Origin of the sequence: Brevundimonas sp. 357 (assembly GCF_003938605.1) — a bacterium.
Classification (GTDB): domain Bacteria; phylum Pseudomonadota; class Alphaproteobacteria; order Caulobacterales; family Caulobacteraceae; genus Brevundimonas.
Genome location: NZ_RHWX01000011.1, coordinates 1 through 54,960, shown reverse-complemented (window position 1 = coordinate 54,960; position 54,960 = coordinate 1). Strand labels below are relative to the sequence as shown.

Below are 54,960 nucleotides of genomic sequence, written 5' to 3'. Positions count from 1 at the left end.
TGGCCGAGATCCGCGCCTGTCGGGCGTGTCTGGGCCTGTTGCCGCATACGCCGCGCCCGGTGGTCATGGTCGCGCCCGAGACCCGCCTGCTGATCTGCGGCCAGGCGCCGGGGCGACGGGTGCATGAGAGCGGCCTGCCGTTCACCGACCCGTCCGGCGTTCGCCTGCGCGACTGGATGGGGGTGGATGAAGCGACCTTCTACGGCGATCCGCGCCTCGGCGTGGCGGCGCAGGCCTTCTGCTTCCCCGGCACCGATCCCAAGGGCGGCGACTACCCCCCGCCGCGCCGCTGCGCCGAGCTGTGGCGGCCGCGCCTGCTGGCCGAACTGCCGAAGGTCGAACTGACTCTGCTGGTCGGCGGCTACGCCCAGGCCTGGGCTCTGGGCGCGGCGGCCAAGGCCAACATGACCGAGACGGTCCGCGCGTGGCGCGACTACGCCCCTGCTGTCCTGCCCCTGCCGCACCCGTCGTGGCGCAATACGGCCTGGCTGAAGAAAAACCCGTGGTTTGAGGCGGAGATTCTGCCCTACCTTCGGCAACGGGTGAAGGAGATGCTGGCGTGACACATCGATTTTTCCTTCTCCCCTTGAGGGAGAAGGTGGCTCGCGGAGCGAGACGGATGAGGGGGCTGCCTGCTTCGCCCTCATCATCGGCCGTTCTGCCCGCTGATACAGCCCCCTCATCCGAGCGCCTTCGGCGCCCACCTTCTCCCTCAAGGGGAGAAGGAAGAGGTGTGATCGCCGCCGCGTTCCTCTCTCTCGCCCTGTCCGCCTGCGCTACGCCGCATGTCCAGCCGCCGCTGACGCCGCCCAACGGGTTCAACGGGCCGCGCATCGAGGCGGGAACCCTGGGACGCGGCGCCTTTGTGGTGCAGGACGGGGCGCGGCTGCCCTATCTGCGCTGGAGCCCTGAAGGGCAGGCGCCTTGGGCCGTCATCGTCGCCCTGCACGGCTTCAACGACCACTACGCCTCCTTCCGCTTCGCCGGGCCGTGGTGGGCGCAGCGGGGCATTGAGACCTGGGCCTATGACCAGCGCGGCTTCGGCCTGGCCCCCAACCGGGGGGAGTTCGCCGCCGAAAGCCTGACCAGTCAGGATCTGCGCACCATCGTCGCGCTGGTTCGCGCCGAGCGGCCGAACGCCCTGATCGTGGTGGCGGGCGAGAGCATGGGCGGCTCCTCGACCATCGCCGCCTTCGGTTCGGAGACGCCGCCGGACGCTGATCGGGTGGTGCTGCTGGCGCCCGGCGTCTGGGGCTGGTCCAGCCAGAGCGCCTTCAATAGCGCGGGCCTGTGGACCGCCGCGCGCCTGATGGGCGCCAAGCGGGTCGAGCCGCCCTCCTTCGCCGTGCGCGACATCCGCGCCTCGGACAATACGCTGGAGCTGATCCGCAACGGCCGCGACCCCCTGTCGATCCTGTCGACGCGGTTCGATTCCCTGTACGGCCTGGTCGATCTGATGGAGACGGCGACCCAGCGTCTGGGCCGGGTCGAAAAACCGACCCTGCTGCTGTACGGCGCCCATGATCAGATCATCACCAAACGCCCCATGCGCCGCGCGCTGGAGCAGGCGGGCGAGCGGTCGAACCTGACGACGGGCTACTATGCGGACGGCTGGCACATCCTGAACCGCGACCTTCAGGCCGAGATCGTCTTCGCCGACGTCGAGGCCTGGCTGCGCGACTCGACTCGGCCCCTGCCGTCCGGCGCGCCGGCGGTCCTGCCCGCGTTGCAGGCTGATCCCAAGGCGCGCTGAACGCAAAACCTGCGGAAAGCGGAGGCGTTTTCCGCATGTTTCCTAGAACCCTGGCGCGACTGCATGGTGATGCTTGCCGTTTGGTCAGGCTGCGCGTATGTCCTTCCGCACAAAAAAGTACCCCAGGAAAGGCCTGTCATGGGCAAGACGCTGTTTGATTCTCCTTCTTTCTCGAACCATGAAGGCGTCCACGCCTTCTATGACGAGAAAACCGGCCTGAAGGCGATTGTTGCGGTGCACTCGACCGCGCGCGGTCCGGCCGTCGGCGGCACCCGCATGTGGAACTACGCCACCGCCGCTGAAGCACTGGAAGACGTGCTGCGCCTGTCCAAGGGCATGAGCTACAAGAACGCCGTCGCGGATCTGGAAATGGGCGGCGGCAAGTCGGTCATTATCGGCGACAGCCGCACCCAGAAGTCGCCTGAGCTGTTCCACGCCTTCGGTCGCTATCTGAACGGTCTGGGCGGTCACTACTACGCCGCCGAAGACGTCGGCACCTCGGTCGAGGACATCGCCGAAGCCCGCAAGGTCACCGAATTCGTTTTGGGCCTGAAGGACGGCCCGGAAGCTTCTGGCGATCCCAGCCCGGTCACGGCCCAGGGCGTGTTCCGCTCGAACCTGGTCGTCGCGCGTCGCCTGTTCAACCAGAACGACATGACCGGCTTGACCGTCGCCCTGCAGGGCGTGGGTCACGTCGGCGCTTATCTGGCCGACATGCTGCACAAGGCCGGCGCTAAGCTGATCATCACCGACGTCAACCAGGCCAACCTGGAAGCCGTCGCCGCCAAGACCGGCGCGGAGATCGTCGCCCCGGACGCCATCTATGACGTCGCCGCCGACATCTACGCCCCGTGCGCCCTGGGCGCGACCCTGAACCCGCAGACGCTGGACCGCCTGAAGGTCAAGGCCGTCTGCGGCGCCGCCAACAACCAGCTGGCCACGGCCGACATCGGCGACGAGCTGTTCAAGCGCGGCATCCTGTATGCGCCGGATTACGTCATCAACGGCGGCGGCATCATCAACGTCGCCTCGGAAATGAACGCCCGTCAAACCGGCGGCGCCTATGACGCCTCGTGGGTCGAAGGCAAGCTGTCGCGCCTGATGGAGACCTTCGAGGAAATCCTCGAGCGTTCGGTCTCCGAGAACAAGCCGACCCATTTGATTGCCGACGCCATCGCCGAGGCCCGTATCCAGGCCGCCGCCGACAAGAAGGCCGCGGCCCTAAAAATCTAAAGTCTGAAGGTCTGATCGACCTTTGACCAGCTAGCCTGCCTCTCTCGGGAGGCGGGCGGGCGCCGGGGGGCGCCGAAGGGGGTGCGGGACGCGATGGTCCCGCAGCCCCTTTTTTCTTTTGCGGTGTGCATGATCCCTCTCCCGGCGGGAGAGGGCAGGATTCCCATCTCTTTAACGCCTCTTAACGCCGCATTTACCATCCAGGCGGCAGTTTCTGCCTAGCGGGTTCGGTTCGTCCCGCGTGTGCAGGGGCGATGGCGCGTGGGCGGCTTCACGGAAGCTTTGAAAAGGTTCGGCATCGGACGCCTGGCCGCCATCCTGGGCGTGGCTGCGGGCGTGGCCGCCGTGCTGGTCGCCGTCATGCTGCGCGTGGGCCAGGCGCCGGACGCCTTGCTCTATTCCAACCTCGACCTGCGCGAAGCCTCCGAAATCAGCGCCGCCCTGGACCAGGCGGGCATCAAATATTCCTCCAAGGGCGACGGCTCGACCATCTTCGTCAGCCGCGACGAGGTGGGCACGGCGCGCCTGATGCTGGCGGGCAAGGGGCTCGTGACCTCGGGCAGCGTCGGCTACGAGATATTCGACAACCAGTCGGTGCTGGGCCAGACCGAGTTCCAGCAGAACCTGAACGAACAGCGCGCCCTGCAGGGCGAACTGGCGCGCACCATCATGTCGATGCGCGGCATCTCTTCCGCCCGCGTCCACATCACCATGCCGCGTCGTGAGATGTTCCAGGCCGCCGCCATCGACCCGACCGCCGCCGTGGTGGTGGGTCTGTCGGGCCGCGACCTGTCGGCCGATCAGGTGCGGGCCATCCGCAACGTCGTCGCCTCGTCCGTGCCGAACCTGAAGCCGGACAAGGTCACGGTGACGGACCAGGCCAACCGCACCCTGGCGGCCGGGTCTGAGGACACGGGCTTCACCTCGGCCACCGCCGAGGCGTCCAAGGCCTCGACCGAGGCCCAGATGCAGGCCCGCATCAAGGACATTGTCGAGGGCGTCGTCGGCGCGGGCGCCGCTCGCGTGCAGGTGACGGCCGACATCGACCACAGCCGCTCGACCACCCAGGAGCAGAAGTTCGATCCGGACGGGCAGGTCGTTCGCTCGACCTCGACCAACGGCAGCCAGTCGCAAGACACGACCGGCCAGCAGGACGGCGGCGTCACCGCCACCAACAACATTCCCGGCGGCGAGGCCCCGAACACCACGCCGATCGGCTCCACCAACTCGGAAAACACCGAGACGACCAACTACGAAATCTCCAACACCACCACCACGACGGTGAAGGAGCCGGGCGAGGTCAAGAAGCTGTCGGTCTCGGTCGCGGTCGACGGCAAATACACACCCGCCGCCGACGGCAAGGGCGAGCCCGCCTACGCCGCCCGCACGGCCGAGGAAGTGCAGCAGATCAAGGCCCTGGTCGCCGCCGCCGTCGGCATCGACGAGACGCGCGGCGACAAGCTGGAGGTCGTCAACGTCCGCTTCAACCGCGAGCCGTCGGCTGCGCCGGGCGCCGAGGAAGGCTCCTCGATGTTCGCCTTCGACAAGAATGACATCATGCGCGGGGTCGAGCTGCTGATCCTGGCTGTCACGGGCTTCGTGCTGGTCTTCTTCGTCCTGCGTCCGCTGCTGAAAGCGGCGACGGGTTCTGGCGGCGCGCCCGCCCTGGCCGGCGCCGGCGGCATTCCCGTAACCGCCCTGGACACCCAGATCGTCGGCGGAACCCTGCCGGGCGGCGCGCCCATGCTCGCAGGCCCCAGCGACATGGAGCAGCGCATCGACATCGCTCGCATCGAGGGCCAGGTGAAGGCCTCCTCCATCAAGAAGGTCGCCGATTTCGTCGACAGCCACCCAGAGGAATCCACGGCGATCCTGCGCTCGTGGATGCATGAAAGCTGATGGCGGCGCGGCTGGTGTCAAAGGGCGCGGCGGTCGACGACGCCAAGAAGCTGACGGGGCCTGAAAAGGCGGCCGTCGTTCTGCTGTCTCTGGGCGAAGAGCACACCGCCCTGTGGCAGCAGCTCGACGATGAAGAGATCAAGGAGGTCTCTCAGGCCATGGCGGGGCTGGGCACCGTCACCGCCGCCGTCGTCGAAGAGGTGCTGGTCGAATTCGTCTCCGGCATCGGCGGGGCCGGCTCGCTGATGGGCTCCTATGAGCAGACGCAGCGCCTGCTGGCCTCCTTCATGCCCGGCGATCGCGTCGAGGCCCTGATGGAGGAGATCCGCGGTCCGGCGGGCCGCACCATGTGGGACAAGCTCGGCAATGTGAACGAGGCCGTCCTCGCCAACTATCTGAAGAACGAATACCCGCAGACGGTCGCGGTCGTCCTGTCGAAGATCAAGCCGGATCACGCCTCGCGCGTGCTGACGGCCCTGCCCGAGGACTTCGCCCTGGAGTGCGTCCAGCGCATGCTGCGCATGGAGCCGGTGCAGCGCGACATTCTCGACAAGATCGAACAGACCCTGCGCAGCGAGTTCATGTCCAACCTGGCGCGTACGTCCAAGCGCGACAGCCATGAGCTTATGGCCGACATCTTCAACAGTTTCGACCGCCAGACCGAAGCCCGCTTCATCGGCGCGCTGGAGGAACGCAACCGCGACGCGGCCGAGCGTATCCGCGCCCTGATGTTCGTGTTCGAGGATCTGTCGCGCCTCGATCCGGGCGGGGTGCAGACCCTGCTGCGCGCGGTCGAGAAGGACCAGCTGGGGCTGGCGCTGAAGGGCGCCTCGGACCCCCTGCGCGAAATGTTCTTCTCCAACATGTCCGAGCGCGCCTCGAAGATCATGCGCGAGGATATGGATTCCATGGGGCCTGTCCGCCTCAAGGACGTCGACAACGCCCAGATGGCCATGGTCCAGGTGGCCAAGGATCTGGCGGCGCGCGGCGACATCATGCTGGCCGGCCAGGGCGGCGACGACGAGTTGATCTACTGACATGAGCGCCCAACCCGCCAACGCCGTCCCCTTCGCCTTCGACACCGAGTTCGGGGCCGACGGCGCCGTGCTGCGCGCCTCGACCTGGCAGCCGGCCAAACGATCCTTCGCCCCCGCCGAGGTCGAAGCCCTGGTCGCCCAGGCCCGGCTGGAGGCCCGTCAGCAGGCCCTGGCCGAGGTCGAGGCCCTGCGCGCCGACGCCTTGTCGATCGTGGCCCAGTCGACGGCGCAGGCCGCGACCCTGTTGCGCGGCGTGGCCGAGTCGCACCGTCGCGAATCCGCCGAACTGGCGTTGGCCGCCGCGCGGGTCATCGGTTCAGCCGCCTTCGATCGTTTTCCGCGCCGTCCGCTCGAGGCCGCCATCGAGGCCCTGGGACAGGAGATGGACGCGACGCCGCGCCTTCTGGTTCGCGCCTCGGGGCTCGATGACGAAGGCCGCGCCCAGATCGAGGCCCTGTGCGCCCAGGCGGGTTTCTCGGGACTGGTGGTGTTCCGCGACGAACCGCATCTGCCCGCCGCCGCCTTCGCCCTGGAATGGGCCGACGGCCGCGCTGAATTCGATCCGGCCGAAGCCGAGGCCCGTGTGGTCGCTGCGCTCAACGCCGCCCTGGCCGCCGAAGCCGGCCACGCCGAGCCGCCCCTCGAAGGCGGCGCTCATGACAGAAGGGGCTTCTGATGGCCACCGACGATCTTTCGCTTGAGGAATTCGGCGAGTCCACCGCCCTGAATCTGGCCGACGAGGGCGGCGAGAAGTCCGCCGTCGACCTGGCGCCCGTCTTCGACGTGCCGGTCAACATCTCGGCCGTGCTGGGCAAGGCCAATATGTCGGTGGCCCAGCTGCTGAAGCTCAACAAGGGCTCGGTGCTGGAGCTGGACCGCAAGGTCGGCGAGGCGATCGACATCTTCGTCAACAACCGCCTGGTGGCGCGCGGCGAGGTCGTCGTCGTCGAGGACCGGCTGGGCGTGACCATGACGGAAATCATCAAGACCGAGGACAAGGGCGCCTGATCGGCCGCCCCGTCACCGACAGGATTTGAAGGAGTAGGGCGATGCGTCTTCTGGTGGTGGGTCGTTTAAGCGGCCAACTGGCGACGGCGGTGAAAATGGCCATGGCGCACGGCGCCAAGGTCCAGCACGTCGAGCGCGCCGATCAGGCGACCGAGCAGCTGCGCCGGGGGCAGGGCGCCGACCTGCTGATGGTCGACTACCGCATCGACATCGCCGCCCTGATCGCCGCCAACGACGCCGAGCGCATCCATGTGCCGGTCGTGGCCTGCGGCGTCGACGCCGACGCGCGCGAGGCGGCCGACGCCATCCGCGCCGGGGCCAAGGAGTTCATCCCCCTGCCGCCCGAGGCGGACCTGATCGCCGCCGTCCTGTCCGCCGTGGCGGACGACGAGCGGCCGATGATCTCGGCCGATCCGGCGATGAAGTCGGTCATTCAGCTGGCCGATCAGGTGGCGCGTTCGGAAGCCTCCATCCTGATCACCGGCGAGAGCGGCGTCGGCAAGGAGGTGATGGCGCGCTATCTGCACACGCATTCGCGTCGGGCGGACAAGGCCTTCATCAGCGTCAACTGCGCCGCCATCCCGGACAACCTGCTGGAATCCGAGCTGTTCGGCCATGAGAAGGGCGCCTTCACCGGCGCCGTGGCGCGTCGGATCGGCAAGTTCGAGGAGGCTGACGGCGGCACGCTTCTGCTGGACGAGATCAGCGAGATGGACGCCCGGCTGCAGGCCAAGCTGCTGCGCGCCATTCAGGAGCGGGTGATCGACCGCGTCGGCGGCTCCAAGCCGGTGCCCGTCAACATCCGCATCATCGCCACCTCGAACCGCGACCTGGCCAAGGCGGTGGCCGAGGGGACGTTCCGCGAAGACCTGCTGTATCGCCTCAACGTCGTGAACCTGCGCCTGCCGTCCTTGCGCGAACGCCCCGGCGACATCGCCGTGCTGGCCGACCACTTCGTCAGGAAATACGCCGCCGCCAACGGCGTGCCGCCGCGCGCCATCGGGCCGGAGGCCAGGCGCGCCCTGGTCGCCCACCGCTGGCCCGGCAATGTGCGCGAGCTGGAAAACGCCATGCACCGCGCCGTCCTGCTGGCGGCGGGGGCCGAGATCGACGTCGACGCCATCCGCCTGCCGGACGGCCGCCCGCTGCTGGGCGGGGAGGGGGCTCAGGCCGCGCCTGCCGCCTCGACCTATGACGCCGGCGTGGCCGGTCAGGCGGCCCAGGTCGCCGACGCCGTCACCCGCAGCTTCGTCGGCCAGACCGTGGCCGAGATGGAGAAGACCCTGATCCTGGACACCCTCAGCCATTGCCTGGGCAACCGCACCCACGCGGCGACCATCCTGGGCATCTCCATCCGCACCCTGCGCAACAAGCTGAACGAATACGCCGACCAGGGCGCGCCGATCCCGGCGCCCCAGTCAGGGGTTGCGGCGGCTTATGGAATAGGAAGTCACTGATGCACATGAACCATTTCTGGGATGAGGAGCCACTGATGCACACGAACCGTCGCGCCTTGATGATCGGCGCGGGCGCCCTGGCGCTGGGAGGAATGACGCTGGGGGCGTGTGCGCGCGCCGTGAAGCAGGCGACGCCCGACCCCATCGTGCTCGATCTCGACCTGTCGGCGCTGGAGGCGCGTCACGGCGGCCGCCTGGGCGTCTCCGTCGCGACCGAGGGCTTGCGCGCAGCCTGGCGCGGCGACGAGCGCTTCGTCTATTGCTCGACCTTCAAGATGTATCTGGCCGCCGCGATCCTGCTGCGCGTCCAGGCAGGGCAGGAACGGCTGGATCGGGCGATCCCGGTGACGCAGGCCGACATGATATTCCACGCTCCGGTCACGGAACCGGCGGTCGGCTCGACCCTGACTATCGAGCAGTTGATGAAGGGCACGGTCGAGGTCAGCGACAACCCCGCCGCCAACATCCTGATCCGCGAGATGGGCGGGTTGGACGCCTTGCGCGCCTTCTATCGCGGCATCGGCGACGACAGCACTCGTGTCGACAGGTTGGAGCCGGAACTGAACGTCGCGGAAGGCGACAAGGACACCATCACCCCCGATCAGTCGGTTCGGAACATCCAGCGTCTGCTGGTCGACGCCGACACGCCTTTGAGCCCGGAATCCAAAGCCCTGCTGATGCGCTGGCTGGTCGATAGCCCGTCGGGGCCGGGACGGATCAAGGCGGGCGCCCCTGCCGGTTGGACCGTGGCGCACAAGACGGGGACGGGCGGCGGCGGCCCCGTCAACGACATCGGCCTGATCCTGCCGCCGAACAGCGCGCCTATCGCCATCGCCGTCTATTTCCACGCCACGAAGGATTCGACCAACGCCCAGCGCGAAGCGGTGATCGCCGACGCGACCCGTCAGGCGCTCAAGGCGCTGGGGCATGGCTGAGACCCGGCGAATCCTGTCATCAGGCGCCATGACCTTCGTCGTCCGCCATGGCTGATGCGCCGCTCCTGATGAAGGACGGCCTGGCGCGCCCCACGGGGCGCGATGCGCTCGGCTGGCTGTTGCGTGGCGAAGTCGGCATGGCGGTCGGCGTCATCGCCGTCATCATGCTGCTGATCGTGCCGATCCCGAAGATGCTTCTGGATCTGCTGCTGGCGATCTCGCTGGTGTCCAGCGTGCTGATCCTGATGACGGCCGTGATGATGAAGCGGCCGCTGGACTTCGCCATCTTCCCCACGGTGCTTCTGGTCTCGACGCTGTACCGGCTGGGGCTGAACCTGGCCTCGACGCGGCTGATCCTCAGCAACGGCCAGGAAGGGCACGACAGCGCCGGCAAGATCATCCAGGCCTTCGGCGAGCTGATGATGGGCGGCAACTTCATCATCGGGGTGATCATCTTCGCCATCCTGCTGGTGGTGAACTTCGTGGTCATCACCAAGGGCGCGACCCGCATCGCCGAGGTCTCGGCCCGCTTCACCCTGGACTCCATGCCAGGCAAGCAGATGGCCATCGACGCCGATCTGTCCGCGGGCCTGATCAACGAGGATCAGGCCAAGCTGCGCCGCAAGGAACTGGAGCAGGAATCGACCTTCTTCGGGGCCATGGACGGCGCCTCCAAATTCGTGCGCGGCGACGCCGTTGCGGGCCTGATCATCACCTTCATCAACGCCATCGGCGGCCTGCTGATCGGCGTGGTGCAGCACGGGATGCCCGCCATGGAGGCGGCCAACACCTATGTCCAGCTGACCGTCGGCGACGGCCTGGTGACGCAGATCCCGGCCATCATCGTGTCGGTGGCTGCGGGCTTCCTGGTGACCAAGGCGGGGGTCGAGGGTTCGGCCGACAAGGCCTTCGTCGCCCAGCTGGCCAGCAATCCGGTGTCGCTGGGCGTGGTGTCGGGCACGGCGGGCCTGATCGGCCTGATTCCGGGGATGCCGTTGCTGCCCTTCGCGGCGCTGGCGCTGGGGACGGGCTTCATGGCGTGGAAGCTGGGCCGTGACCGGCTGAAGCCGCCGCCTGCCGAGCCGGTGAATCTGAAACCGAAGGAGGACGTGGAGGAGCCGATCTCCACCGCCCTGACCATCGATGAGGTCAAGATCGAACTGGGCTACGCCCTGCTGGCCCTGATCAACGACCTGGAAGGCCGCCGCCTGACGGACCAGATCCGCGCCCTGCGCCGTTCGCTGGCCCAGGAGTACGGCTTCGTCATGCCCAGCGTGCGCATCCTCGACAACATGCGCCTGTCCAATCAGGGCTACGCCATCCGCATCAAGGAGATGGACGCCGGTTCGGGCGAGGTGCGCCTCGGCTCCCTGATGGCGATGGACCCGGCGGGCCGTCAGGTCGAGCTGCCCGGCGAGCATACGCGTGAGCCCGCCTTCGGCCTGCCCGCCACCTGGATCGACGAGTCCCTGCGCGAAGAGGCGACCTTCCGCGGCTACACCATCGTCGACCCCTCGACGGTCCTGACGACGCACCTGACCGAAATCCTCAAGGAGAACATGGCCGAGCTGCTCTCCTACGCCGAGGTGCAGAAGCTGCTGAAGGAGCTGAAGGGCGAGGAGCAGAAACTGGTCGAGGAGCTGATCCCTTCGGTCGTCACCGTGACCACGCTTCAGCGCGTGCTTCAGGCCCTGCTGCGCGAGAAGGTGTCGATCCGCGACCTGCCCGCCATCCTGGAAGGCCTGGCCGAGGCGGCGCCGCACACCACCAGCGTCGCCACCCTGGTCGAGCACGTGCGCGGCCGTCTGGCGCGTCAGCTGTGCTGGCAGCACAAGGCCGACGACGGCGCCCTGCCCATCGTCACCCTGTCGCCCGAGTGGGAGCAGGCCTTCGCCGAAAGCCTGATCGGTCCCGGCGAGGACAAGCAACTGGCCATGGCGCCGAGCAAGCTTCAGGACTTCATCCGGGCTGTCCGCGACGTGTTCGAGCGCGCCGCCATGACGGGCGAGAACCCGGTCCTGCTGACCGGGCCGCAGGTCCGCCCCTACGTCCGCTCCATCATCGAACGCTTCCGCGGTCAGACGGTGGTGATGAGCCAAAATGAGATTCATCCCAAGGCCCGCCTCAGGACGGTGGGATCAGTCTAGGTCGCGGCATGGTAGGGGCTGGACACGGCTTCGACGGCGAATAAGGTTCGCGGCATGAAACGCATTCGGCCGGCCCTGCGCACCTTCGGAACCTTCCTGCGCACTCCGACCCTCAGTCGCTCGATCATCGCCCTTCTGGCGCTGGCTATCTTGCTGCTGATGGCGGTTAATGCGGCCACTTTCGTCATGATCCAGCGGACGGCGACGTACAACGATACCGTGGATCACAGCCAGCAGGTGCGCCTGGCGGCCAAGGACATGTTGATGCTGCTGACCGACGCCGAGACGGGGCAGCGCGGCTTCATGCTGACGGCGCGGGCCGAATACCTGGGTGTCCATGACAATGCTGTGGCCAAGCTTCCAGACGTCATCGACCGGATGGAAACGCTGGTTGACGGCGACGAAGCCCAGGTCGGGCGGGTGGAGAAGGTGAAGGGGCTTTACCAAGAGCGCCTGGCGCTGATGAACAGCACGATCGAACTGACCCGAACGGGACGGATCGGCGAGGCGGTGTCTCTTATTCGAGGCGGGCAGGGCAAGGCCCAGATGGACGCCATACGGGTCGAACTGGCCGCCGTCGACGCCGTCGAGGCGCGTCGCCTGGCCGAGCGCACCCGCCAGTCCGAGCGGGCGCAGACGATCACCGTGGCGGTCAACGCCCTGGCGGCTGTGCTGGTCCTGCTTCTGGCGGGTATCAGCGTCTGGCTGGTGCGTCGCTACGTGGCCGAGATCGAAGAGGCGCATTTCGAGCTGGACCGCGTTAACGCCGGGCTGGAGAACGAAGTCCGCGACCGCACCGCCGAGCTGACCCGCGCCAATGAAGAGATTCAGCGTTTCGCCTATATCGTCAGCCATGACCTGCGTGCGCCCCTGGTCAACGTTATGGGCTACACCTCGGAATTGGAGCAGGTCAGCAAGACTTTGGACCATCAGTTGACGGCGCTCGAGACGACCCACCCCGAATTGGTGGATCCCGAGGCGCTACGCGCGGTCCGCGAAGACGCGCCCGAGGCGGTGGGTTTCATCCGCACCTCGACGGCCAAGATGGACCGGCTGATCAACGCCATCCTCAAGCTCTCGCGCGAGGGGCGGCGCGCTTTGCTGCCTGAGCGTTTGGACATGACCGGCATGGTCCGCGCCATCGCCGATACGGTCAGCCATCAAGTGACGGAAACGGGTGGTGAGATCACCATCGGAGCTCTTCCGACGATGGAGAATGATCGTCTGTCGATCGAGCAGATATTCGGCAATCTGATCGATAATGCGGTCAAGTATCAGCAGGCGGACCGTCCCATCCGTATCCAGGTGAGCGGTCAGGACGAGCCGGACGGCTGGGTGTCATACGCCGTGCGGGACAACGGTCGAGGCGTCTCGCCCAAGGACCATGCGCGAATCTTCGAACTGTTCCGGCGCTCGGGCAAGCAGGACAAGCCGGGCGAAGGCTTGGGCCTGGCCTTCGTGCGCAACATCGTCCGTCGCATGGGCGGTTCCATCGACGTCGAGTCCCAGTTGGGAGAAGGCTCGACTTTTCACATTAAATTTCCGAAACGTCTGATTATGCTGAGTGAGCATCAAGGAGACCGCCTGTGAGTCATTCGGTGAAGATCGTCATGGTCGAAGACGACCATGGCCATGCCAAACTCATCGAAAAGAACATCCGGCGCGCGAACATCGCCAACGACATCGTCCACTTCGACCATGGCGACGCGGCGCTGGATTACCTGTTCAGCGACGAAGTGCGCCGCAGCGGGCCTTTGCTGATCCTGCTGGATCTGAATTTGCCGGACATGTCAGGGACCGAGATTCTGGAGCGGGTGAAGGCGGACGAACGCCTGCGACGCGCCCCTGTCGTCGTCCTGACCACGACCGACGACAAGGTCGAGATTCAGCGATGCTACGACCTAGGCTGCAATGTCTACATCACCAAGCCCGTGGACTATGAGGCCTTCGCCGGCGCGATCCGCCAACTGGGTCTGTTCCTTTCAGTCATGCAAGCGCCCGAGATCTGAAGCGTGAATCAGGTCGGGGCCGCCATCCGTCTTTTGTATATCGATGACGACCGCGGTCTTTCGCGGCTGGTCCAGAAGGAATTGGAGCGTCACGGCTATCTGGTGACCTGTGCGCCGGACGCTGACGCGGGCTATGAGGCGTTGAAGGCGGACGTGTTCGATGTCTGCGCCCTGGATCACTACATGCCGGGACGCGAGGGGCTGGATGTTCTGCCCGACATCCTGGCTCTGCCGGAACCGCCGCCGGTGGTTTACGTCACGGGGGCCCAGGACGGGCGCATCGCCGTGGCGGCCCTGCGCGCAGGCGCGGCCGACTATGTCATCAAGGACGTTTCCGAGGACTTCACGGCCCTGTTGCGCTCAGCGGTCGAAGACGCCCTGCTGCGCCGTCGTCTGGAGCGTGAGAAGGAAGAGGCTCTGGAGGAGGTGCGGCAGGCGCGCGACCGGGCTGAGGCCCTGCTGCGCGAGGTGAACCATCGCGTCGGCAACTCGCTGCAACTGGTGTCCAGCTTCATCTCCCTGCAACTGCGGCAACTGGCTGACGAGGGCGCGCGGGACGCCCTACGAGAGGCGCAGGTGCGTATCGAGGCGGTGGCCCACGTCCATCGTCGCCTCTACACCTCGGCGGACGTCGAGCGGGTGCAGATGGACGAATACCTGGCCGGGCTGGTCGAGGAACTGGGCAAGTCCATCGGCCCTGACGACGGCGGGCCTCGACTGGCTTTGCGCGCCGAACCCTTGCACGTGACGACCGACCAGGCCGTCTCGCTGGGGGTCATCGTTACGGAGCTGGTCACCAACGCCGTCAAATACGCCTATGAGCCGGGCGCGGCGGGCGAGATTCGCGTGCTGCTTGAACGCCTGCAGGATGGGCGTCGCGCCCAGCTGACGGTCGAGGATGACGGGCCGGGGCTGGGCGACGGCCTACCCAAGGGCACGGGCCTCGGCTCCAAGATCATCTCGGCCATGGCGGGAGGGCTGCGTTCAACGATCGAGGTGGACCCTGTTCACCACGGCGTGCGTGCGCGCCTGGCGTTTGATCTCTAGATCATCGTTTCTTCGTCATTTCGGGCTTTCGCGGGTCGAACGACAGGCGCTAGTCTTCCTTGATGAAGCTTCAGTTCGGCACGGCCCGTCCGGGTCTTGATTACACCCATCGTCCCGCCGTCTTCGGTATCGCCGAGCGTGACGGCCGCCTGGCCTGTGTTCGCGTGGATAGAGGCGACGGCGCGGCCTATTTCGACCTGCCCGGCGGCGCCGTGGACGGCGAGGAAAGCGAACAACAGGCCCTGATCCGAGAATTCGGCGAAGAGACGGGCCTGATCGTCGAGCCGGTCGATCGTCTGGTCGAGGCGGCTCAGTTCTTCCACAAGTCGGACGGCGCGCCGGTCAACAACGTCAGCGGCGTCTGGACGGTGCGAGTGACAGGCACTGACGAGACGCTAAAGCAGGAGGCGGATCACGCCCTGGTCTGGGTGGAGCCGCTCCAGGCCCTGTCCAGCCTGCGGCATGAGGCGCACAGCTGGGCGATCGCTCGATGGCTTCGCGATCATGGCGCTCCCATTACGGAACCTGGCTGATCGAAAAGGGTTGTTTTCCTGAGGGACGCCGTCCCGGCGTTCCCTGGCAGGGAGCTCCTAATGCCCGACAAAGATCGTATTGAAGGCGCCGCCAGAAACATCGGCGGCAAGCTCAAGGAAGCAGCCGGCAAGCTGACTGGCGACGAAAAATTGAAAGCTGAAGGCCGAGCCGATCAGGTCGCCGGCAAGGTCCAAAACGCTGTCGGTGGCGTGAAGGACGCGCTGAAGGGCGACCGGGGCTAGAGCGTCTGGGCAGGCGTCGCCGCTGTGCGGCGCCTGCTACTCGCCTGATGCAAGAATTTACAATTTGTTTGAAGTAAGTGCCGTAATATTTGGTCTCTGGTTACTACGTTTGAGTTTGTCGGTTTAAGAAACGAAGGTTTTCAATCGTCATCCGTAAGACGTTCATGGGGCCTGTGATGTCCGATAGAGTGTCTGATACGAAAGCCGGGCCAATGGCCGTTGTTCAGGAAACGACGACGGCGCTGCCGCGCCCTTATCGTCGGTTGTATTTGCCGATCCCCGCCAAGTTCGCACTGGCCCTGACGCTGGCGATTGCCTGGACCGCGCTTAGCGTCTGGCTGTCACAGCGGTGGCTGGCCGATCTGGCCAACGTCAGCAGTTGGATATTCGCCCTCATCGCCATCGGCTTCATCGCCTATGTGCCGGGATTCATGAACGCCTTTCTGCTCGGCACGCTCTTGTTCGACCGCAGGCCGCCGCGTATCCGGCCGACGTCCTATCCGCCGGTCAGCGTTCTTGTCGCGGCATACAATGAAGCATCCGGGATCCGCGACACGCTCGCTAGCCTGGCGGCTCAGACCTATCCCGGCTCTTATGAGGTGCTGGTCCTCAACGACGGTTCGACCGACAATACGGTCGCGATCGCGCGCGCGGCCATTATCGAACTTGGCTTTCCGCCAAACGCTGACGTGCGCCTGATCGACTATACGGTCAATGCAGGCAAGGCGGCGGTACTCAACCGCGGCCTGAAGGAGGCCCGGCACGATCTGATCGTCACCATCGACGGCGATTCCTGGGTGCGCGACGACGGCCTGGTCCAGATCGTCGAGCGATTGCTGACCGATCCGCCTTCAACCCAGGCCATTGCGGGCGCCGTCATGGTCCGCAACTCACGCCACAACTTCCTCACCCGCTCGCAGGAATGGGACTATTTTCACGGCATCGCCGCTGTGAAGCGAATGCAATCCATGTATCACGGCACCTTGGTGGCCCAGGGCGCCTTCTCCCCGAATAGGGAATGTAGGGCGGGTAGGTGAGCAAGAACCTCTTGGTTTTCAGATCGCTGATCGACAAGGAGCGCCCGTTCTAAATGTCGTGCCACCCAAGGTGCCACTTTGCGACAAGTTCGGGAAAATCCTTGAACGACAACGTTCTAACTGTAGCACAAAACGTACTGCAGTGCGAACTGCAGCTATTCGATCACCGGCATGCCCTTGAAGATCGCCGGCGACGGCGGCGGGCCGTCGGTCCAGTGCCAGGTCTCGCGGGTGCGCATGAGCTCCTGCGTGACCTGGGCCGGGACGGCTGGGATGTCGACCGGCGTCGGGGCGTAGGTGCCCGACGGCGCCAGGTTCAACCGGAAGCGGTGCGGGAAGCCCCCGAAACGCACTTCAATCACCATGTCGCGAACCATGCCGTCAGGGATGACGATCTGTTCCGCCAGGATCGCGCCGCCATGCGCCGTGCCGGGGTCGATGGTCGTCGTCTCCAGCATCGTTCGTCCCAGAGTGGAGATAGTCTGGCGCAACCGTCGCTGGATATGATCGTGCGACGCCTGCAGCTGCCCGGAGGCGCTGCGGTAGGCGATGTCGTGGCGGCGTGGGTGGTCCTCCATCTCCTGAAGAGTGAGGAAATATTCCACGGCCGCGTCGGCCCAGGCCAGGTTCATCTCACGCTGGGCGGTCGTGCGCGCACTGTGGCGCAGATAGTCGAAGTCCTGGACGCTGTAGGGCTGCCCATCCAGATAGAGGCGCACGTCCTCTGAACCGATGTTGATCGGGTAACCTGAGGTGTTGAAGGCGGCGATCGAGAAGAAGAATTTCTGCGTGTCGTTATAGCGGATCGGCAGCAGCATGATCGCGCCGGACGGCCCATTCGACACCATCAGGGCGTTGCCGCGCGAGAAGCGGACACCCACGCCGTGATCGGCGGTGGGGATCATCCGCACCTCCGGCGGCGGAGTAGAGGCGCAGCCGGTCAGCAGAGCGCTAGCGCTTGTCAGGATAAGCAACCTTCTCATCGGCGTTTCGCTCCTACGGCACCCAGGATGCCGATGAGCAGACCGATGATCGCGCCTATCGGTCCGGCGACGAAAAAGCCGACCGCGCCGAACATCACACCCGCCAGACACCCCATAATCGCCCCTCTGGAATAATAGGACATAGATGTCCTAGAGAGGTTACCGCTCCGCTAACACCATCGCGCTGATGGAATGGGAGAAGATCGTCGGCGCAAATATCAGGCGTCTCCGCAAGGAGCGCGGCTTGAGCCAGGAGGCGTTAGCGGGTGAAGCGGGTCTGGCGATGCGTCATCTCGGGCGCATAGAGCGAGGCGAGGGCAACCCGACAGTGGCAATTCTAGGCAAGTTGGCTGAAGTGCTTGGCGTCCATCCCACAGAATTTTACGCAGTCCGCTAATCGGAGCGAACGGGACGAGCGTTTACCGTGTCTATCAGCGGTGCCCGTAGATGCGCCGGCAAACTGTTGCAGGCGCTCGCTCGCTCGGGACCCAGAACTTCGATCACCCTAGCCTGCCAATGAGTTGGCACCCGCATTCTGGCCCTCTGGAGCGCCAAAAACAGGGCATCGGCCAAGGGGCCGACATTCCCGCCTTCGTCTGGTAGCGTAGCGAATAGCAGCTCAGTGCTGGACCGAAGTTCGAGTGCAGAAAAGCGACGCTTTGCGATCGCAGTCGCTTTGCGTTCGTCAATCAGGGCGATTGCCCCAAGGCGCACGGCTACGACCAAGGTCGCAGCCTCGCCATCGTCCAAGGTTTCTGCCGTGCCGCCTGCAACTAGGCTAAGATACGGCTCTTCGTCTGCGGTTTCCATCTCCACAACTCGAATTAGCCCGGACTGGATCAGCGGCTGGATATGCTCCAGCACCCCATGCCCATTGGCGCTGCCGCGCTGAAGTTCCCTGAGCACCACATCAACGATAGCGAATGACGCACCGAGCGCAGCGAGGATTTCCGGGCATCGGCCCGTAGCGGCGAGGTTGATCCAAACGCTCGCATCAGCGACATGTATTGGGGGCTCAGCGCCGGATGCGGGGAAGCCCATCGGCCGCCTCCTCATCTGCCTCATAGGCGTCTATCAACTCACGCGCTTGTACCCGGTCGATCTTGAGCAGACTGACCACTTGACCCTCGGAGAGCAGGCCACGCTTCCACGCCTCGGCCGCTAGGAGTTGAAGGCGGAGCGACACCGACCGCTCCCCATCTTCGCCGCGCGGATCGAATGCTGGGTTTTCGCCCAGGACCTGCCGCGCCTGGTCGTTAGTAATGCCGCCGGTCCGTTCGAACCAATCCCAAGTTCCGTTCGGCACGAGGTCCAATTCTTCGAGCCGCCGCACCAAAGCTTCACGTGATACACCGAAGCCATGGGCAAGCACGATCACGTGGCGGCGCGTCAGATTTGTCGCCCCCGCTGTCGTGTCCCGGAACATCGACTTGACCGTTCGCGCAGGCGTTAGGAACGCCCGCGCGAAGGCATTGGCGTAGCGCTCTTCGCGAGTCTGTTCAGGCGAGCCCTCATAAAGGCTGTCCGGCGCGTTTCGGGTAGAGATGTAGTGACCGAGTTCATGGGCGGCGGTTTGCGCTCGCCGTTCTTTCGGATGTAGGGCGTTTAGCAGGACGCATGGACCAGCGTCGTTGTCGTAAGCATAGAGACCAGAAATCTTGGCCTCAAGCCTGCGGACGAACACACGAGCTCCAAGCTGAAGTTCGAGAATTGAAACCATGTCATGGACGGGCGCATCTCCTATGCCCAGCCACTGGCGTAGTTCGAATGCATCTTCTTCGGCTTGGGCGAGGACGTTACCGGGCAGAATGGGGCGCTCCGGAGGCTCGGATCGACCCCGAACCACTCCAAGCAAATCTTCAAGTTCCACCTCGGCCTTGACCAAGTCGGTCAACAAGGCGGAAGCCATCTCAACAGCTGAGCCGCCGTCTTGGGTTCGACGAAAGCGGGGACGCAGGTCTACCTTGGCTGACTCCCGGCGCAACAACGCGTTCACTGTCGTGCCGTAAAGGCCAGCGAGAGTCTGCAATTCTTCTAGACGCGGCCGGCGGCCGCCCTGTTCGATCGCCACTAGGGTCGTGCGAGCCGCAGAGATGGCTTCGGCCGCTTGGGCCTGGGTGATCTTCGCCGCGTCTCTCGCCAGACGCAGGCGCTCCCCCAGGGCGATTGGATCGATGGCGGCAGGAGTCTCCATCACGCGACCACGCTGGCGGCATACCGCGCAACAAAAGATTGATTGCCTTGAGCGATCACGAAGCGACGCCATTCCTCAGCGTGGCGATCCAGCAGAGCTCGGGTCTGGGCCAGCACAGAGCCTTCATCTTCACCAAGCGCGTCTGCAGTGAGGCGTACGACGCGATGGAATGCACTGGTCTGCGCTGAAGGTGCAGCCAGTGACGCTAGATGGTCCATATGTAGCACGCCTGCGATACCATACTCTCTCAGAGCGCGCGTATGTCCTTGGAATGCGGCGGCAGCGCCAGTGTCAAATTCAGTGACAGTCAGATTTTCCCACACGTACCTGTCCGCAGGCTCATCAATCTCCGCAGCGAACATGCTCACACGTCGCAGCATGCACGCCGCGCAAATTCCGCATTGGCGGCGTGAGCCGTCTACGGAAGCTTGCTGCGAACTCTGCCAGCAACTGCGCGTCCGCGTGACGAAATCCGGGGGCGTCGGTAATGCCTTCGCGGCGGCCATGGTCTCACCCTTGGTGTACCAGAGACGCGGATACTCATACCGAATTTCATGCCCAGTGAGCGCCAAGAACAGGCTTTCCATTTTCCGGCTAAAGGCGGGATGGACGCGATAGTCGGGGTACGCATGACCGGATCGAACAAGCACCGGTCCCAAGACCCCTTGCCCGCTTTCGGTGACGATGATCCGTTGAACTCCCGACATCGCTGCGGCGATCGCGGTCACGACCGCGAATTTGAAGCCCCTAGATCGAGCGGACGATTCCGCGTTGTTTGGCACGGAGACTTTGTAGGGCACTCGTGCAAAGGGTTTGCGGTCCTTGTCCAGCACTGCCTTGTCGACGCCGCCTGACCCTAGGCGCACCCGGACAAGTTCGCTGTTGGTCGCGTGTGCCGTGAGGGCATGGACCGCAAGAGAATCTAGGCCTTCGCTGTAGGGCATAATGAGCGCGCAATAAGGCGGAAGCGGCAGTGGAAGCGTCACGGGCGCGGGTTCGTCCCTTAGTCTAGCTTCGAAGCAGAACCGCCAGACATCACCTGTCAGGAATGACACGGTCTCTTCCAGAAGTGCCTTCGCCTCCGGTGCGGACCAGACTTCGGGTTCGTGCACTGCGACCCGGACGTCAAACGCGCGCGACCACCCCCAACCTGGACGTCGTTTAAAGCGGTCACAGAATTCGACCGCCGCCGCGACAACTAGGAGATCGTAGAGGCGGCGATCAAACCGCGCGAAGAAGAATGAGGTGAGCCCGCGGGTATCAAGGCAAAGACTTTGCCCTAGCAGAGCGGGCGTCGCGCCGTCACGGAGCGGCGCATCTGCTTCGACCGCATCGATTAAAAGCGGTGCTTCGTTTGCGCGATAGGAGGCGAAACCCGTCATGCGAGGGCGGGTCCATCTTCGAGGCCGGACCGATCCACGGCCTTCGGCAAGGCACGCTTCATAACCCCGGTAACTAGGCCGGTTGCGACATCACGCACCCGGTCACTCGCCTGCTTGAGCGCAGCGGTGACTCGTTGCTCGACATGAGCGGCTCGTTCTAGCGGCGATCGGCGCAGGTAGTGCTCCACAAGAGATCGGGTCACTGCTTCCCCACGCTCCTCAAAGACAGCCTCGGCTCCGCTTTGGAAAGCTTCAGCTCCGCGTTGGCCGTTACGTAGGGCGTCGCCGACCGCTTCTACCAAGTCGATCTCCATAACCGAGGCCGCCTGCGAACGCAGCGCCGCCACCTGTTGGGGCGTGTCGTCGATCAGTTGCGGCTGTTCGGACGTGAGAATCCGACGCAGGCTTCTGAGCAGGCCTTCGCTGATCTCGCCTTTTGCGTCCGCAGCTAGTGCGGCCGGAATTCTCTCAACCACTTCCTCCAGTGCATGGGCACGTCCGTCTGCGATCTCGCAGACTTTCTTCCAGGCCCGCCTCAACGGCAGGCTACGATGAGGACCGTCGCTCATGGTCTTACCTCCATGCCAGGAAGGTTGCCGCACGATTCTGACATTGTCAATAAAAATACCGACGATTTCTGACATAACGAAATTTAGGCCGTCGCTGCGTGCTCACGCATGGCGCGATTGGACAATGAATCTTTAGAGCACGAGCTGTCCTGCAACCGCCCCGCTCAGAATGAGAATCGGTGTCCAGCGCGGTTTGATCCGCACGGCGGCGATCAGTGCGGCGATGAAGATCAAACCTGCGATCCACCACGTCGGCGCCGACTGGGCTGTGGTCCAGGCCAGTTGAAGCGAAGTGGCGGCGATGACGCCGACGACGGCGGCCGCCACGCCTGCCAGGAGGCGGTGCAAGGCCGGGTTCTCGACCACGGCCTCCAGGTGATTGAACAGCACCATCGAGAAGGCGAAGGCGGGCAGGAAAATTCCGGCAGTCAGCGCCAGCGCGCCGGCCCAGCCGCCGACCACATAGCCCGTGAAGGTGCCGAAAATCACCAGAGGCGCCGGCAGGACGCCGGCCAGCGCCACGCCATCTAGGAAGACGCCGTCCGGCAACCAGCCGCGTCCGACAGTGTCGGCGCGCACGTAGGGGATGGCGGTATAGGCGCCGCCGAACGTCAGCAGCCCGCCCTTCAACCCGGCGATGAATAGAGCGGCGAGTTGAGGCGACGGCTCAGCCGAGATCGCGATCGCAGGCGGGGCGACCTCCAGATAGACGCCGAACAGGATGGCGATGAAGACGGCGGCGACGGCAATGGCGACGCCTGCCCAGGGACGTTGCTCCAGGGCGTAGATCAGGCCGCAAGCCACAAGCGGTATCCAGAAGGGCGCATGGAGGAGAGAGGCGACGAAGGCCCCGATCGCTAGCGCCCACAGCAGACGGTCCTCTAGGACGTGGGAGCCGATCCGATGCACGGCGCGGATGATGATGGCGACCACGACGATCTGAACGCCCAAAAGCAGGCCGGTCAGGCCCGATTGTCCGACGATGAAGCGTTCATAGAGCCAGGCCGCCGCCAGCATCAGCACGAAGCCGGGCAGCATGAAGCCGAGGCCTGCGAGCAGGCCGCCGATCCGTCCCCGCGCCATCATGCCCATATGGACGCACAACTCGTGGGCCTCTGGCCCAGGAAGCGCCTGCATCACCGCCAGAAGGCGGTTGAAGCGCGGACTGGAAATCCATCGCTCTTCATCGACGAGGGTGCGGCGGATCATGGCGATCTGGGCGACGGGGCCGCCAAACGCCAGGAAACCGAACCGCAGGAATTTGAGAAACAGCGCCGCCAGCGAAAGGCGGGGCGGACCGAGGGTGTCTGGCGACGTAGTCATGGACTTGCCTCACGGGTCGCGCGGACGACGACGTGCGTTTGACGCATCGCACCAGCAGGGCAGCCGCGACTGCCTGCCCGCCCATCATAGCGTTACCGGAGGCGGATTGGCAGGGCGACGTCCTGCCGGTTGGAAGCTGACGTCACAGGTACTTGGTGATTTCCCGGAACTCGGCCATCGCCTGCTTCGCCTCGACAGGGTCGCCGTCAGCGGCATGGGCCAAGCAGTGGTCGATGTGGTCGTGAATCAAGGTCTTCTTCGCCGCCGCGACCGCCTTCTCGATGGCGTGAAGCTGTTGGGCCAGATCAACGCAGGCCCTCTTATCCTCCATCATCTGGATGACGGTCCGCATGTGACCCTCGGCGCGCTTCAGGCGCTTGATGACTTCGGGATGCGACGCATGAGAGATGTGTGCCATGCAATTTGACCTATCCCCCTGGTGGGGATACGTCAAACGCGAAAACGCCGCATCGAAAGGCCCGTGATGTTCTCTCCCCTCAGGAACGCCGCCTATCGTCACCTGTTCATCGCCCAGGTGGCGGCCCTGCTCGGAACCGGCATGGCGACCGTGGCCCTGGGCCTGCTGGCGCATGACCTGGCGGGCGCCAGCGCGGGTGAAATCCTCGGCGTGGCCCTGGCGATCAAGATGATCGCCTATGTCGGGGTGGCGCCTTTCGCCAGCGCCCTGGCGTCTCGACTGCCGCGCAAGACCCTGCTGGTTTCGCTGGACGTGGTGCGCGCTGGCGTTGCGGCTTCGCTGCCCTTCGTCAACGAGGCCTGGCAGGTCTACGGACTTATGACGGTGCTCTACGTCGCCTCGGCCGCCTTCACCCCGGCTTTCCAGGCCATGATCCCCGACCTGCTGGAGGACGAGGGCGAGTACACTAAGGCCCTGTCCTTGTCCCGACTGGCGGCCGATCTGGAAAGCGTCGCCAGCCCCGTGCTGGCGGCGGTGCTATTGGCCTTCATCAGCTATCACAACCTCTTCGTCGGGACCGCGCTGGGCTTCATCCTGTCAGCGGGCTTCGTCGTGACGGCGGTCCTGCCCAAGCTGTCGGCGTCGCAGAGCCTGCCGTTCCTGCGTCGTCTGACCGGAGGCGTGAAGCTGTTCGCCCTGACGCCACGCCTGCGCGGCCTGCTGGCGGTTAGCCTGGCGACGGCGGCGGGCGGCGCCATGGTCTTCGTCAACACTGTCGTCCTGGTGCAGTCGAACTTCGGCCTGTCGCAGCAGGCGACCGCCTGGGCCTTGGCGGCATTCGGAGGCGGGTCGATGACGGCCGCCTTCCTGCTTCCCAAGACGCTGGAGCGGGTGACGGATCGCAGCGCCATGGTGTCGGGCGCCGTCCTGATGACCGCCGTGCTCATCGCCGGTGCGCTGTTCGCCCGCAGCTATCCGGTGCTGATCGGTCTGTGGATCGTCATGGGCTTTGGCTACTCGCTGACCATCACGCCTGCGGGCCGCGCCCTGCGGCGGTCCTCGTCGGCGGCGGAACGGCCGGCCCTGTTTGCGGCCCAGTTCGCCCTGTCGCACGCCTGTTGGTTGATCGCCTATCCGGTCGCGGGGCTGGTGTCGGCCGAAGCTGATCCTCAGATGGCCTTCGTCGTTCTGGCGGGACTGTGCGGCCTCGGCACCCTTCTGGCGCTCTTCGTCTGGCCTGCGCACGATCCGCTGAACCTGCTGCACGACCACCACGACATGGAGCCGGATCACGCGCACCTGAGCGAGGGAATGCGCCCCGATGCGGAAGGCGTAGCACACGCCCACCCTGTCGTGATTGATGACAATCACCGCCGGTGGCCCAAGAATCGCGTGTGACGCCGTAAAGAAATCAGGGCGCGCCGTGCAACGGCGCGCCCTGTCTATAGGTGTCGGGATTTACGTCAGACGACGCGCTTGATCTCGGTATAGGCGCCAATGGTTTTAAGGGTGATGGTTACGGGCTGACCGGTGCGGTTGCGCCAGAACCAGCCATGGCTACCGGTAAAGGCCGCCGTCAGAACGCCTTCCTCCCTTTGGGAGGAGCCCTTGCCGTAGCCGTGGTAGGAGACGCCTGGTCGGTCTGCGTGGGTGTCGAAGTTGATCTTGCCGCCGCTGCTGGTCCAAGTGAAGCGCGCTGTCGCGCCTTCTTCCATGACCAGCTTGATCTCGGCACCTTGATCAGGCTGCAGCGTCAGGACGGTTTCGTCCGTGCGGCCGACGCTGGGCGTGGCCGTCGGGGCGGCGGCTGGAACGGTGGCGGCTGGCGCAACGGGGCTCGGCGACGCCGCCACAGGGACAGCATCTACAGCGGCCGCGTCAGCTGCGGCGTCGGCTTCGGCCTCCTTGGCGAGTTGCTGCTTGATGCGGCCCATTTCGGTGAGACCGAAGACCGAACCGATGCGGGTGGGGTCGACGCCGTATTCGGCGGGGAGAACGACGGTGACCAGGAGCACGGAGGCTACAGCGGCGGCGATGCCGGTCGACTTCAACAGTTGGCCCGTGGTCGGCAGGTCGGCTTTGGAGGGGCGGTTTGCGTTGTACATGAGGGTGTCTCCGATCACATGACGAAGAAGCCGACGAGCTGATAGCCCGTCAGAATGAAGCCGAGCGTCATCAGCACGACGTTGGTGAGGTAGGCGTGTTTCCAGAAGCCGTTCGTGCGGCGCCAGAAGCCCATCAGGATGAGGATGCCGCCCAGGGCGAGCAGTTGGCCGATCTCGACGCCGATGTTGAAGGCCACGAGGTTCCACAGCAGGCCGTCGGGCGATAGTTGGAAGTCCTGCAGCTTGGTGGCGAGACCGAAGCCGTGGAACAGGCCGAAGATCATCGTGGCCGCCTTGGTGGAGGGCTGGAAGCCGAACCACCTCTGATAGGCGCCCATGTTGTCCAGGGCCTTGTAGACGACCGACAGGCCGATGATGGCGTCGACCAGATAGCTGGAGACGCTGATGTTCATCAGCACCCCGAGCAGCAGGGTCGACGAGTGGCCGATGGCGAACAGCGTCACATAGATGCCGATGTCCTTCATCCGGTAGAGGAAGAAGATCACGCCGAACAGGAACAGCAGGTGGTCGTAGCCCGTGACCATGTGCTTGGCCCCCAGATAGACGAAGGGCCAGAACAGGAAGCCTGAGGTCTCCTGGATGTAGCCCTTGTCGCCTGCGGCGACGCCGTGGGCGAGGACCTGGCTGAGCAGGCCTTCAAGGAAGAGGAAGCCGACCACCAGGACCGCCAGGGTCCAGGGTGATCGAAGCCACGACAGTCGGTCGCGGCAGGGTGCGGAAGTCATGTGCATCCTTGCGATTGGAGTGAAGTGCGACGTCCGCCGTGGTCGGCGGGCGTCGGTGATGGGGTCGGCGCCGATGACCGGCCGCCCCGAAACGGGGCGGCCGACCGCTTCAGAGCGCCCGACGGCGGCGGAAGGGGAGATGGTCTAGCCAGGCGGGCCTGGGCCGATCGCCGGGGGCGTCCCGGCCGTGCACCAGGCTGTAGAGCGCCGGGAGCACGAGCAGGGTCAGGATCGTCGAGGAGACGATGCCGCCGATGACGACGGTGGCCAGCGGACGCTGGACCTCCGCGCCGGCGCCGACGTTCACCGCCATGGGGACGAAGCCGAGGCTGGCGACCAGGGCGGTCATCAGCACCGGGCGCAGGCGCGTCAGCGCCCCCTCCCGGATGGCCTGGCCCACGGGCTTGCCCTCTTCGATCAGGCCCCGGATGAAGCTGACCATGACGACGCCGTTCAGCACGGCCACGCCCGACAGGGCGATGAAGCCGACGCCGGCCGAGATCGACAGGGGCAGGCCCCGCAGCGCCAGCGCCGCCACCCCGCCGGTTAGCGCCAGGGGCACGCCGGAGAAGACGATGGCGCTGTCCCGCCAGGAGCGGAACAGGGCGAACAGCAGGCCGAGGATCAGCAGCAGGACCGCAGGAACGACCAACTGCAACCGCTTGGCAGCCGAGATCAGCTGCTCGAAGGTGCCGCCATAGGAAATCCAGTAGCCGGCTGGCAGATCGACTTCCTGTTCGACGCGCTCGCGCACTTCGCCGATGAAGGAGCCGAGGTCGCGGTTCCGCACGTTGGCGGTCACGACGATGCGGCGCTTGCCGTCTTCGCGACTGATCTGGTTCGGGCCAGTCTCCAGCGCGATCGTCGCGATCTCGCTGAGCGGCACGAAGCCGCGCGGCTGACCGTCTGCGCCCGGAAGCGGCACCTGGATGCGGCCGATGGCGTCGGTGTTGCGCCGCAGGTCTTCCGGCAGGCGCACGACGATGTCGAAGCGTCGGTCGCCTTCGAAGATTTGCCCGGCCGTGGCCCCGCCCATGGAGGCGGAGATCACCGACTGGACGTCGTCGATGCTTAGGCCCAGGCGCGCGATGGCGTCCCGGTTCGGCGTGATCTGCAGCATGGGCAGGCCGGTGACCTGCTCGGACTGCGGATCGGCGGCGCCGGGTACGGCGCCGACGATCTCTTCGATCTGGGACCCGAGCGCCACGAGTTGATCCAGGTCGTCGCCATGGACCTTGATGGCGACATCGGCCCGGACGCCGGACAGCAGTTCGTTGAACCGCATCTGGATGGGCTGGGTGAACTCGTACTTGCTGCCTGGCACCGCGTTCACCGCTTCTTCCATCTCGCGAACGAGCTGGAGTTTCGGCTTGCGGGGATCAGGCCAGTCCTTGCGGTCCTTCAGCAGGATGAAGGTGTCCGCGACCGAGGGCGGCACAGGGTCGGTGGCGACCGCCCCCGTGCCGATTTTGGCCACGACGCGTTCGACCTCCGGGAACTTCGCCAGACGGGCTTCGAGCGCAGTCTGCATCTCGACGGCCTGGGTCAGGCTGGTGCCTGGAATGCGCAAGGCGTGCATGGCGATGTCGCCTTCGTCCAGGTTCGGCACGAACTCCGAACCCATGCGCGAGGCGATCAGGGCCGCGCCCACGACGAGGGCCACGGCCACGGCGACCATGGCGACGCGCGTCCTCAAGGCGAAGTCGAGCGCCGGCTGATAGCCGGTGCGCGCCCAGCGCATCAGGAAGCTGTCCTTCTCCTGCACCTTGCCGGTGACGAACATCGCCACCGCCGCCGGCACGAAGGTCAGGGACAGCACCAGGGCGGCGGTCAGGGCGATGACCACGGTGATGGCCATGGGGTGGAAGGTTTTGCCCTCGACCCCGTCCAGGGCGAAGATCGGCACATAGACCAGGGTGATGATCAGGACGCCGAACAGGGACGGCCGGATCACTTCGCTGGAGGCGCGCGCCGCCAGGGAGAAGCGCTCGTCACGGGTCAGCAGGCGCCCCTGCTGATGTTGCGCCTCGGCGAAGCGCCGCAGGCAGTTCTCGACGATGATGACGGCGCCGTCGACGATCAGACCGAAGTCCAGAGCGCCCAGGCTCATCAGATTGCCCGACACGCCGGTGCGCACCATGCCGGTGATGGTCATCATCATGGTGATCGGGATGACCGCCGCCGTGATCAGGGCGGCGCGGAAGTTCCCCAGAAGCAGGAACAGCACCACGATCACGAGCAGGGCGCCCTCAAGCAGGTTCTTCTCGACCGTCTTGATGGCCCGCTCGACCAGGTCGGTGCGGTCATAGACGGGCGAGGCGATCACGCCGTCCGGCAGGGCCTTGGCGGCTTCCTCCAGTCGCGCCGCCGCCGCCTGGGCGACGACGCGGCTGTTTTCACCGGCCAGCATCAGGACGGTCGCCAGGACCGTCTCCTTGCCGTTCTCCGTCGCCGCGCCGGTGCGAAGCTGTTCGCCCAGGCCGACTTCGGCGACCTCGGCGATCCGGATGGGAACGCCGCCGCGCGTGGTGATGACGATGTTGGACAGGTCCTGCGCCGTCGAGGCCTGACCCGGCACGCGGATCAGCCACTGCTCGCCATAGCGCTCGACGTAGCCGGCGCCGACGTTGGCGTTGTTGCGCTCCAGCGCCGAAACGACTTCGTCCATGGTGACGCCGAAGGCGGCGAGCCGTTCAGGACGGGGCGTGACGTGGTATTGGCGCTCGAAGCCGCCGATGGTGTTGACCTCGGTGACGCCGGGCGTGTTGCGCATCTGCGGACGGATGACCCAGTCCTGCAGGGTGCGAAGATCCTCGGGCGAGTAAGGCGCGCCGTCGGCCTTGCGGGCGCCGGGCTTGGCCTCGATCGTGTACATGAAGATTTCGCCCAGGCCCGTGGCGATCGGCCCCAGTTCGGGCGACAGGCCGGACGGAAGCTGGCCGCGCGCGGTCTGAAGCCGCTCGTTGACCAGTTGCCGCGCCCGGTAGATGTCGGTCCCGTCCTCGAACACGACCGTCACCTGGCTCAGGCCGTAGCGCGAGACGGATCGGGTATAGGACAGGCCCGGCACGCCGGCGACGGCGGTCTCGACCGGGAAGGTGATGCGCTGTTCGGCCTCAAGCGGCGAATAGCCGGGCGCCTCCGTATTGATCTGAATCTGGACGTTGGTGATGTCGGGCGTGGCGTCGATCGGCAGCTTCTGGAAACTCCAGACGCCGATGATGACCGCCACGAGGACGAGCGCCAGCACGACCCAGCGATGCCGGATCGACAGGCTGATGATGCGTTCAAGCATGGTGACGCATCCCCCTAGTGGTCGTGGCTCGCGCCGGACTTCTCGATGTCCGCGCGAATGAGGAAGGCGCCGTCGACGACATAGGTCGTGCCGGGCTCGATGCCGCCCAGGACCTCGGTCCACTCTTCGGTGCGACGGCCCAGGTCGAGCATGCGCACCTCATAGGTGTCGCCGACTTTGGCGTAGACCACAGTGAAGTCGCGGAACGGCTGCAGCGCCTTGGTGCGCACCGCCAGCGGAACCTCGCCCTGGCCGACCTGGACCAGTCCCGAAACCCCGAGACCCGGCCGCCAGACGCCGCCCTGGTAGGGCAGTTCGACATGGGCGACGAGGGTCTGGCTGAGCACATCGTCGGCCGGCAGGATCGCCTCGATGACGCCGCTGGCCGTGTGCTCGCCCGCCTGGCTCTTGATCTCGATCCTTTGACCGACGCGAACGCGTTCGGCGTCGCGCGGATAGAGGAAGAACTCGGCGTGAAGCCGGGTCGGGTCGCCGATCGTCAGCATGGGGGCGCCGCCGCCGGTGATGGAGCCGGGGTTGACGTTCTTGGCGGTGATCACGCCCGAGATGGGCGCGGTGACCGAATAGGTCTGGAGGCTTTCGCTCGACTCCACGCGGGCGACGACCTGCCCACGCGAGACGCGCTGGCCCAGTTCCACGGTCATCGACATCACCCGGCCCGGATAGCGGGCGTGAACCTCGGCCTGGCCCTCCGGCGTGATCTCGACGCGGCCGCTGAGCGGCAGGCTCTCGCCGAGAACGGCGGGGCCGGCCTGCTGGGTGGTGACGCCGCCGGCTTGGGCTGCGTCGGCGCTGATGACCGTCCGACCCTCATAGGACTGATAGGTCCAGGCCGAGCGCTTGCCCGCACGAACGGCGCTGACCGCCACATCGAACGAGTGGGGCTCGGACACGACGCCCGGACTGGCCAGGTAGTCGTTCGCAGGCGTGAAGGTGAAGCGATCCACCTTCGGCCCCAGGCGGCTCAGGGCGATGTTCGCCTGCACCTGCTTGGGGTCGAGCGGCTTGTCGTTCAGGTAGGGATAGAGGCGGAACAGGGGTTCCGGCCCTTCCTCGTAGATGGTCACCTCGATGGCGAAGTCGCCGTCGCGAAGCAGACGACCGTTGTGCGGTCCGCGTTCGTAGTCGGCGGCGGCCGCCGCCTCGCCTTCAGGTTTGGCGGCCTTGTCGCCGCCGCCGCAGGCGGCCAGCGTCAGGGCGACGGCGGCCAGGACGCAGCCGAGCGCAGTCGCGGAAGTGCGGGACGTCTTCATGGTTGGGTCTCCAGGCCGAGCAGGTCGGCGTGCGCGCCGGTCAGGCGGTCGAGCCGCGCGCGGTCGTTGTGGAAGGTCTGCAGCACCGCGACGCGACGGGCCTTGGCCTGCAGCAGGGCCGCATGGGCGCTCATCACGTCGTTGTAGGTGAAGCCGCCGCGCGCGAAGCCCTCGCGGACCAGGACAACGGCCCGTTCAGCCTGGGGCTGGGTTTCCTCGGCGATGCGCCGGGCTTCATTGGCGCGGGCCAGAAGCTGCACCTGAAGGCGGGCGATTTCCCGCTCGCGCTCCAGGCGCAGGGCGTTCTGATCGGCCTGGGCCGCCAGACCGTCAGCGCGGGCGCGGTCGATAGCGCCCTGGTTCCGGTCGTAGCGTTGCAGCGGTACGGACCCGCCAAAGACCAGAGCCACCTCATTGTCCCAGATGTGCCGTACGCCGACGCTGACCGTGGGATCGGGCACGGCGCGGGCCTGCTCCAGGCGAACCTGGGCGTCGGCGATGGCCTGGCGGGCGCGGAAGGCTTCAAGGTCCGCCTGGGCCACAGCGCCGGCGGCGACGCGAGCGGCGCTGGTGTCCTCGAAGTCGGAGGCCCCCATGCGGAAGTCGGCGGCGCCGTCCCAGAATTTGGCCAGGACGATGCGCGCGACGCGAACGGCGATCTCGGCCTGATCGAAATCGATCTGGGCCTGGGCCAGTTCGGCCTCGGCGCGCGCCCCCGCGAACAGGGGATCGCGGGCCGCGTTCACGCGACGCTGAACTTCCGTCTGGAAGCGTTCCGCGAGCGAAAGCCGCTCCCGTGCGATCTCCAGCTGGGCTTCTGCCGCCATGGCGTCGACCCAGGCGCGCTGCACAAGTTCGAGGCGATCCAGTTGCCCGATCTGGGCCTGGGCCGTGATCAGCAGGCCTTCGCTTTGCGCCAGGCCGGTGCGGGCGGATCGATCGCCTCCCCGTTCTAGCTTCTGCTCATACGTCAGGGTGGTTTCTGTTCGCCCCAGAATGTCGCCGCCGCCCAGGGTGGGCAAGTTTTCGACCATCAGACCCAAGGTCGGATTGGGGCGAAGGCCGGCCTGGCGAACGCCGGCCTCAACGCCGCGCAGGCGCGCGTCGAGGCCCGGTCGCGCCGGATCGGCGGCGGCGGCGCGCCGCAGCGCGCCTTCAAGGGTGAGCGCCCGGCCAGATGCGGCTTCAGCAGAAGCCGGCGACTGGGCAAGCACAATGGCGGGCGGCGACCATGCCGCAGCCAGGGCGAGCGCGAGGGCGGATACGGCCGCGCCTCGCCCTCGCCATCCGACAACGCCGGATTGGGAAGGTTTCAAGGGATGTCTCCAACAGGACGCGCACGGCCGCGAGGCCGCGCAGGATCAGCTTTTCAGGCGATCAAGCGTTCTGTCTGGGAGGTTGGAGCGGCGCGTCGAGAACGGCGCCGGGCGGCACGGCGTCGGGCGCCGGGCCAAGGTCGAGCGAGGTCACCACGCCCGCGCCGGTCGGATGGACAGGCGTCGCCAGGGCCACATGAATGTCGCCCCCGCTGTGATGGTGATGGCTGAGAGGGGATTTGCCGCTTTCATCGGCGACATCCATCGCCTGAGGGTTAGCCGAGCCATCGTCGTTCGTCGCCGCGTCATGGCTGTGACCGTGGTCATGGTCGTGAGCCAGATCGGCCGTGTCTTCATAGGAAACGCCAGGGAACTGAAGGCCGTGTTCGATCCTGTGCTGATTATTCTGCACGCCATGCATCTGCACCGCGACCATGACGGTCACGCCCAGGCAAACGCAAAGGAAACGGAACAAGCGTGGCAAATCGAAATTCCCCGATCGAATTTCGTTACGGGGAAACCGTCGACGATGCAACTGCGTGAGGGTCGCAGCAGTTTGGCCCTACTCGCCTTTATAATCGCGCCGTCGCTTCAGTGGCTCCTGGTCCGGAAAGCGTAGCTGCACTCCGGCTCCGAGCATTCCTGCAGGGATGAATACGACACCAGCGTCTTCCAAAGTTGCAACAAGCAACCGTGCATTTGCCGTTGTGACGGGCGCAGCGGCGTTGGTGCTTTCGGCCTTTCGAACGGTGTTCAGCGCCAGCCCCGTACGCTCAGCCAGATCGGACACGGACATATTCAAAAGCCCGCGCGCTGCGCGCAACTGCGCCCCAGTAACGACGGCGCCGGAGGGGCTTGTGTCGCGCTCAGAATTCATGATTGACCAATAGCACCATATTTGATAAATAGCACCAATACATGAATGGAGGTGCCTCTATGAATGACGTTAAACCGGATCAACCGACTTGTCCGCTCCATGGAAAGCCGAGCCAACGCCGAACCTGCCGAAGCTGCAATGCTGCCTACATGCGCGGCTACCTTAGCGTTGCGCGTAAAACTCGTCCCACATCCGCGCTTTTGACGCGAGCACGTCAGCGCGCTGTCCGTCAGGGCGTGCCCTATACGCTTCGGCGTCAGGACATCTCCATGCCGCGCCGTTGCCCCGTTCTTGGTCTGCCCTTGACCGTGGGTACGGCGAGGTCCGCCAGTTCCCCCTCTCTTGATCGGATCAATCCCGCCAAAGGCTATCAGCCTGGCAATGTCAGGGTCATCAGCGACCAGGCTAATCGCCTGAAAAGTAACCGCAGTCTTGAAGAGGTCGTCCGACTGAGCCAGCGAGGGGCGCCTGAACGACGCGCGCAATATGCTGCCGTTGCGGCCTACATGGAGCGGGAAGCGCTCTTGGCTGAGGTGAAGCGAAAGGCGGCTATTGACCCGTCTCCGAGCAGACCTTGGCAGGTGATTGCTGATTTCTTGGAGAACTGCTTTCGCGAATACATTCCGCGATAATCACGATTCAATGTAGATTTTGTTTACGATAATACTGAATTAACCAACAAATCGTCTAGTTTTTGCTATTTTTTCTTGACTAACGTTTTCGGTTAAGTTTTCGTAAATCTCACTATTAACTCGCACTGACCCACAGGAGATGTGCAACGAAGCAAGGAGAAGCCATGAAGAACGACGAACGTGATGCGCCTAGCCTGAGCCCGCTGGAGAACCGCTGGCTGACAGCCGAAGAAGCCGCCGCCTACATCGGTGTGAAGGTCGAGACGCTTTCGAAATGGCGCCTTCGCGGCCACGGCCCTCGCTACTCGGCCGCCTTGCGGCGCGATCCGCGCTATCGCCTGTCCGACCTCATGGAACACATGGCCGCTCAAATGGTGTCCAACACCCGCGAAGCGCGCACCGTTCGCATCTCCTATGCCGCTGACCACTCCCCGATGACGCTGCGGCGACCGACGCGCCCGTTGCGATCGGTGCAATCCACGGATCGTGGTTAGCCTCCCCGACGCGCGAACCCTTCACTCGACGGCTCCATCAATTTCACGCCGCCTCGCATACCTGAGAGGCGGCGTCCTCGTACCCCGCCGGCCTAAACATCAGCGCGCCGTCAGGCGCTGGCAGCGCGATCGGTGCTCGTGGATGTGGGGCTTTGGGGCCATATGAACGTTGCCCAAATTGAAGGGATGAGGCCTCACCAATTGTAGGACGCCGCATGTCAGAATCTCTGACACGCGGCGCCTGGGGCTGCCTCAAATGCATTGACAGTTTTTGTCGGAATTTGCGGCAGGAGAAACTTGCTTCCGGGACGTTACTGCTTGTCCGAAGGCGCAGGGCTAAACGCGTGCGGCCCCACCATTCGAGCGATTTCATCGCTCCAGGCATTCTGAGCGGCCCGCACCTTCTCACGCATTGTACGAACGTTGTAGCGGCGCGAAGGCTGGTTTTCATCGTAGTGGTTGATGACGTGCTCGGCGACACGCTCCGGAAAGCCCAAGTCTTCTTCAATGACAGTGCGTCCGTATCGTCGACCGTCGTACAATTGCAGTTCTTTCGACGGAAGTTCGCCAGCCTCAACCATCTGGTTGCGCATGGCCATAAAGGCACCTCCCATCGACCCCCTCAAGAGGTGGTCGCCGCGTCCGCATGTCGGGAAGAGATACGTGCTGGAGCTGCGCTCCATCTGCGCCTGGATCAACCGCATAGCCAGCGGAGTCAAAGGCACATAGTAGGGCTTCCGCTTTTTCTTGGTCAGATGTTTCGGAACAATCCAGGTGGCCTCAGACAAATTGATATGCTCCCGCTGCGCGCGAGCAACATCAACGGGCCGCTGGAGTGTCACCAGATAGAGCAGCGTCGCAAGCGCGACACTGATCCGCGTGTCCTTACCGGTGGCGCGTGCGACGTTCGCATGCCAGATTTTGGCAAATGAATCCGGATCAAAGTACTCGGGACGTTGTTCCAGATTGTCTTCAAAGAGGGCCGGGAACGACGCGGGGTTTTCGGACAACCACTCCCGATCAGAGATCGCCCAGTTGTACATTCTGCGGACAATGGACTGGATTTGGTTGGCTGTGGAATGCCCATTGAATCGGGGATGGCGGGCATCTGTCGCAATCTGGCTTTGGATGCTGCGAACCAAATCCTTCATCTCAGGTTTCGAAATTTCCCTGAAGGGACGATCGCCTATGCGTGGCAACACAAAACGCCCCAGCAGGTAGCTTCTCGCCCTCTTATCCCCCTCCGAAAAATGCGGGTGGGCTTCGTCAAACAACTCCGCCAGCGCGCTGACCGTTTCCACCTTTCCACGTTTCGCGGCTGCAATGTCGTCACGACGTTCAACGGCGGGATCAATTCCTTCCAGTTGCAGCGCAGCCAACCGCTGAAGCGCTCCACGGCGGGCGTCTTCGGGCGGAATGGAAGCTGCGCACAGCCGAAAGTCATTCTTGCTGCCGTCAGCCCTAGGATAGCGAATGTAGTAGCTGGCGGAGCCTCCGGGCGTGATCTGGACGTACAGTTGGGGCACGTCTGTGTCCCATAGGCGCACCCGCTTTCCCCGCACATGATCGGCTTGCGCTTTGTCGATCAGCTTGCGCGTCAAGCGGGCGCGATTGCCCTTCCTGTTCTCGTGGTTTGTCATTCTCTACCTCGTTCAAAGTTCGAGGTTCGAGCAGCACTTCCCACGCCAGACAGACCACCCACCGTGCCACTAACGGTGGTCGTAAGTCGTCCTAAGTGATCCCAAATGGACCCGGAAAGCCTCTCTGACAGCGACCAAAGGCAGCGTTCAGAAATGAGATAACAATCTGAATTGCCGTCCATTTTTGGGACACCAGGCAATTCATGATTCTTCAGGCCTTCGTGCTCCCTCTACCGGCGCAATGCGCTGGAGGAGGTCGGCGGATGGCCGGAATGCGTGGGCGAGGACATCGTCGTGTCCTGGGCCATGCTCGAGAAGGGGTATCGCATCGGCTACGCTGAGGACGCCCTGGCGTTCACCAATGTGCCGACGCGGTTCAAGCAGTTTGCCCTGCAGCGCAAACGCTGGTCGCGCGGCTTGATCGAGGCCTTCAAGGCGCACGGCGGCCTACTGCTGAAGCCGCGTCTGACGACCATCTTCATATGGTGGAATCTGTGCTTCCTGCCGCTGGACCTCGTTTACACCTTCATCTTCATCCCCGGTCTGGTGCTGGCGCTGTTCGGCATATTCTGGATCGCGGGGCCGTTGACGCTGGCGGTGCTGCCGCTGGCGGCCCTGTGGAACATGTTCATCTTCCGCATCCAGCGCCGCATGTTCCACCGCGAAGGGTTGAAGGTGCGCCGCAACTTCGGAGGCTTCTTCTTCTACGCCCTGGGTTACAGCCTGGTGATGCAGCCCGTCTGCGTGTGGGGCTACGGCGCCGAACTGCTGGGGATGAGGAAGAAATGGGACACCAAATGAACGCCCTGACCGGGGGCGCCGTCCTGGCGCTCGTCCTGGCGGCCGCCGTCTCCGCCCAGGCGCAATCTGCGCCTGAGACGGCCCAGCAGACCGCTCGCGTTGAACATCCGGACAGCGTATCCGCAGGCTTCCTGCCGTCCTACGCCGTCGGCGCGGACCTGTTCGCTTCGACCGACGCCGACGACACCGACGTGATCAAGGCGGGGCTCAACCTCGACTGGCGCTACAAGGGGCCGGACGATTACCTGGGCTTGCGGATCGAGACGGCCAGCTTCAAGCCGCTGGGCCGGAAGTCGACCGAGGATCAACGCTTCTATCTGCGCTTCGCCGACCGGACTGGCGACTGGTCATGGAAGGGGCAGGTGGGCACGGACGGCGACACCGTCCTGGGCGCGGTCAGCGTGCACAACGAGGCCCGTTTTCGTCAGGAGTACTTTATCGAGCGCGAGATTTTGGAAACGCCGCGCGGTTTGGACGAGGGAATCTACTACACCTTTGTCGGCGGGGCTTTCGATCTACCGATCAATGATCGCAACAACTTCACCGTCGTGGCGGGTATTCAGGACTTCACCGGCGACAACGTTCGCACCCATCTCCGCCTTAACTACATCCATGTGCTGAAGCCCGAGTGGGGCCTGTCCGCCCAACTCCGCACCCGCTACTTTCACAGCAGCGACCCGGGCGAGTACGATTATTTCTCCCCCGAGAACTACATGGAAGTCATGCCGGTGCTGCAAGTGCGCCGCTACTATGGCGGTTGGCGCTACGTGATCGCCGGCGGTCTGGGCGGCCAGAAGGAAACCGGTAGCGATTGGCGCAGCGCTCGCTATTTCAACGCCCAGGTCACCAGTCCGCCAGTGCGGGAATGGGCCTTCACTGCGGGCCTGACTTACAGCAATACGCCGGTCGCCAGCGGCTACACCTACGATTACACCCAGGTGAATTTCGGCGTGACGCGCGCCTTCTGATCCGTCTCTGGTTTCCATCTCCTCGCCATAGTTATACCGGAATCGCTTCTAGTATCGCCGTCATGTCAGTCGCTGCATGGGGGAAGCGCGGGATGTGGTCGCGTCGGTCGGTGCTATGGGGAACGGCGGGTCTGGGCGCGGCGTGTGCGACGTCGGTTCTGGCGCAGGAGGCGCTATCCAATGACGAGCTTTTCTTTACCGAAGGCCGCTATCTGCCGACCTACCTCGACCTGAAGGCCAAGTCCGAAGCGGGTGATCAGGCTGCGCGTCAGATGCTCAGCCAGTTCGCATCCTTCCTGGGGGATGAGGCAACCGCCGTCGGTCTGGACGAACGGCCGCCTCATCCGTCTGCCGTTCCGCCCGACCTGGACGGCGCCGTGGCGCGCGATGCGATCGACGCCATCGTTGAGGCGGCCGGAAACACCCGTATCGTCATCCTGAATGAAGCGCACAATGTTTCCGGACATCGCGCCTTCGCCGCGCGGGTGATGCGGGCGCTGCGCCCGCTGGGCTACGACTGGTTCGCCGCCGAAACCTTCACCCAGCCTCAGCCTGTGCCGCTTGTCCGGATCGGCGCCTATGCGAATGGCGCGCCCTTCCTGGCCAGCTACGGCTATTACACCCACGATCCGGTCTTCGCCGAGATGGTGCGCGAGGCGGCCCGGCTCGGCTACCGCTTCTCGGACTATGAACAGCGCTTTGACCAAAGGGCGCCCGAGGGCGCGGACAGCGCCGCGCAGATCGCCGCGCGTGAAGAGGCGCAGGCCGACAACCTGATCGCCAACATCCTGGCGACTCACCCTTCCGCGCGCGTCTTCGTCTTCGTCGGCTACAGTCATGCGATGGAGATTGAAGGACGCGGCGGGCTGTGGTTCGCCGCGCGCCTGAAGGCCAAGACGGGCATCGATCCGCTGACCATCGAGCAGTCGAGGAACTGGCCCGCGATCGCGCCTCAAAACGATGCCCCACACGTGGCCGCCGTCCTGGCCCGTTTCGCGCCCGATGCGCCGATCGTGGCGTCAAAGGGCGGGGAGAGCATCGCTTCGCCCAACTATGCCGGAAAGATGGATCTGTCGGTCTTCCATCCGCGCACTGAGTCCGTGGCGGGGCGGCCGGGATGGCTGGCGGCGGATTCCGAGCGTCGGCGTGTGACGATCAAGGTTCCGCCGTTGGACGAACTGGTGCTGATCCAGGCCCTGTCGATGGCGGAAGCCACGGCTGGTCCGCCGTCGGATCACTATCTGTTGCCGCCCGGCGCGTCGGAGGCGACCTTCTTCCTTCACCCAGGCCGCTATTTCTTCCGCCAGGAGACCGCCGCAGGCATTCAACCGGCCTTCGGCGCGCTCAGCGTCGATTAGCGCGCCAGCGTCCGCATGGCCCGTTCCAGCCCTTCCAGCGTCAGGGGGAACATGCGGTGCTCCATCACCTCGCCGATCAGGCTGACCGAGGGGGTGTAGCTCCAGTGGCGCTCGGGCACGGGGTTCAGCCAGACCGACTTGTCCCATTGTTCGCGGGCGCGTTTCAGCCAGACTGCGCCGGCTTCCTCGTTCCAGTGCTCGACCGAGCCGCCGGGCATGGTCACTTCATAGGGCGACATGGTCGCGTCGCCGACGAAGATGGCGCACCAGTCGCCGGGGTATTTGTGGATCAGATCCCAGGTGGGGATGCGTTCGCTGTGGCGGCGTCGGTTGTCCTTCCACACCCCTTCGTAGAGGCAGTTGTGGAAGTAGAAGAACTCCAGGTTCTTGAACTCGGTCCGCGCGGCCGAGAACAGTTCTTCACACAGCTGGATATGGCCGTCCATCGAGCCGCCGACGTCGAGGAACAGCAGCACCTTGATCGTATTGCGCCGCTCGGGCCGCATGTGGATGTCCAGCCAGCCCTGACGCGCCGTGCCGTCGATGGTGCCGTCGATGTCCAGCTCCTCGGCCGCGCCTTCGCGGGCGAAGCGGCGCAGGCGACGCAACGCCACCTTGATGTTGCGCGTGCCCAGTTCGACCGTGTCGTCCAGGTTCCTGTATTCGCGCTTTTCCCAGACCTTGACCGCGCGGCCGTGGCGGCCGGGGCCGCCGATGCGGACGCCTTCGGGGTTGTAGCCACCGTGGCCGAAGGGGCTGGTTCCGCCCGTGCCGATCCAGCGGTTGCCGCCCTGATGGCGCTCCTTCTGCTCTTCCAGACGCTGCTTCAGCGTCTCCATCAACTGCTCGAAACCGCCGAGCGCCTCGATCTGGGCCTTCTCCTCGTCGGTCAGGTATTTTTCGGTCAGCAGGCGCAGCCAGTCCTCGGGGATGTCGGCGGTGATCTCTTCGCCGGGGCTGACGCCCTCCAGCCCCTTGAACACCTTGCCGAAGACCTGATCGAAGCGGTCGTAGTGCTTCTCGTCCTTGACCAGGACGGCGCGCGACAGGTGGTAGAAGGCTTCGACGTCGCGGCCCGCCACGCCCTTGTCCATGGCCTCCATCAGATGGAGCCATTCCTTGAGCGACACAGGCACCTTGGCCTCGCGCAGGGCGGTGAAGAAGGGCAGCAGCATGGGCTTAAGACTGGCCCCGGCCTAACCGCGCCGCAAGATGAACTCGTCGTCCATCCAGGCGCCGACAGGATATTGATACTCGCCCGCCTTCTCGAAGCCGTAAGCGGCGTACAGCTTCTGCGCCTTCAGATTGCCGCTCCAGACGCCGATCCACAGGGGACCGTCGGTGTGGGCCTCCATCCAGTCCAGCGAGATCTTCAGCAGCTTCGTGCCCAGGCCCAGCCCCTGCGCCTGCTTGCCGACGTAGAGGCGGCGCAGTTCGGCGTGGCTGGCCCGGCCGTCGGGGTGGGGCAGGGTGTTCGGTCCGGCGTTGGCGAAGGCCAGCAGTTCGCCGTCGCGCTCGGCCACCCACCAGGCGGCGCCGGGCTCGGCCAGCTTCTTGGTGATGGCCTCGGTGTTGAAGCTGGCGTCCAGGAACATGGTCAGGTCGGCGGTCGGATAGCGAATGCCGAAGCCGGTGACGAAGGTGTCGATGAAGGTCTGGCGTCCCAGCACGGCCAGGGCGGCGGCGTCATCGGGGCGGGCGGGACGGATCACGGGTTCGCTCATGACCGACGCATAGCGCCGCGCGAAGGCCGGGTGAAGGCGCGTCGGGACGTCCCGCGCCCTGCTCATTGCAGTCTCGTCATCTTTGCGTGGTTGCAGGGGCGCGCGGCGGGAGCTACCACCTTTGTCCAAGGTGCGCTGTTCGCGGCGCACGCCAATGCTGGGATCGGGGAGGTAAAGGGACGCCAAGGCCTTGGTTTCACAGGCTGATCCCCGTGCTATGACTTCTCCTGCACTCATGACTCATTCCGAATCCGCAGTTCAGACGCCGGTTGCGGCCGCCCGCTCCGCCGAGTCGGAGACCGCCCATGGCGCGATCACCCTGGCGCGCCATGGCGAGCCGGCCCTGTCGCGCAAATGCATGATCACCTCAGACCAGTATCGCGACTGGTGGGGGCGTTATGAGATCGGCGGCCTGCGTGCAGGTCAGACGCCGCCCCAGGCCCTGCTGAGCACGGCCGAGGGCGCCGGGGCGATCTACGCTTCCACCCGGCCGCGCGCGCAGGAAACCGCCCGCGCCGTCGCGCCGGGCCGCGACGTCCTGGTCGACGCCCTGTTCATCGAGGCCCCCCTGCCGCCGCCGCATTTTCCGGCCTGGATCAAGCTGTCGCCGCGCTACTGGGGCGTGATCTCGCGCATCTGGTGGCACGCCTTCAACCACCACGAGGGCCAGGAGACCCGCGCCGAGGCCGAGGTCCGCGCCGACCAGGCCGCGCGCGTCCTGATCGCCCGCGCCTCGGAAGGCCATGACGTGCTGGTGCTGGCGCACGGCTATTTCAACCACATGGTCGGCCAGCGGCTGAAGGCGCACGGCTGGCGTCTGGCCCACAATCAGGGCTTCAAATACTGGTCCCAGCGTCGTTTCGTGAAGCGCTGACGTCGCGGGGTCAGGAAGGCCGTTGAAGCCGCGCGCCCGCCTCTCTAGGTTGCGCCCATCATGACTGACGCATCCGCTTCCCCCGCCGTGCCCGCCGATCTCAGCTTCGAGGACGCCCTGTCGCGCCTGGAGGGCATCGTTTCGCGCCTGGAATCGGGTCAGGCGCCGCTCGAGGAGTCCATCGCCCTGTATGAAGAGGGCGCACGACTGAAGGCCCATTGCGAGGCGCGGCTGAAGGCCGCCCAGTTGCGGGTCGAGAAGATTGTAGTCGGCGCCGACGGCCAGGCCAAGGGCGTTGAACCGGCCGAGTTCGGCTGATGTCGGGTTCCGAACTCGCGCCGCAGATCGGCTTCGACGACTTCATGAAGGTGGACGTTCGCGTCGGCCGGATCATCAAGGCCGAGCCGTTTCCCGAGGCCCGCAAGCCCGCCTATAAGCTGACCATCGACTTCGGCGAGGCGATCGGCGTCAAGAAGTCCTCGGCCCAGATCACCCATCACTACACCCTGGACGAACTGCACGGCCGCAAGGTCGCCGCCGTCGTCAACTTCCCGCCGCGCCAGATCGGGCCGGTGATGTCCGAGGTGCTGACGCTGGGCTTCCCGGATGCGGAAGGGAACGTCGTCCTGGCCGGCGTCGATCGCGACCTGCCGCTGGGCGGGAGGCTGTTTTGACCATGCTCGCCGCCAATTCGCCGGAACAGGCCGTCATCGACCGCGTGGCCGAGATCGCCGATCTGGTCACGGTCGCCCTGGATCAACTGCTGCCGCGCGCCGACGGCCCGGAAGCGCGCCTGACCGAGGCCATGCGCTATGCGGCCCTGGGGCCGGGCAAGCGGTTGCGCCCCTTCTTCGCCATCGAGGCGGGTCGGATGCTGGAGGTCGAGGAATGCGCCGTCCTGCGCGCCGCCTGCGCCCTGGAATGCGTCCACGCCTATTCGCTGGTGCATGACGACCTGCCGGCGATGGACGACGACGACGTGCGGCGCGGCCGTCCGACCCTGCACATCGCCTATGACGAGGCCACGGCCATCCTGGCGGGCGATGCGCTTCAGACGGCGGCCTTCGACATCATTCTGGACGAGGACACGCACGACGATGCGGCCGTGCGCTGCGAACTGGCGCGGCGCCTGTCCTTCGCGTCGGGCGCGCGCGGCATGGCGGGCGGCCAGATGATCGATCTGATGGGGGTGCGCGACGATCTGGGCGGCGTGGCCCGGATGCAGCGGCTGAAGACCGGCGCCCTGTTCGCCTACGCGTTCGAGATCCCGCTGATCATCGCCGACGCCAACGAAGCGGCCTGGCACGCCCTGACCAGCTTCGCCCACGACATCGGCCTGGCCTATCAGATCGTCGACGATGTTCTGGACGCCGAAGGTTCGGCCGAGGAAATGGGCAAGGCGGCGGGCGGCAAGGATGCGGCCCTGGGCAAGACCAACTTCGTCACCCTGCTGGGCGTCGATGCGGCGCGACAGAGGGTCGCGCATCTGGCCGATCAGGCCCGCTCGCACCTTGACCTGTTCGGTCATGAGGCCGAAATCCTCAAGGCCAGCGTGGACTTTGTGCTTAAACGCCGGTCCTGATAGGAAACGCGCCCGCCCTCAGCGGGTTACTGTTGACGCTCCGTCGTCTGAAGGCCCCCGATCCCCATGCCCCACACTCCCCTTCTCGACACCGTCAAGTTTCCCGCCGACACGCGGGGCTTCGACATTCCCCAGCTGAAACAGCTGGCGGACGAGGTGCGGGCCGAGACCATCGACGCCGTGTCCGTGACCGGCGGGCACCTGGGCGCTGGGCTGGGCGTCGTCGAGCTGACGGTCGCCCTGCACCACGTCTTCGAGACGCCGCAGGACATCCTGATCTGGGACGTCGGCCACCAGTGCTACCCGCACAAGATCCTGACCGGGCGGCGCGACCGGATTCGCACATTGAGACAGGGCGGCGGCCTGTCGGGCTTCACCAAGCGGTCGGAGAGCGAATACGACCCGTTCGGCGCAGCCCACGCCTCGACCTCCATCTCGGCGGCGCTGGGCTTCGCCGCCGCGCGCGACGCCAAGGGCGGCAACAACCGCGTCGTGGCCGTCATCGGCGACGGCTCCATGTCGGCGGGCATGGCCTATGAGGCGATGAACAACGCCGCCGAGGCCACCAGCGGCCAGCTGATGGTCATCCTGAACGACAACGACATGTCGATCGCCCCGCCCGTCGGCGGCATGAGCGCCTATCTGGCCAAACAGGTCTCGGGCGGCGCCTATCAGAACATCCGCAAGGTCGGGAAGAAGTTCGTCGACCACATGCCGCGCCCCTTCCGCGATGCGGCGCGCAAGGCCGAGGAATACGCTCGGGGCATGATCGTAGGCGGCACCTTCTTCGAGGAGCTGGGCTTCTACTACATCGGGCCGATCGACGGCCACGACATGGAGAACCTGGTCCCCATCCTCAAGAATGCGGCGGCCATCACCGACCGTCCGGTGCTGGTCCATGTCGTCACCCAGAAGGGCAAGGGCTACGCCCCGGCCGAGAGCAGCGCCGACAAGCTGCACGCGGTGGTCAAGTTCGACGTGGTGTCGGGCAAGCAGGCCAAGGCCGTCTCCAACGCCCCCAGCTACACCAAGGTGTTCGGGACCGAGCTGATCAAGCACGCGCAAGCCGACCCGACCGTCATGGCCATCACCGCCGCCATGCCGTCCGGCACGGGGCTGGACCTGTTCGGCCAGGCCTTCCCGGACCGCACCTTCGACGTTGGCATCGCCGAGCAACACGCTGTGACCTTCGCCGCCGGTCTGGCCGCTGACGGGATGAAGCCGGTCTGCGCCCTGTATTCGACCTTCCTGCAGCGCGGTTACGATCAGGTCGTCCACGATGTGGCGATCCAGTCCCTGCCGGTGCGCTTCGCCATGGACCGCGCGGGTCTGGTGGGCGCCGACGGCTCGACCCACGCCGGGTCGTTCGACATCGGCTATATGGGCGCCCTGCCGGGCATGGTGCTGATGGCGGCCTCGGACGAGGCCGAGCTGGCGGCGATGATCTCGACTTCGCTGGCCATCGACGACCGCCCCAGCGCCTTCCGCTATCCGCGCGGCGAGGGTGTCGGCGTCGACATCCCCGAACTGGCCGCCCCGCTGGAGATCGGCAAGGGCCGCATCGTCCGCGAAGGCACGTCGGTCGCCATCCTGTCGCTGGGCACCCGCCTGCAGGAATCGCTGAAGGCCGCCGACATGCTGGCCGCGCGCGGCGTCTCGGCCACCGTCGCCGACGCCCGCTTCGCCAAGCCGCTGGACGCCGACCTGATCCTGCGCCTGGCGCGCGAGCACGAGGCGCTGATCACGGTGGAAGAGGGCGCCATGGGCGGCTTCGGCGCCTTCGTGCTTCAGTTGCTGGCCGAGAAGGGGGCGCTCGACGGCGGGCTCAAGATCCGCACCCTTCACCTGCCCGACATCTTCCAGGATCAGGACAAGCCCGAGGTCATGTACGCCCAGGCCGGCCTGAACGCCGAACACATCGCCGCCGCCGCCGTGACGGCTCTGGGCGTCGACGCCAGCCGGGCCGTTAGGGCCTGACATCGACGCAACGCCTCTCCCTCCCCTTCATGGGGAGGGTGGCTGAGGCCGTCAGGCCGAAGACGGGTGGGGGCGGCAAGGCCATTCAGGCGTTGAGGCTAGGATCGCCTCGCCCTCCCCACCCGGTCGCTGCGCGACCACCCTCCCCATGAAGGGGGGGAGAAGGTGCGCGCTGGGTCACAGCACCCCGATCATGCTGGCGACCAGCGGGTGGCGCACGATGTCGCGTTCGGCCAGGCGGACGACGGCGATCTCGGGCACGGCCTCCAGCCGCTCGGCGATGTCCGAGAGCCCCGACACGCCCGGCAGCAGGTCGGACTGGTGCGGGTCGCCCGTCACCACCATGGTCGAGTGCCAGCCCAGCCGGGTCAGCAGCATCTTCAACTGGACGTAGGTGCAGTTCTGCGCCTCATCCACGACGATGAAGGCGTTGTTCAGCGTGCGGCCGCGCATATAGCCGATGGGGGCGATCTCGATCAGGCCCTCGGCCATCAGGGCCTTGACCCGCTTCATCGACAGACGGTCCGACAGGGCGTCGTAGAGCGGGCGCAGATAGGGGGCCAGCTTGTCCTCCATGTCGCCGGGCAGGAAGCCGATCGATTCCCCGGCCTCGACGGCGGGGCGGCTCAGGACGATGCGGCCGACCTTGCCCGCCTCCAGCGCCTCGACCGCCTTGGCGACGGCCAGATAGGTCTTGCCCGTACCCGCCGGGCCCAGCGCCAGCACCAGATTGGCGTGGTCGACGGCCTCCATCAGTTCGGCCTGACCGTCCGACTTGGGTTTCAGCGTCTTCATATAGCCCTGGTCCCGCTCGTCGTTCGAGGGGACGGGCGACCAGCCGCCGACGCGAGCGGGCAATCGCCGTACCTTGGCGTCCTGAATGAATTCGGGCGAATCCAGTACGCCTTCGCGCAGCTGACGCTTGATGGCCGATCGTTTGCTCATGGACGCCTCCAGGGCATGAAAAAAGGCGAGCCCGGCAGGGTCTCGCCTTGGTCGTCGGTGGGGGAGGTGGGGGCCGAAGTCGCGCAGCCGTCCCGAACGGTCGCAGGGTCTTCGCCGCAGCAGGTGCGTCGCCGTCCCCGAACTGGTCGTGAACACGCCAAGCGCATTCTCCAGCGTCTGACCGGACCGGGCTTGATCCGGCTTCGGATCCGGAGGCGAATGGGGCCTGCCGAATCGCATCAACAGTCTGATGCTAACGTGGTTTCTGAAGGGTTAAAGCCTTCATTTTAAGAAGAATAGGCGGTGTGCGGATGAGTGTTTACAGTCTAGGCGACAGCAAGCCTCAGCTTCCGCCGGAGGGCGAATACTGGATCGCGCCGAATGCAACCATTCTAGGGAACGTGATTCTGCATCCGGGCGCCAGCATCTGGTTCAACGCCGTGCTGCGTGGCGACAACGATCCCATCGTCATCGGGGCGGACACGAATATTCAGGATGGTGGCATCCTGCATACTGACGTCGGCTCGCCCCTGACCATCGGCGCCGGCGTGACGGTGGGGCACAAGGTGATGCTGCATGGGTGCGAGATCGGCGACAACAGCCTGATCGGCATCGGCGCGGTCATCCTGAACGGCGCGCGCGTCGGGAAGAACTGCCTGATCGGCGCCAACGCCCTGATCACCGAGGGCAAGGTCATTCCCGACAACAGCCTGGTCATGGGCCAGCCCGGCAAGGTGGTCCGGGAATTGGAAGAGGGGCAGATCGAGGCGCTGCGCCTCTCGGCCCAGCACTATGTACAGAACTGGCGCCGCTATGCGGGCGGGTTGAAACGTCTCGACTGATCCGTCGCCCCACAATGGCACGGCTCACAATGAGACAGACGGCCTGTGAGGCGAGGCGGACTGACGCAAACTCGCCTCAAGGGGGAGGAAAACGCCCAATGTCGGACATTTAAAACGGCCTGGCGTTTGCATCGGACCTGTCGACGATCAATTCAGGAGTCCGATCCCATGCGGATAGGGATTACGAAAATGCTGGCGGGAGCCGTGGCCTTTGTGGGGCTGATGGCGGTCGCCGATGCCGCAGCGGCGCAGTGCGGGCCTTCGAGTTGCCTGCCGCCTCCGCCGCCGACGCCGATGTTGCCGCCGCCGACGCCGATCACGCCGCCGGTGACGCCGCCGGGGGGAGGGTGCGGTCCCAGCGGCTGCCTGCCGCCGCGTCCGCCGGTGACGCCGCCGTGCGCCGGCGGCGGCTGCCTGCCGCCTCCGCCCCCTCCGTGCTGCGGCTCGGGCGGCGGCAATGTGAACGTCAACGTGAACGTCAATGCGAACGCCAACGCCAACGCTTCGGCGCGCGCCTGGGCTGGATCGCGAGCAGGCTCGACGGTCATCGTCGCGGGCGGCGGCGGCGCCTACTTCAACGTCGACCAGCCCTATCCGACCACCATCCAGGGCCTGAACGTCCAGGGCGGGATGCAGTCGGTGCGCGTGCCCTTCACCGCCACGCGCCGTATCGAGAAGCAGGTCGTGCTGCAGGCCGTCTGCATAGACGACCGCAATGTGCCGCACCCCGCGTCCCAGGTGACGCCGGGCCGCGACGTCGCCAACAGCTATGACGGCGAATTGTATCGCTGCCTGGCGGGCACCAAACTGCAATGGACCATCAGCGACGCCGAAGGCGCGCCGGGCGAGACCGTGGCCTGCAACAAGGGCGACGCCCTGTGGCACGGCGCCGGCGGCCGTCTGGAATGCCGTCCTGAAAAGCAGGCGCGTCAGTGTAACGAGCGTTCGCTGCTGCGTCGCTACGGCGCCGGCGTGAAGGTGCTGAGCATGATGCGCGAAGAGACCTACACCGAGTATCGCGAGGAAATGGTCGAGGGCGCGGCGTCCACGGGCATGATCATGATGGACGGTGGGGTCGGCGGTCGGGTTTTCTGAACCGGCTGTTCAGCCTGGCGACAGGCGTAGACGCCTAAGGTCCAGGCATCGACTCTCCGTCGATAGGCCTAAACGACTGGGCCCCGTTCCTTGCGGAACGGGGCCCTTTCTTCGTCTGGAGCAGGCTTACTGCGCGGCGTTGGCCGAGACGACCTCGGCCTTCCACGCCGTATCGGGCTTCAGATACTGACGCGCAGCCGCCTGGATGTCGGCGGCGGTGAAGGATTCCAGATCGCTGATGTGCGTCTGGATCTGCTCCAGGGAGGCGGGCTTGGCGGCCAGATCCTCCAGCTGGCCCAGCCAGTATTCGTTGCCGGCCTGGCTGCGACGCAGGGACTCGATCACCGGCAGGCGGGCGCGGTTCAGCTCGTCCTCGCTGACGGGCTTGTCGCGCAGGTCGGCGATGATGGCGTCGACGGCGGTGAAGAAGGCGCCGAACTTGTCCGGAGCCGTGTCCGCCGTGATCGAGATGGAGCCGTAGCCCTCGAACACGTCGGACGCCGAGGAACGGACGCTGGGCGAATAGGCCAGGGCCTGCTTCTCGCGGATTTCGTCCAGGACGCGCAGCTTCAGCACCTCGGCCAGGATGGCGGCCCGGCGCGACTCGGTGCGATCATTGACCGCATCGGTGGTCGGCCAGGCGATGTAGGCCAAGCCCTGCTCGGCCGGACCGGCGTGGGTCAGGCGGATCGGCTGGACCGTCGGCGCCGGGAAGCGACGCTGATCCGAACCGGCCATCGGCTGGGCGGCCGGGGCGCGAGCGGGCAGGGCGGCGAAGGTCGAGGCGACCGAGGCGACCGCGTCCTCCACCTTGACGTCGCCGACCATGACGATGTCGATCGGGCCGGAGGCCAGGCCCTGAACCACGCCCTGCTTCAGTTCATCCAGGGTGAAGGCGGCGATTTCTTCGAGCGAGGCCATGGATTCGCGCTTGTCGCCGCTGGCCAGCAGGCCGCTGGCCTGAAGGCTGAAGGCGCCGCTGGGCGTGGCCATCTGCTGGGCCATGAACTGCGGCAGGACGGCCTTGATCTGCTCGAACGGCGCCGGGCGCAGGCCCGGATCGGTCAGATAGGCGGCCAGCACCTGCATCTGCAGTTGCAGATCGGCCGGGCGGGTGGCGCCCGACAGCTGATAGGCGTCGCCGTCGATGGCGAAGCCCGCGCCGTAGATCTTGCCGGTCAGGACGCGGTTCAGTTCGTCCGCCGTCAGCTTGCCCAGACCGCCCGCGGTGAAGACCATCGGGGCGAGAGACTCGGAGGTGAAGCGGTCGGTCGGCAGACCCATTTCGCCGATGCCGGTGCGGACCGATATCAGGATCTGCTGATCCTTGAAGGTCGTCGGCTTGACGGTCAGGCGCACGCCGTTGGGGAAGGTGACGACCGTGGCGCCGACGGCGGCGACTTCGGTGGTCGAGACCGGCGTGGCGGCGGCGCCGAAGTCAGCGTAGGGCCATGCCAGTTCCGCCTGGACGGCCGGAGCGGTCACGGGAGTGGCGCGGCTGGCTTCCAGCAGGGCGGTGACGCCCGCTTCGCCGCCCTCGATCGGTTCGGGCGTGATGACCAGGGCAAGCGGGCCCTGACCTTCAAAGGCGCGCTTGACCTCGGCGCTGACCTGCTCGGCCTTGAGATCCTTCACTGCGGCCTCGAACAGGGCGAGGTTGGCGGACGGGGCCGAGAAGACCTTGTCGTCGTTGGCGGCGCCCAGCAGGGCGTTGGCCAGGGCCGGGGTGCTGCGCGTCGCGGCCGCCTGAACGGCGTTTTCCAGCGCCGTGCGCGTGTTGGCGATCTCGCGATCCAGTTCGACCTGCGAGACGCCGAACTGCACCAGGCGGCGCTGTTCCTGCTCGATGGTTTCCAGCGCGCGCTTGATGCCGCCGGGATTGAAGGCGGCCGAGACGCTGCCGAGGTCCAGGGTCTTGAACAGGGTCGCCTGGCCGCCGCCGGCGCCGATGAAGGGCGGGTTGTCGGCCCGGGCCAGTTCGCCCAGGCGGCGGTTCAGCACGGCCATGCCCAGGTTCTGCAGCAGGGCGTCGCGACGTTCCGAAGCCGTGTCGGGATCAAGGTCCGGGTTGCGGATCCAGTTCAGCTGGACCGAGGACTGCACGCCCGGCTCGACCAGGATGCGGGTCTCGGGCTGGCGCGGGGCCACCTGTCCCAGATCGGGCTCGGGACCGTCGGCGGCCTTGGGCGTCCAGTCCGAGAAGGTCGCCTTGATCTTGGCTTCCATCTGATCGACGTCGAAGTCGCCGACCGCGATCATGGTGGCGCGCTCGGGGCGGTAATAGGCTTCGTAGAACTCGACGAAGCGTTCGCGCGGGGCGCTGCGGATGATGCTGAGGTCGCCGATCGGCAGGCGGTTCGACAGGCGCTGGCCCGGCGCCAGCAGGGCGATCTGCGCCTTCAGCGAGCGCAGGGCCGGGGTGTTGCGCAGGCGCTCTTCACCCTCGATCACGCCGCGCTCGGCGTCGATGTCCTCGGCTTTCATCAGGGCTTCGGAGACCTGTTCGCGCATGATGCGCAGCGAGGTGTCGACGGTCTCGTCGTTGGTGCGCGGCAACTCCAGCGTATAGGCGGTCTGGTCGAAGCTGGTGAAGGCGTTGGTGTCGGCGCCGAAGGCCAGGCCCAGACGTTCCAGAATCCGCAGCAGTTCGTTCTCGGGCACATTGGTCGTGCCGTTGAAGGCCATATGCTCCATGAAGTGGGCCAGACCCAGCTGGTCCTCGTTCTCCATCAGCGAACCGGCCGCGATCCGCAGGCGCAGGGACGCCTGACCGGGCGGGGTGGCGTTCTTCATGATGGCGTAGCGCATGCCGTTGGGCAGGACGCCGAAGCGTACGGCCGCATCGGCCGGAATGTCGCTGGCCGCCTGGGCCCAGGGGCTGGAGGGTTGGGCGTCCTGCGTCGCGGCGGCTGGCGGCTGGGTCAGGGCGACGGCGGGAAGCGCGGCTCCACCCATCAGGGCGAGGCTGGACGCGGCAAGCAGGAGCAGGCGGCGAGGGGATCGCATTCGGTAGTCTCCGCGACGTGCGAGCGGGCGGCCCCCGGGACTGATTGCGGCCCTGCACGTAAGACAGGCGCGAAGCTTGTTCAGCTCCGCGCCTGTTCACGGTGACAAACGAACTTGACTATCTCAAGTTACCGAAAGTTAATTTCCCGGATTGGTGACGTAGAAGCTCGCCGTGTTGCCGACGGCGTTGGCGCCCGCGACGACGTTGCGGCCCCAGCCGTTGACGTTGGTCGTCGCCGTCGCCCGCACGTCGCCCATGTTGGTCTGGCTGTTGCGGACGTTCAGGTCGCCGCCGCAGGTCGAGCAGGCGAAGCCGGTGACGGCGTTGCCCGCCGCATTGGCCCCGACGTAGGCGTCATAGCCGTTCTGACCCGTGAAGCCGGCGCTGGCGGTGACGCCGCCGGTGTTCATCTGGGTGTTGTCGATGCTGACATAGATGTCGTTGTTGCCGGCATGGACTTCATTGCCCACGGCCTCGGCCGTCGAATGGGCGGCGCCGAAGTCATAGGAGCTGAGTTCGGTGCGCGACAGCACCTCCGCCGAGTTCTGCTGATCCACGTCCACGACCAGCGAACCGCCTTGATTATAGAAGGCGGCCTGGTTGGAGGCGGCGCGGCTGCGCGCGGCTATGTCCCAGGCGTTGCCTGCCCACACGCCCGTCCAGGCGGTGACGCCTGCGCCCGAGGCGTTCTGGCTGACCGCCAGGTTCTGGTGCGAGTTCGGCGTCGAGGTCGCCTGTACGGCGTTGGCCGATGCCTGGCTGCTGAAGACGGCCGGCGCCGGGGCGTAGGTGAAGCGGGCCTCGTTCTCGGCGTAGATTTCGCCGGTCGAGTTCTGATCGGTGCGGCCCGTGACGGCGCCGCGTTGCTCGCCCGTGCCGCTGGCGCCCAGGGCGACGGTGTTGCCGATGGCGTCGGCCGAGACATGGCCGCCGTAGTTCAGGCGAGCGCCGGTCTCCACGATCTGGCTGCGCGCCGTGACGTTGCCGTTCAGGTTCTGGCCTGCGTCGACGTCGATGCCCGTGTTGACCGCGGTCCCGGCCAGATAGTTGCCGCGCGCCTGGGTCACGCTGTTCACATAGCCCGTCTCGCCGCGCAGGGTCAGGGAGGTGTCCGCCACGGCGGCGCCCTGCATGTCCTGGGTCGAGCGGATGTCGGCGGCGCGGCCGTCGGCGCCGCCGGACAGGGCGTTGCCCATGGCGGCGTTCGACACGGCGACGTTGTCGCTGACATTGACGACGTTCAGGCGTTGACCGCTGATGACGTCGCCCAGGTTGAGCTGTTCATTCAGGACCAAACCGCGATCCTGGGCGGAAGCCTCAGCGGCCGCCGCTACGCACAGCGCTGTCGCGGCGATCGTGCCAGCGAGACGGGTCGGCGCGAGTTTGGCCATTGTTCGTGTCCGTGTTTGCGTAAGCAGGATAGTAGCCGCCGGTGGCGCCAACGGGGCTGTCGCCCAGCGGGTCATTGGCGGGGTTGAGGCAGATTTCCGGGCCGGGGGCGCCGTAGAGGTTGGCCATGAACTCGACCGTGGCGCGTTCGACCAGGGCGCGGACCGCCAGCTGGACCGGCTCCAGGCCGCTGGTGCCGGCCGAGATGTCGAAGACGTTGCCGTTCAGGAAGTCGAAGACGCCCGCCGACACTTCGCGGCCGACGATCTGCTTCTGATAAGAGACGACGTCCACGACCTCGAGGGTGGTGGTCTGCACCAGGCGCAGGTCGATCGCGACGTTCATCACGAACACCTTGCCGGTCAGCAGGCCCGAGCCGCCGTTCTCGCCCACTTCGCCGCCGGCGATGTCGAAGCCGCCCGAGCGGATGTTGTAGTTCACCTCGGTGATGCCGCCGACCACATAGAAGTCGGATCCCGGCACCTGACCGGCCAGGATGCGGCGGAAGGCGGCGTCCTGGGGCGCGCCGTTCGGCACGTCGTCGCCGATCAGCTTGTTGTTGGCGTAGCGCAGCTCCAGCTCGGAAACCGAGGTGTCGTAGCGCTCGACGATGCGGGCGCCGGCTTTCGCCAGGGCGGTGTTGGCCATCAGGGACGCGCCCTGGGTGATCTGGCGGCCGCCGTCTGAGGAGATGGAGCCGGTGTAGTCGCTGATCCGCCCCACAGCCATGCGCGGCGAGGGCAGGTTGTAGCGGCGCGCATAGTCGGCCAGGCAATACAGCGCGGTCGAATAGGGCGTCGGGTTCGACGTGACCGGCGCGTTGCCGATCGGCTTGGCGTACTGGCCCGAGGGACCGGCCGAGGTGGCGCAGCCGCTCAGCAGAGCAGCGGCGGCGGCGACGCAGCCGAAGGCGCGCACGGGCGAGCGACGGATGGCGGTGATGTTCATGGACGGGGCCCATTCAGGGTGGTGCCGGCGTTGATGGCGCCGTTGTTGGTCTGGTTGGAGTTGACGACGACCGTGTTGCGGTTGCCCTGGACGACCACATTCAGGTTGTTGCCGATGGCGGTGGAGCCGCCGATGTTGGTTCCGCTGCCCGATCCGACGCCGCCGCTGAAGTGGCTGGACGAAGAGCTGCTGCCGCTGCGCGAGTAGGCGCTGCCGTTCTGTTGAATGATGCCGTCGACAACCAGGCGGTTGCCGTTGGCGTCGCGGGTCGTGCCGCGGCTGGCTTGGGCGGTGGTGTAGCGCGAGGCGCCGTAGCCGGCCTGGAACTGGCCCGCTCCGGCCGAGCCGGTCGACTGCGCGGCGGCCGAACCGGCGGGCAGGACCGCCAGCACGGCGGCGGCCGCTACGGTCATGAGTGTCAGGCTATGAGACGGCATAAGGCGCTCCCGAGAACTTCTGGAACGGCTCACGCAATGACCGTGCCATACGGTTTCAGTGTCGTATTGGCGCAAAACGGCGTCTTGAGATCGGATGCGACTGGCCCCATCAAGGGCGAATGTCCCAATCTGACGCCCGTTCGCCGCGGCCGCCGCGCGAAAAGATCTTCAACGCGCCCTTCCTGCCTCTGCTGATCGCAGCATCCATGCCGGTGCTCTTCTATCTGCAGGAGCGGCTTCCCGATCAGGGACTCTCCATGGCCTTCGTCCCGTCGGAGCTGTGGCGCGGAGAATGGACGGGGCTGTTCACCTCCATGTTGCTGCATGGCAACTGGCCCCATGTGACGATGAACGCCGTGGGCGCCCTGGCCTTCGGCGCGCCCGTGGGGCGGCTGATGGAGCGCGGGCCGGGGCCGCTGGTCTTTATCCTCTTCTATATAGCGGCGGGCGCCGTGGCGGCCCTGGGCTATGGGCTGGTGCACCCGAACAGCATGGCGCCGCTGGTCGGCGCCTCGGGGGCTGTCTTCGGCCTGATCGGCGCAGCGACCCGGTTGATGGGCGGCCATGGGCGCGTCCTGCCGCTGTTCCATCCGATGGTTCTGAAAGCGTCCGCTGCGTGGATGGCTGTGAATCTCATTGTGGGCCTGATCGGCCTGGCGCCCGGCGCGGACGGCGCTCGCATCGCCTGGGAAGCGCACGCCGTCGGCTTCCTGTTCGGCATCCTCGCCATCGGCCCCATCGGCGGGTGGTTCGCCGCGCGCCGTGATTTGCCTATCGGCGGAGTCTGAGCGAACCTGTCCGCCTTGCGGCCGGTCCGCGACGCCCGCGGACGACGGCCTGCCCATAAGGAGCAAGTCGCCATGCTGGTCGCCGAGATTCTCAAGGGCAAGGGAAACGCCGTCTTCACCCTGGCGCCGGACGCCTCTCTGAGTGAAGCCTGCGCCGAACTGGAGCGCCGTCAGGTCGGGGCGCTGATCGTCTGTGAAGGCGACGGCGTGGCGGGCGTCTTGTCCGAGCGCGACATCGTGCGGGCCATCTCCCGCGACGGTCCCGAGGCGCTGAAGCGTCCCGTCTCTCATTATATGACGAGCGAAGTGGTCTTCGCTGATCCGGCTGAAACGGTCGAGGCGCTGATGGCGCGCATGACCGACCGCCGAATCCGCCATCTGCCCGTATTGCTGGACAAGCGGTTGGCCGGCGTCGTCTCGATCGGAGACGTGGTCAAATGCCAGATCGCCCAGGCCACGCAGGAAGCTGAGAGCCTGCGCACCTATATAGCGGCGGGCTAGGGCGCGGCTTCCCCCTGTGCATAAGCGCCCGTTCTGTGGATAGATCGGGAAAGCCGCTTTTGCCTATTGCCAGTCGGAGGGAGCGGACGTATATCGCCGCCTCGCTCGGAGACGGGCTGGCCCGACGGGCTTCGGAGA

General features: G+C 65.8%; 53 protein-coding genes and 1 pseudogene (1 of these 54 only partly in view). 31 read left to right on the top strand and 23 right to left on the bottom strand.

Going from position 1 to position 54,960, the window contains the following annotated elements; genetic code table 11:
• The 16 genes from EGK63_RS11000 to EGK63_RS10925 all read left to right on the top strand — a co-directional run.
• Positions 1-563 carry the 3' portion of a uracil-DNA glycosylase family protein gene (locus EGK63_RS11000; protein ID WP_125901491.1) on the top strand. It extends 43 nt beyond the left edge of the window, so 563 of the gene's 606 nt are visible here — the last part of the coding sequence; its start codon lies off the left edge, out of view; the stop codon is at positions 561-563.
• A gap of 170 nt (positions 564-733) precedes the next feature.
• Entirely contained in the window at positions 734-1,753 is a 1,020-nt protein-coding gene (locus EGK63_RS10995) for an alpha/beta fold hydrolase (protein ID WP_165906584.1), read from the top strand.
• Positions 1,754-1,891: 138 nt separating this feature from the next.
• The gene (locus EGK63_RS10990; protein WP_125901490.1) at positions 1,892-2,986 is read left to right on the top strand and encodes a Glu/Leu/Phe/Val dehydrogenase; all 1,095 of its coding nucleotides are present in this window, start codon (positions 1,892-1,894) and stop codon (positions 2,984-2,986) included.
• 261 nt (positions 2,987-3,247) lie between these two features.
• On the top strand, positions 3,248-4,885 hold the full coding sequence (fliF, locus tag EGK63_RS10985) for a flagellar basal-body MS-ring/collar protein FliF (protein ID WP_125901489.1): 1,638 nt from the start codon (positions 3,248-3,250) through the stop codon (positions 4,883-4,885).
• Positions 4,885-5,922: a flagellar motor switch protein FliG gene (gene fliG / locus EGK63_RS10980; protein WP_125901488.1), complete on the top strand. Its 1,038-nt coding sequence runs from the start codon at positions 4,885-4,887 to the stop codon at positions 5,920-5,922. Before fliF ends, fliG begins: the two co-directional genes overlap by 1 nt.
• A 1-nt stretch (position 5,923) precedes the next feature.
• Complete coding sequence (locus EGK63_RS10975) at positions 5,924-6,598, top strand: hypothetical protein (protein WP_003163532.1); 675 nt, start codon at positions 5,924-5,926, stop codon at positions 6,596-6,598.
• Positions 6,598-6,930, top strand: a complete 333-nt coding sequence (gene fliN, locus EGK63_RS10970) for a flagellar motor switch protein FliN (protein WP_003163531.1) — start codon at positions 6,598-6,600, stop codon at positions 6,928-6,930. The genes EGK63_RS10975 and fliN overlap by 1 nt, the downstream gene beginning before the upstream one ends.
• A 41-nt stretch (positions 6,931-6,971) precedes the next feature.
• Positions 6,972-8,387, top strand: coding sequence for a sigma-54-dependent Fis family transcriptional regulator (locus tag EGK63_RS10965; protein WP_125901487.1), 1,416 nt, complete (start codon positions 6,972-6,974; stop codon positions 8,385-8,387).
• A 35-nt stretch (positions 8,388-8,422) separates the two neighbouring features.
• On the top strand, positions 8,423-9,322 hold the full coding sequence (gene bla, locus EGK63_RS10960) for a class A beta-lactamase (protein ID WP_243637660.1): 900 nt from the start codon (positions 8,423-8,425) through the stop codon (positions 9,320-9,322).
• A gap of 47 nt (positions 9,323-9,369) precedes the next feature.
• The gene (flhA, locus tag EGK63_RS10955) at positions 9,370-11,469 is read left to right on the top strand and encodes a flagellar biosynthesis protein FlhA (RefSeq protein ID WP_125901486.1); all 2,100 of its coding nucleotides are present in this window, start codon (positions 9,370-9,372) and stop codon (positions 11,467-11,469) included.
• Between the two features lie 54 nt (positions 11,470-11,523).
• On the top strand, positions 11,524-13,059 hold the full coding sequence (locus EGK63_RS10950; RefSeq protein WP_125901485.1) for a CHASE3 domain-containing protein: 1,536 nt from the start codon (positions 11,524-11,526) through the stop codon (positions 13,057-13,059).
• Positions 13,056-13,478 (top strand): response regulator, encoded by a 423-nt coding sequence (locus EGK63_RS10945; protein WP_243637659.1) that lies wholly within the window; start codon positions 13,056-13,058, stop codon positions 13,476-13,478. Before EGK63_RS10950 ends, EGK63_RS10945 begins: the two co-directional genes overlap by 4 nt.
• Before the next feature lie 3 nt (positions 13,479-13,481).
• Entirely contained in the window at positions 13,482-14,525 is a 1,044-nt protein-coding gene (locus tag EGK63_RS10940; protein ID WP_125901484.1) for a sensor histidine kinase, read from the top strand.
• 62 nt (positions 14,526-14,587) lie between these two features.
• The gene (locus EGK63_RS10935) at positions 14,588-15,058 is read left to right on the top strand and encodes an NUDIX domain-containing protein (RefSeq protein ID WP_125901483.1); all 471 of its coding nucleotides are present in this window, start codon (positions 14,588-14,590) and stop codon (positions 15,056-15,058) included.
• A gap of 60 nt (positions 15,059-15,118) precedes the next feature.
• Positions 15,119-15,301: a CsbD family protein gene (locus tag EGK63_RS10930; RefSeq protein ID WP_125901482.1), complete on the top strand. Its 183-nt coding sequence runs from the start codon at positions 15,119-15,121 to the stop codon at positions 15,299-15,301.
• A gap of 212 nt (positions 15,302-15,513) precedes the next feature.
• A complete protein-coding gene (locus tag EGK63_RS10925; RefSeq protein ID WP_165906583.1) occupies positions 15,514-16,338 on the top strand; it encodes a glycosyltransferase family 2 protein in 825 nt (274 codons plus the stop codon).
• A 155-nt stretch (positions 16,339-16,493) separates the two neighbouring features.
• Here EGK63_RS10925 and EGK63_RS10920 read toward each other — a convergent pair whose 3' ends face one another.
• Both EGK63_RS10920 and EGK63_RS16495 read right to left on the bottom strand, forming a co-directional pair.
• The gene (locus EGK63_RS10920) at positions 16,494-17,243 is read right to left on the bottom strand and encodes a hypothetical protein (protein ID WP_125901480.1); all 750 of its coding nucleotides are present in this window, start codon (positions 17,241-17,243) and stop codon (positions 16,494-16,496) included.
• A 74-nt stretch (positions 17,244-17,317) separates the two neighbouring features.
• Positions 17,318-17,464, bottom strand: a complete 147-nt coding sequence (locus tag EGK63_RS16495; RefSeq protein WP_165906582.1) for a hypothetical protein — start codon at positions 17,462-17,464, stop codon at positions 17,318-17,320.
• 44 nt (positions 17,465-17,508) lie between these two features.
• Here EGK63_RS16495 and EGK63_RS10915 point away from each other — a divergent pair, with 44 nt between their 5' ends.
• The gene (locus EGK63_RS10915; protein WP_125901479.1) at positions 17,509-17,718 is read left to right on the top strand and encodes a helix-turn-helix domain-containing protein; all 210 of its coding nucleotides are present in this window, start codon (positions 17,509-17,511) and stop codon (positions 17,716-17,718) included.
• Here EGK63_RS10915 and EGK63_RS10910 read toward each other — a convergent pair.
• The 6 genes from EGK63_RS10910 to EGK63_RS10885 form a co-directional block, all read right to left on the bottom strand.
• Positions 17,715-18,362 carry a hypothetical protein gene (locus tag EGK63_RS10910; protein WP_125901478.1) on the bottom strand — a complete coding sequence of 216 codons (648 nt, stop codon included), beginning with the start codon at positions 18,360-18,362 and terminating at the stop codon, positions 17,715-17,717. The genes EGK63_RS10915 and EGK63_RS10910 overlap by 4 nt on opposite strands.
• Positions 18,337-19,515 (bottom strand): ImmA/IrrE family metallo-endopeptidase, encoded by a 1,179-nt coding sequence (locus EGK63_RS10905; protein WP_125901477.1) that lies wholly within the window; start codon positions 19,513-19,515, stop codon positions 18,337-18,339. The genes EGK63_RS10910 and EGK63_RS10905 overlap by 26 nt, the downstream gene beginning before the upstream one ends.
• A complete protein-coding gene (locus tag EGK63_RS10900) occupies positions 19,515-20,897 on the bottom strand; it encodes a 7-cyano-7-deazaguanine synthase (RefSeq protein WP_125901476.1) in 1,383 nt (460 codons plus the stop codon). The genes EGK63_RS10905 and EGK63_RS10900 overlap by 1 nt, the downstream gene beginning before the upstream one ends.
• The gene (locus EGK63_RS10895) at positions 20,894-21,466 is read right to left on the bottom strand and encodes a hypothetical protein (RefSeq protein WP_125901475.1); all 573 of its coding nucleotides are present in this window, start codon (positions 21,464-21,466) and stop codon (positions 20,894-20,896) included. Before EGK63_RS10895 ends, EGK63_RS10900 begins: the two co-directional genes overlap by 4 nt.
• A 132-nt stretch (positions 21,467-21,598) precedes the next feature.
• Positions 21,599-22,789: a chromate efflux transporter gene (gene chrA / locus EGK63_RS10890; protein ID WP_125901474.1), complete on the bottom strand. Its 1,191-nt coding sequence runs from the start codon at positions 22,787-22,789 to the stop codon at positions 21,599-21,601.
• A gap of 142 nt (positions 22,790-22,931) precedes the next feature.
• Complete coding sequence (locus tag EGK63_RS10885) at positions 22,932-23,207, bottom strand: metal-sensing transcriptional repressor (RefSeq protein ID WP_046653321.1); 276 nt, start codon at positions 23,205-23,207, stop codon at positions 22,932-22,934.
• Positions 23,208-23,273: 66 nt separating this feature from the next.
• Between EGK63_RS10885 and EGK63_RS10880 the strand changes: the two genes are divergently transcribed.
• Positions 23,274-24,605, top strand: a complete 1,332-nt coding sequence (locus EGK63_RS10880; RefSeq protein ID WP_125901563.1) for an MFS transporter — start codon at positions 23,274-23,276, stop codon at positions 24,603-24,605.
• 65 nt (positions 24,606-24,670) lie between these two features.
• On the opposite strand, the gene EGK63_RS10875 is transcribed toward EGK63_RS10880, so the two are convergent.
• From EGK63_RS10875 to EGK63_RS10845, 7 genes are all read right to left on the bottom strand, one after another.
• A complete protein-coding gene (locus tag EGK63_RS10875; protein ID WP_076224200.1) occupies positions 24,671-25,312 on the bottom strand; it encodes a transmembrane anchor protein in 642 nt (213 codons plus the stop codon).
• 14 nt (positions 25,313-25,326) lie between these two features.
• Positions 25,327-26,058: a HupE/UreJ family protein gene (locus EGK63_RS10870; protein WP_125901473.1), complete on the bottom strand. Its 732-nt coding sequence runs from the start codon at positions 26,056-26,058 to the stop codon at positions 25,327-25,329.
• 109 nt (positions 26,059-26,167) lie between these two features.
• Positions 26,168-29,353 carry an efflux RND transporter permease subunit gene (locus EGK63_RS10865; RefSeq protein WP_125901472.1) on the bottom strand — a complete coding sequence of 1,062 codons (3,186 nt, stop codon included), beginning with the start codon at positions 29,351-29,353 and terminating at the stop codon, positions 26,168-26,170.
• Positions 29,354-29,367: 14 nt separating this feature from the next.
• Positions 29,368-30,627 (bottom strand): efflux RND transporter periplasmic adaptor subunit, encoded by a 1,260-nt coding sequence (locus EGK63_RS10860; protein ID WP_125901471.1) that lies wholly within the window; start codon positions 30,625-30,627, stop codon positions 29,368-29,370.
• A complete protein-coding gene (locus EGK63_RS10855; RefSeq protein WP_125901470.1) occupies positions 30,624-31,943 on the bottom strand; it encodes a TolC family protein in 1,320 nt (439 codons plus the stop codon). The genes EGK63_RS10860 and EGK63_RS10855 overlap by 4 nt, the downstream gene beginning before the upstream one ends.
• Before the next feature lie 61 nt (positions 31,944-32,004).
• Entirely contained in the window at positions 32,005-32,379 is a 375-nt protein-coding gene (locus EGK63_RS10850) for a hypothetical protein (RefSeq protein ID WP_243637658.1), read from the bottom strand.
• 126 nt (positions 32,380-32,505) lie between these two features.
• Positions 32,506-32,733: a hypothetical protein gene (locus tag EGK63_RS10845; protein WP_232464046.1), complete on the bottom strand. Its 228-nt coding sequence runs from the start codon at positions 32,731-32,733 to the stop codon at positions 32,506-32,508.
• A gap of 883 nt (positions 32,734-33,616) precedes the next feature.
• Between EGK63_RS10845 and EGK63_RS10835 the strand changes: the two genes are divergently transcribed.
• Positions 33,617-33,946: a helix-turn-helix domain-containing protein gene (locus tag EGK63_RS10835; protein WP_125901467.1), complete on the top strand. Its 330-nt coding sequence runs from the start codon at positions 33,617-33,619 to the stop codon at positions 33,944-33,946.
• Between the two features lie 311 nt (positions 33,947-34,257).
• Here the strand turns inward: EGK63_RS10835 and EGK63_RS10830 are convergent, their stop codons facing one another.
• Positions 34,258-35,586 (bottom strand): integrase arm-type DNA-binding domain-containing protein, encoded by a 1,329-nt coding sequence (locus EGK63_RS10830; protein ID WP_046653310.1) that lies wholly within the window; start codon positions 35,584-35,586, stop codon positions 34,258-34,260.
• 228 nt (positions 35,587-35,814) lie between these two features.
• Between EGK63_RS10830 and EGK63_RS10825 the strand changes: the two are divergent.
• From EGK63_RS10825 to EGK63_RS10815, 3 genes and pseudogenes are all read left to right on the top strand, one after another.
• Positions 35,815-36,387, top strand: a pseudogene (locus EGK63_RS10825) (glycosyltransferase family 2 protein); the annotation flags it as partial.
• Complete coding sequence (locus tag EGK63_RS10820; protein WP_125901466.1) at positions 36,372-37,355, top strand: hypothetical protein; 984 nt, start codon at positions 36,372-36,374, stop codon at positions 37,353-37,355. The pseudogene EGK63_RS10825 and the gene EGK63_RS10820, both read left to right, overlap by 16 nt.
• A gap of 92 nt (positions 37,356-37,447) precedes the next feature.
• A complete protein-coding gene (locus EGK63_RS10815) occupies positions 37,448-38,713 on the top strand; it encodes a hypothetical protein (protein WP_125901562.1) in 1,266 nt (421 codons plus the stop codon).
• On the opposite strand, the gene EGK63_RS10810 is transcribed toward EGK63_RS10815, so the two are convergent.
• Positions 38,710-39,888 (bottom strand): VWA domain-containing protein, encoded by a 1,179-nt coding sequence (locus EGK63_RS10810; protein WP_125901465.1) that lies wholly within the window; start codon positions 39,886-39,888, stop codon positions 38,710-38,712. The genes EGK63_RS10815 and EGK63_RS10810 overlap by 4 nt on opposite strands.
• A 21-nt stretch (positions 39,889-39,909) precedes the next feature.
• Positions 39,910-40,437: a GNAT family N-acetyltransferase gene (locus EGK63_RS10805; RefSeq protein WP_125901464.1), complete on the bottom strand. Its 528-nt coding sequence runs from the start codon at positions 40,435-40,437 to the stop codon at positions 39,910-39,912.
• A gap of 235 nt (positions 40,438-40,672) precedes the next feature.
• On the opposite strand from EGK63_RS10805, the gene EGK63_RS10800 reads away from it, so the two are divergent.
• The 5 genes from EGK63_RS10800 (at position 40,673) to dxs (ending at position 44,870) form a co-directional block, all read left to right on the top strand.
• Positions 40,673-41,311 carry a histidine phosphatase family protein gene (locus EGK63_RS10800; RefSeq protein ID WP_125901463.1) on the top strand — a complete coding sequence of 213 codons (639 nt, stop codon included), beginning with the start codon at positions 40,673-40,675 and terminating at the stop codon, positions 41,309-41,311.
• A gap of 60 nt (positions 41,312-41,371) precedes the next feature.
• A complete protein-coding gene (locus EGK63_RS10795; RefSeq protein WP_040344421.1) occupies positions 41,372-41,629 on the top strand; it encodes an exodeoxyribonuclease VII small subunit in 258 nt (85 codons plus the stop codon).
• Positions 41,629-41,985: a tRNA-binding protein gene (locus EGK63_RS10790; RefSeq protein ID WP_125901462.1), complete on the top strand. Its 357-nt coding sequence runs from the start codon at positions 41,629-41,631 to the stop codon at positions 41,983-41,985. The genes EGK63_RS10795 and EGK63_RS10790 overlap by 1 nt, the downstream gene beginning before the upstream one ends.
• Before the next feature lie 2 nt (positions 41,986-41,987).
• Entirely contained in the window at positions 41,988-42,893 is a 906-nt protein-coding gene (locus EGK63_RS10785; RefSeq protein ID WP_125901561.1) for a polyprenyl synthetase family protein, read from the top strand.
• A gap of 66 nt (positions 42,894-42,959) precedes the next feature.
• Positions 42,960-44,870, top strand: coding sequence for a 1-deoxy-D-xylulose-5-phosphate synthase (dxs, locus tag EGK63_RS10780; protein WP_125901461.1), 1,911 nt, complete (start codon positions 42,960-42,962; stop codon positions 44,868-44,870).
• Positions 44,871-45,047: 177 nt separating this feature from the next.
• Here the strand turns inward: dxs and EGK63_RS10775 are convergent, their stop codons facing one another.
• The gene (locus EGK63_RS10775) at positions 45,048-45,827 is read right to left on the bottom strand and encodes a PhoH family protein (RefSeq protein WP_125901560.1); all 780 of its coding nucleotides are present in this window, start codon (positions 45,825-45,827) and stop codon (positions 45,048-45,050) included.
• A 299-nt stretch (positions 45,828-46,126) separates the two neighbouring features.
• Between EGK63_RS10775 and EGK63_RS10770 the strand changes: the two genes are divergently transcribed.
• Complete coding sequence (locus tag EGK63_RS10770; RefSeq protein WP_125901460.1) at positions 46,127-46,657, top strand: gamma carbonic anhydrase family protein; 531 nt, start codon at positions 46,127-46,129, stop codon at positions 46,655-46,657.
• 189 nt (positions 46,658-46,846) lie between these two features.
• Positions 46,847-47,752 (top strand): hypothetical protein, encoded by a 906-nt coding sequence (locus EGK63_RS16955; protein ID WP_305764431.1) that lies wholly within the window; start codon positions 46,847-46,849, stop codon positions 47,750-47,752.
• Positions 47,753-47,878: 126 nt separating this feature from the next.
• Here EGK63_RS16955 and EGK63_RS10760 read toward each other — a convergent pair whose 3' ends face one another.
• The 4 genes from EGK63_RS10760 to hfaA all read right to left on the bottom strand — a co-directional run bounded on the left by EGK63_RS10760 (position 47,879) and on the right by hfaA (position 53,509).
• On the bottom strand, positions 47,879-50,758 hold the full coding sequence (locus tag EGK63_RS10760) for a pitrilysin family protein (RefSeq protein WP_125901459.1): 2,880 nt from the start codon (positions 50,756-50,758) through the stop codon (positions 47,879-47,881).
• Positions 50,759-50,896: 138 nt separating this feature from the next.
• Positions 50,897-52,150 (bottom strand): holdfast anchor protein HfaD, encoded by a 1,254-nt coding sequence (hfaD, locus tag EGK63_RS10755; RefSeq protein WP_125901458.1) that lies wholly within the window; start codon positions 52,148-52,150, stop codon positions 50,897-50,899.
• On the bottom strand, positions 52,077-53,096 hold the full coding sequence (gene hfaB / locus EGK63_RS10750; RefSeq protein ID WP_125901457.1) for a holdfast anchoring protein HfaB: 1,020 nt from the start codon (positions 53,094-53,096) through the stop codon (positions 52,077-52,079). The genes hfaD and hfaB overlap by 74 nt, the downstream gene beginning before the upstream one ends.
• A complete protein-coding gene (gene hfaA / locus EGK63_RS10745; protein ID WP_125901456.1) occupies positions 53,093-53,509 on the bottom strand; it encodes a holdfast anchoring protein HfaA in 417 nt (138 codons plus the stop codon). Before hfaA ends, hfaB begins: the two co-directional genes overlap by 4 nt.
• A gap of 143 nt (positions 53,510-53,652) precedes the next feature.
• On the opposite strand from hfaA, the gene EGK63_RS10740 reads away from it, so the two are divergent.
• Both EGK63_RS10740 and EGK63_RS10735 read left to right on the top strand, forming a co-directional pair.
• Entirely contained in the window at positions 53,653-54,321 is a 669-nt protein-coding gene (locus tag EGK63_RS10740) for a rhomboid family intramembrane serine protease (protein WP_125901455.1), read from the top strand.
• Between the two features lie 72 nt (positions 54,322-54,393).
• Positions 54,394-54,822, top strand: a complete 429-nt coding sequence (locus tag EGK63_RS10735) for a CBS domain-containing protein (RefSeq protein WP_125901454.1) — start codon at positions 54,394-54,396, stop codon at positions 54,820-54,822.
• The last annotated feature ends 138 nt before the right edge of the window (positions 54,823-54,960 follow it).

What these genes read in the sequence shown, in the direction of transcription:
- EGK63_RS10990 (WP_125901490.1), top strand. Translation starts at nt 1,892, where the DNA reads ATGGGCAAGACGCTGTTTGATTCTCCTTCTTTCTCGAACCATGAAGGC.
- fliG (WP_125901488.1), top strand. Translation starts at nt 4,885, where the DNA reads ATGGCGGCGCGGCTGGTGTCAAAGGGCGCGGCGGTCGACGACGCCAAG.
- EGK63_RS10975 (WP_003163532.1), top strand. Translation starts at nt 5,924, where the DNA reads ATGAGCGCCCAACCCGCCAACGCCGTCCCCTTCGCCTTCGACACCGAG.
- fliN (WP_003163531.1), top strand. Translation starts at nt 6,598, where the DNA reads ATGGCCACCGACGATCTTTCGCTTGAGGAATTCGGCGAGTCCACCGCC.
- EGK63_RS10965 (WP_125901487.1), top strand. Translation starts at nt 6,972, where the DNA reads ATGCGTCTTCTGGTGGTGGGTCGTTTAAGCGGCCAACTGGCGACGGCG.
- bla (WP_243637660.1), top strand. Translation starts at nt 8,423, where the DNA reads ATGCACACGAACCGTCGCGCCTTGATGATCGGCGCGGGCGCCCTGGCG.
- flhA (WP_125901486.1), top strand. Translation starts at nt 9,370, where the DNA reads ATGGCTGATGCGCCGCTCCTGATGAAGGACGGCCTGGCGCGCCCCACG.
- EGK63_RS10950 (WP_125901485.1), top strand. Translation starts at nt 11,524, where the DNA reads ATGAAACGCATTCGGCCGGCCCTGCGCACCTTCGGAACCTTCCTGCGC.
- EGK63_RS10935 (WP_125901483.1), top strand. Translation starts at nt 14,588, where the DNA reads ATGAAGCTTCAGTTCGGCACGGCCCGTCCGGGTCTTGATTACACCCAT.
- EGK63_RS10930 (WP_125901482.1), top strand. Translation starts at nt 15,119, where the DNA reads ATGCCCGACAAAGATCGTATTGAAGGCGCCGCCAGAAACATCGGCGGC.
- EGK63_RS10925 (WP_165906583.1), top strand. Translation starts at nt 15,514, where the DNA reads ATGGCCGTTGTTCAGGAAACGACGACGGCGCTGCCGCGCCCTTATCGT.
- EGK63_RS10920 (WP_125901480.1), bottom strand. Translation starts at nt 17,243, where the DNA reads ATGATCCCCACCGCCGATCACGGCGTGGGTGTCCGCTTCTCGCGCGGC.
- EGK63_RS16495 (WP_165906582.1), bottom strand. Translation starts at nt 17,464, where the DNA reads ATGTCCTATTATTCCAGAGGGGCGATTATGGGGTGTCTGGCGGGTGTG.
- EGK63_RS10915 (WP_125901479.1), top strand. Translation starts at nt 17,509, where the DNA reads ATGGAATGGGAGAAGATCGTCGGCGCAAATATCAGGCGTCTCCGCAAG.
- EGK63_RS10910 (WP_125901478.1), bottom strand. Translation starts at nt 18,362, where the DNA reads ATGGGCTTCCCCGCATCCGGCGCTGAGCCCCCAATACATGTCGCTGAT.
- EGK63_RS10905 (WP_125901477.1), bottom strand. Translation starts at nt 19,515, where the DNA reads ATGGAGACTCCTGCCGCCATCGATCCAATCGCCCTGGGGGAGCGCCTG.
- EGK63_RS10900 (WP_125901476.1), bottom strand. Translation starts at nt 20,897, where the DNA reads ATGACGGGTTTCGCCTCCTATCGCGCAAACGAAGCACCGCTTTTAATC.
- EGK63_RS10895 (WP_125901475.1), bottom strand. Translation starts at nt 21,466, where the DNA reads ATGAGCGACGGTCCTCATCGTAGCCTGCCGTTGAGGCGGGCCTGGAAG.
- chrA (WP_125901474.1), bottom strand. Translation starts at nt 22,789, where the DNA reads ATGACTACGTCGCCAGACACCCTCGGTCCGCCCCGCCTTTCGCTGGCG.
- EGK63_RS10885 (WP_046653321.1), bottom strand. Translation starts at nt 23,207, where the DNA reads ATGGCACACATCTCTCATGCGTCGCATCCCGAAGTCATCAAGCGCCTG.
- EGK63_RS10880 (WP_125901563.1), top strand. Translation starts at nt 23,274, where the DNA reads ATGTTCTCTCCCCTCAGGAACGCCGCCTATCGTCACCTGTTCATCGCC.
- EGK63_RS10875 (WP_076224200.1), bottom strand. Translation starts at nt 25,312, where the DNA reads ATGTACAACGCAAACCGCCCCTCCAAAGCCGACCTGCCGACCACGGGC.
- EGK63_RS10870 (WP_125901473.1), bottom strand. Translation starts at nt 26,058, where the DNA reads ATGACTTCCGCACCCTGCCGCGACCGACTGTCGTGGCTTCGATCACCC.
- EGK63_RS10865 (WP_125901472.1), bottom strand. Translation starts at nt 29,353, where the DNA reads ATGCTTGAACGCATCATCAGCCTGTCGATCCGGCATCGCTGGGTCGTG.
- EGK63_RS10860 (WP_125901471.1), bottom strand. Translation starts at nt 30,627, where the DNA reads ATGAAGACGTCCCGCACTTCCGCGACTGCGCTCGGCTGCGTCCTGGCC.
- EGK63_RS10850 (WP_243637658.1), bottom strand. Translation starts at nt 32,379, where the DNA reads ATGGTCGCGGTGCAGATGCATGGCGTGCAGAATAATCAGCACAGGATC.
- EGK63_RS10835 (WP_125901467.1), top strand. Translation starts at nt 33,617, where the DNA reads ATGAAGAACGACGAACGTGATGCGCCTAGCCTGAGCCCGCTGGAGAAC.
- EGK63_RS10830 (WP_046653310.1), bottom strand. Translation starts at nt 35,586, where the DNA reads ATGACAAACCACGAGAACAGGAAGGGCAATCGCGCCCGCTTGACGCGC.
- EGK63_RS10820 (WP_125901466.1), top strand. Translation starts at nt 36,372, where the DNA reads ATGGGACACCAAATGAACGCCCTGACCGGGGGCGCCGTCCTGGCGCTC.
- EGK63_RS10815 (WP_125901562.1), top strand. Translation starts at nt 37,448, where the DNA reads ATGTGGTCGCGTCGGTCGGTGCTATGGGGAACGGCGGGTCTGGGCGCG.
- EGK63_RS10810 (WP_125901465.1), bottom strand. Translation starts at nt 39,888, where the DNA reads ATGCTGCTGCCCTTCTTCACCGCCCTGCGCGAGGCCAAGGTGCCTGTG.
- EGK63_RS10805 (WP_125901464.1), bottom strand. Translation starts at nt 40,437, where the DNA reads ATGAGCGAACCCGTGATCCGTCCCGCCCGCCCCGATGACGCCGCCGCC.
- EGK63_RS10800 (WP_125901463.1), top strand. Translation starts at nt 40,673, where the DNA reads ATGACTCATTCCGAATCCGCAGTTCAGACGCCGGTTGCGGCCGCCCGC.
- EGK63_RS10795 (WP_040344421.1), top strand. Translation starts at nt 41,372, where the DNA reads ATGACTGACGCATCCGCTTCCCCCGCCGTGCCCGCCGATCTCAGCTTC.
- EGK63_RS10790 (WP_125901462.1), top strand. Translation starts at nt 41,629, where the DNA reads ATGTCGGGTTCCGAACTCGCGCCGCAGATCGGCTTCGACGACTTCATG.
- EGK63_RS10785 (WP_125901561.1), top strand. Translation starts at nt 41,988, where the DNA reads ATGCTCGCCGCCAATTCGCCGGAACAGGCCGTCATCGACCGCGTGGCC.
- dxs (WP_125901461.1), top strand. Translation starts at nt 42,960, where the DNA reads ATGCCCCACACTCCCCTTCTCGACACCGTCAAGTTTCCCGCCGACACG.
- EGK63_RS10770 (WP_125901460.1), top strand. Translation starts at nt 46,127, where the DNA reads ATGAGTGTTTACAGTCTAGGCGACAGCAAGCCTCAGCTTCCGCCGGAG.
- EGK63_RS16955 (WP_305764431.1), top strand. Translation starts at nt 46,847, where the DNA reads ATGCTGGCGGGAGCCGTGGCCTTTGTGGGGCTGATGGCGGTCGCCGAT.
- EGK63_RS10760 (WP_125901459.1), bottom strand. Translation starts at nt 50,758, where the DNA reads ATGCGATCCCCTCGCCGCCTGCTCCTGCTTGCCGCGTCCAGCCTCGCC.
- hfaD (WP_125901458.1), bottom strand. Translation starts at nt 52,150, where the DNA reads ATGGCCAAACTCGCGCCGACCCGTCTCGCTGGCACGATCGCCGCGACA.
- hfaB (WP_125901457.1), bottom strand. Translation starts at nt 53,096, where the DNA reads ATGAACATCACCGCCATCCGTCGCTCGCCCGTGCGCGCCTTCGGCTGC.
- hfaA (WP_125901456.1), bottom strand. Translation starts at nt 53,509, where the DNA reads ATGACCGTAGCGGCCGCCGCCGTGCTGGCGGTCCTGCCCGCCGGTTCG.
- EGK63_RS10740 (WP_125901455.1), top strand. Translation starts at nt 53,653, where the DNA reads ATGTCCCAATCTGACGCCCGTTCGCCGCGGCCGCCGCGCGAAAAGATC.
- EGK63_RS10735 (WP_125901454.1), top strand. Translation starts at nt 54,394, where the DNA reads ATGCTGGTCGCCGAGATTCTCAAGGGCAAGGGAAACGCCGTCTTCACC.